The organism is Leisingera sp. ANG-S5, assembly GCF_000813925.1.
Taxonomy (GTDB): domain Bacteria; phylum Pseudomonadota; class Alphaproteobacteria; order Rhodobacterales; family Rhodobacteraceae; genus Leisingera.
Genome location: NZ_JWLH01000016.1, coordinates 134,564 through 182,981 on the forward strand (window position 1 = coordinate 134,564; position 48,418 = coordinate 182,981).

43 protein-coding genes and 1 pseudogene (1 of these 44 only partly in view) are annotated in these 48,418 nt (G+C 60.7%); 10 read left to right on the forward strand and 34 right to left on the reverse strand.

Annotated elements, in window-relative coordinates:
* The 5 genes in view from RA25_RS19180 to RA25_RS19200 are tightly spaced (at most 58 nt apart) and all read right to left on the reverse strand, a layout consistent with a single transcriptional unit that may run on beyond the window.
* On the reverse strand, window positions 1-678 hold the 5' portion of the coding sequence (locus RA25_RS19180) for a 5-oxoprolinase subunit C family protein (protein WP_039174472.1). Its footprint begins 339 nt before the window's first position; the window shows 678 of its 1,017 coding nt (coding positions 1-678); the start codon lies at window positions 676-678; the stop codon falls past the left edge of the window.
* Entirely contained in the window at window positions 675-1,421 is a 747-nt protein-coding gene (locus RA25_RS19185; RefSeq protein WP_039174473.1) for a 5-oxoprolinase subunit B family protein, read from the reverse strand. Before RA25_RS19185 ends, RA25_RS19180 begins: the two co-directional genes overlap by 4 nt.
* Entirely contained in the window at window positions 1,421-2,716 is a 1,296-nt protein-coding gene (locus tag RA25_RS19190) for a TRAP transporter large permease (protein WP_039174474.1), read from the reverse strand. Before RA25_RS19190 ends, RA25_RS19185 begins: the two co-directional genes overlap by 1 nt.
* 9 nt (window positions 2,717-2,725) lie before the next feature.
* Complete coding sequence (locus RA25_RS19195; RefSeq protein WP_039174475.1) at window positions 2,726-3,274, reverse strand: TRAP transporter small permease; 549 nt, start codon at window positions 3,272-3,274, stop codon at window positions 2,726-2,728.
* Between the two features lie 58 nt (window positions 3,275-3,332).
* Window positions 3,333-4,304 carry a TRAP transporter substrate-binding protein gene (locus tag RA25_RS19200; RefSeq protein ID WP_019297917.1) on the reverse strand — a complete coding sequence of 324 codons (972 nt, stop codon included), beginning with the start codon at window positions 4,302-4,304 and terminating at the stop codon, window positions 3,333-3,335.
* Window positions 4,305-4,509: 205 nt separating this feature from the next.
* Here RA25_RS19200 and RA25_RS19205 point away from each other — a divergent pair, with 205 nt between their 5' ends.
* Window positions 4,510-5,031 (forward strand): winged helix DNA-binding protein, encoded by a 522-nt coding sequence (locus RA25_RS19205; protein ID WP_019297918.1) that lies wholly within the window; start codon window positions 4,510-4,512, stop codon window positions 5,029-5,031.
* A 257-nt stretch (window positions 5,032-5,288) separates the two neighbouring features.
* Here RA25_RS19205 and RA25_RS19210 read toward each other — a convergent pair whose 3' ends face one another.
* From RA25_RS19210 to RA25_RS19265, 13 genes are all read right to left on the reverse strand, one after another.
* A complete protein-coding gene (locus RA25_RS19210; protein ID WP_193747994.1) occupies window positions 5,289-6,281 on the reverse strand; it encodes a C45 family autoproteolytic acyltransferase/hydolase in 993 nt (330 codons plus the stop codon).
* A gap of 5 nt (window positions 6,282-6,286) precedes the next feature.
* Window positions 6,287-7,738 (reverse strand): biotin carboxylase, encoded by a 1,452-nt coding sequence (locus tag RA25_RS19215; RefSeq protein ID WP_039174476.1) that lies wholly within the window; start codon window positions 7,736-7,738, stop codon window positions 6,287-6,289.
* Between the two features lie 56 nt (window positions 7,739-7,794).
* Window positions 7,795-10,512 carry an aminotransferase class I/II-fold pyridoxal phosphate-dependent enzyme gene (locus tag RA25_RS19220; protein ID WP_039174478.1) on the reverse strand — a complete coding sequence of 906 codons (2,718 nt, stop codon included), beginning with the start codon at window positions 10,510-10,512 and terminating at the stop codon, window positions 7,795-7,797.
* Window positions 10,513-10,589: 77 nt separating this feature from the next.
* Window positions 10,590-11,558 carry a carbon-nitrogen hydrolase family protein gene (locus tag RA25_RS19225; protein ID WP_039174481.1) on the reverse strand — a complete coding sequence of 323 codons (969 nt, stop codon included), beginning with the start codon at window positions 11,556-11,558 and terminating at the stop codon, window positions 10,590-10,592.
* A 370-nt stretch (window positions 11,559-11,928) separates the two neighbouring features.
* Window positions 11,929-12,069 carry a hypothetical protein gene (locus RA25_RS23145; protein WP_193747154.1) on the reverse strand — a complete coding sequence of 47 codons (141 nt, stop codon included), beginning with the start codon at window positions 12,067-12,069 and terminating at the stop codon, window positions 11,929-11,931.
* A gap of 514 nt (window positions 12,070-12,583) precedes the next feature.
* Window positions 12,584-13,642, reverse strand: coding sequence for an agmatine deiminase family protein (locus RA25_RS19230; RefSeq protein WP_052254303.1), 1,059 nt, complete (start codon window positions 13,640-13,642; stop codon window positions 12,584-12,586).
* 66 nt (window positions 13,643-13,708) lie between these two features.
* Entirely contained in the window at window positions 13,709-14,755 is a 1,047-nt protein-coding gene (locus RA25_RS19235; RefSeq protein ID WP_019294430.1) for an extracellular solute-binding protein, read from the reverse strand.
* Window positions 14,756-14,782: 27 nt separating this feature from the next.
* A complete protein-coding gene (locus RA25_RS19240; protein WP_019294431.1) occupies window positions 14,783-15,877 on the reverse strand; it encodes an ABC transporter ATP-binding protein in 1,095 nt (364 codons plus the stop codon).
* An 11-nt stretch (window positions 15,878-15,888) separates the two neighbouring features.
* Entirely contained in the window at window positions 15,889-16,707 is an 819-nt protein-coding gene (locus RA25_RS19245; protein ID WP_019294432.1) for an ABC transporter permease, read from the reverse strand.
* Window positions 16,704-17,558 (reverse strand): ABC transporter permease, encoded by an 855-nt coding sequence (locus RA25_RS19250; RefSeq protein ID WP_039174483.1) that lies wholly within the window; start codon window positions 17,556-17,558, stop codon window positions 16,704-16,706. Before RA25_RS19250 ends, RA25_RS19245 begins: the two co-directional genes overlap by 4 nt.
* 26 nt (window positions 17,559-17,584) lie before the next feature.
* A complete protein-coding gene (gene aguB / locus RA25_RS19255) occupies window positions 17,585-18,466 on the reverse strand; it encodes an N-carbamoylputrescine amidase (protein WP_039174485.1) in 882 nt (293 codons plus the stop codon).
* Window positions 18,459-19,478 carry an agmatine deiminase family protein gene (locus RA25_RS19260; RefSeq protein ID WP_039174487.1) on the reverse strand — a complete coding sequence of 340 codons (1,020 nt, stop codon included), beginning with the start codon at window positions 19,476-19,478 and terminating at the stop codon, window positions 18,459-18,461. Before RA25_RS19260 ends, aguB begins: the two co-directional genes overlap by 8 nt.
* The gene (locus RA25_RS19265; RefSeq protein WP_039174489.1) at window positions 19,475-20,869 is read right to left on the reverse strand and encodes an aminotransferase; all 1,395 of its coding nucleotides are present in this window, start codon (window positions 20,867-20,869) and stop codon (window positions 19,475-19,477) included. Before RA25_RS19265 ends, RA25_RS19260 begins: the two co-directional genes overlap by 4 nt.
* Window positions 20,870-21,014: 145 nt before the next feature.
* Here RA25_RS19265 and RA25_RS19270 point away from each other — a divergent pair, with 145 nt between their 5' ends.
* Window positions 21,015-21,650, forward strand: a complete 636-nt coding sequence (locus tag RA25_RS19270; RefSeq protein ID WP_019294437.1) for a TetR/AcrR family transcriptional regulator — start codon at window positions 21,015-21,017, stop codon at window positions 21,648-21,650.
* 185 nt (window positions 21,651-21,835) lie between these two features.
* On the opposite strand, the gene RA25_RS19275 is transcribed toward RA25_RS19270, so the two are convergent.
* The 5 genes from RA25_RS19275 to dctP form a co-directional block, all read right to left on the reverse strand.
* Window positions 21,836-22,630, reverse strand: a complete 795-nt coding sequence (locus RA25_RS19275; protein ID WP_039174491.1) for a carbon-nitrogen hydrolase family protein — start codon at window positions 22,628-22,630, stop codon at window positions 21,836-21,838.
* A gap of 3 nt (window positions 22,631-22,633) precedes the next feature.
* Window positions 22,634-23,791, reverse strand: a complete 1,158-nt coding sequence (locus RA25_RS19280; RefSeq protein ID WP_039174493.1) for a M24 family metallopeptidase — start codon at window positions 23,789-23,791, stop codon at window positions 22,634-22,636.
* Window positions 23,792-23,840: 49 nt separating this feature from the next.
* Window positions 23,841-25,136 (reverse strand): TRAP transporter large permease, encoded by a 1,296-nt coding sequence (locus RA25_RS19285; protein ID WP_039174495.1) that lies wholly within the window; start codon window positions 25,134-25,136, stop codon window positions 23,841-23,843.
* A 4-nt stretch (window positions 25,137-25,140) separates the two neighbouring features.
* Window positions 25,141-25,746, reverse strand: a complete 606-nt coding sequence (locus RA25_RS19290) for a TRAP transporter small permease (protein WP_039174497.1) — start codon at window positions 25,744-25,746, stop codon at window positions 25,141-25,143.
* Window positions 25,747-25,818: 72 nt separating this feature from the next.
* Window positions 25,819-26,823 carry a TRAP transporter substrate-binding protein DctP gene (dctP, locus tag RA25_RS19295; RefSeq protein ID WP_019294442.1) on the reverse strand — a complete coding sequence of 335 codons (1,005 nt, stop codon included), beginning with the start codon at window positions 26,821-26,823 and terminating at the stop codon, window positions 25,819-25,821.
* Between the two features lie 165 nt (window positions 26,824-26,988).
* Here dctP and RA25_RS19300 point away from each other — a divergent pair, with 165 nt between their 5' ends.
* The 3 genes and pseudogenes from RA25_RS19300 (at window position 26,989) to RA25_RS23340 (ending at window position 29,638) form a co-directional block, all read left to right on the forward strand.
* A complete protein-coding gene (locus RA25_RS19300) occupies window positions 26,989-27,714 on the forward strand; it encodes a maleate cis-trans isomerase family protein (protein WP_039174498.1) in 726 nt (241 codons plus the stop codon).
* Window positions 27,715-27,788: 74 nt separating this feature from the next.
* Window positions 27,789-28,487 carry a GntR family transcriptional regulator gene (locus tag RA25_RS19305; protein WP_039174500.1) on the forward strand — a complete coding sequence of 233 codons (699 nt, stop codon included), beginning with the start codon at window positions 27,789-27,791 and terminating at the stop codon, window positions 28,485-28,487.
* 345 nt (window positions 28,488-28,832) lie between these two features.
* A pseudogene (locus RA25_RS23340) lies at window positions 28,833-29,638 on the forward strand (transposase).
* A gap of 125 nt (window positions 29,639-29,763) precedes the next feature.
* Here the strand turns inward: RA25_RS23340 and RA25_RS19310 are convergent.
* From RA25_RS19310 to RA25_RS19350, 9 genes are all read right to left on the reverse strand, one after another.
* Window positions 29,764-30,702 carry a 3-hydroxyacyl-CoA dehydrogenase NAD-binding domain-containing protein gene (locus tag RA25_RS19310; protein ID WP_039174501.1) on the reverse strand — a complete coding sequence of 313 codons (939 nt, stop codon included), beginning with the start codon at window positions 30,700-30,702 and terminating at the stop codon, window positions 29,764-29,766.
* A gap of 19 nt (window positions 30,703-30,721) precedes the next feature.
* On the reverse strand, window positions 30,722-31,462 hold the full coding sequence (locus RA25_RS19315) for an SDR family NAD(P)-dependent oxidoreductase (protein ID WP_039174502.1): 741 nt from the start codon (window positions 31,460-31,462) through the stop codon (window positions 30,722-30,724).
* On the reverse strand, window positions 31,462-32,880 hold the full coding sequence (locus tag RA25_RS19320) for a gamma-aminobutyraldehyde dehydrogenase (protein ID WP_039174503.1): 1,419 nt from the start codon (window positions 32,878-32,880) through the stop codon (window positions 31,462-31,464). The genes RA25_RS19315 and RA25_RS19320 overlap by 1 nt, the downstream gene beginning before the upstream one ends.
* Window positions 32,881-32,892: 12 nt before the next feature.
* A complete protein-coding gene (locus RA25_RS19325) occupies window positions 32,893-33,828 on the reverse strand; it encodes a 3-keto-5-aminohexanoate cleavage protein (RefSeq protein WP_039174504.1) in 936 nt (311 codons plus the stop codon).
* A 10-nt stretch (window positions 33,829-33,838) separates the two neighbouring features.
* Window positions 33,839-34,639, reverse strand: coding sequence for an SDR family NAD(P)-dependent oxidoreductase (locus RA25_RS19330; protein WP_039174505.1), 801 nt, complete (start codon window positions 34,637-34,639; stop codon window positions 33,839-33,841).
* Complete coding sequence (gene betC, locus RA25_RS19335; protein ID WP_039174508.1) at window positions 34,623-36,164, reverse strand: choline-sulfatase; 1,542 nt, start codon at window positions 36,162-36,164, stop codon at window positions 34,623-34,625. Before betC ends, RA25_RS19330 begins: the two co-directional genes overlap by 17 nt.
* The gene (locus tag RA25_RS19340) at window positions 36,161-37,300 is read right to left on the reverse strand and encodes an aromatic ring-hydroxylating oxygenase subunit alpha (protein WP_039174544.1); all 1,140 of its coding nucleotides are present in this window, start codon (window positions 37,298-37,300) and stop codon (window positions 36,161-36,163) included. Before RA25_RS19340 ends, betC begins: the two co-directional genes overlap by 4 nt.
* Window positions 37,301-37,395: 95 nt before the next feature.
* Window positions 37,396-38,424: a GlxA family transcriptional regulator gene (locus tag RA25_RS19345; RefSeq protein ID WP_039174510.1), complete on the reverse strand. Its 1,029-nt coding sequence runs from the start codon at window positions 38,422-38,424 to the stop codon at window positions 37,396-37,398.
* A gap of 179 nt (window positions 38,425-38,603) precedes the next feature.
* Window positions 38,604-39,500 carry a LysR family transcriptional regulator gene (locus tag RA25_RS19350; protein ID WP_039174512.1) on the reverse strand — a complete coding sequence of 299 codons (897 nt, stop codon included), beginning with the start codon at window positions 39,498-39,500 and terminating at the stop codon, window positions 38,604-38,606.
* Window positions 39,501-39,610: 110 nt separating this feature from the next.
* Between RA25_RS19350 and RA25_RS19355 the strand changes: the two genes are divergently transcribed.
* A complete protein-coding gene (locus RA25_RS19355; protein ID WP_039174515.1) occupies window positions 39,611-40,804 on the forward strand; it encodes a TauD/TfdA family dioxygenase in 1,194 nt (397 codons plus the stop codon).
* On the forward strand, window positions 40,801-41,913 hold the full coding sequence (gene leuB / locus RA25_RS19360) for a 3-isopropylmalate dehydrogenase (protein ID WP_039174516.1): 1,113 nt from the start codon (window positions 40,801-40,803) through the stop codon (window positions 41,911-41,913). Before RA25_RS19355 ends, leuB begins: the two co-directional genes overlap by 4 nt.
* Before the next feature lie 206 nt (window positions 41,914-42,119).
* On the opposite strand, the gene RA25_RS19365 is transcribed toward leuB, so the two are convergent.
* A complete protein-coding gene (locus RA25_RS19365) occupies window positions 42,120-43,055 on the reverse strand; it encodes a GlxA family transcriptional regulator (RefSeq protein ID WP_039174518.1) in 936 nt (311 codons plus the stop codon).
* Window positions 43,056-43,176: 121 nt separating this feature from the next.
* On the opposite strand from RA25_RS19365, the gene RA25_RS19370 reads away from it, so the two are divergent.
* The 3 genes from RA25_RS19370 to RA25_RS19375 all read left to right on the forward strand — a co-directional run bounded on the left by RA25_RS19370 (window position 43,177) and on the right by RA25_RS19375 (window position 47,584).
* Complete coding sequence (locus tag RA25_RS19370) at window positions 43,177-45,645, forward strand: CoA transferase (RefSeq protein ID WP_039174519.1); 2,469 nt, start codon at window positions 43,177-43,179, stop codon at window positions 45,643-45,645.
* Window positions 45,642-45,782, forward strand: coding sequence for a hypothetical protein (locus RA25_RS23150; RefSeq protein WP_206539708.1), 141 nt, complete (start codon window positions 45,642-45,644; stop codon window positions 45,780-45,782). Before RA25_RS19370 ends, RA25_RS23150 begins: the two co-directional genes overlap by 4 nt.
* Before the next feature lie 164 nt (window positions 45,783-45,946).
* On the forward strand, window positions 45,947-47,584 hold the full coding sequence (locus RA25_RS19375) for a N,N-dimethylformamidase beta subunit family domain-containing protein (RefSeq protein ID WP_052254305.1): 1,638 nt from the start codon (window positions 45,947-45,949) through the stop codon (window positions 47,582-47,584).
* Window positions 47,585-48,082: 498 nt separating this feature from the next.
* On the opposite strand, the gene RA25_RS19380 is transcribed toward RA25_RS19375, so the two are convergent.
* The coding region (locus RA25_RS19380; protein WP_206539709.1) for a hypothetical protein at window positions 48,083-48,418 on the reverse strand (336 nt) is incomplete at its 5' end.

The following is a 48,418-nucleotide window of genomic DNA, read 5'->3' on the forward strand; positions in this document are numbered from 1 at the left end:
CACCGTTCGCGCGCCGTTTGGACGGAAGCCCTCGCCATCGCTCTCCATCGGAACGCCCATCCGATTGCCGCGGGCGCCGCGGCGGAAGGCCGTTTGCTCAAACCACATCAGCTCGGCCTGCGGGAACAGCGACGTCTGCAGGCTCGCCACAACCCGCACGGTGCCGCCCTCGAACCGGTTCTCCGGTGCCAGCCCCAGCCCGGTGATGCCGCCGCTGTCCGGGCCGGTGTCCAGCACGTCGCCTTCTTTCAGCGGCGCACCGATGCCCGCCGCCAGATGCGCTGAACGCGCGCCCAGATGCTCCGGCGTCTGAATGCCGCCACCTACGTGCAGATAACCATAGCTGCCGCTGCGGGCCGCACCGATCATCAGCCGCGCCCCCGCGGGCAGCAGGTGGCTGGCGTTCCAGGCTACGGCGGCACTGTCGATGCTGGCCCGCATCGGCGCGCCGGTCAGCGCGATGCGCAGATCGCTGTCCGCCTGGAACTCACCGCCCATGCCGGGCATCTCAACCGCCGCCAAATCCGCGCCCTGCCCCAACAGCGCCGCGCCCTCGGCCAGCGCCAGCCGGTCGGCAGCACCGCCGCGCGAAACCCCGTATTCCAACCAGCCCGGGCGGCCGCCGTCCTGAACGGTCACCCCCGGCCCGGTACGCAGTACGGTCAACGTGCCGGTCATGACAGATCCTCCGCCTTGGCACCGCCCAGCGGGTCGCGCCGCAAACCTTGCAGCTCTTCCGGCGTCACTGGGGTGAATTGCACCTCATCGCCGGGCCGCAGCAGGAACGGCTCCTCCGCATCGGGGCGGAACAGCCGCACTGCCGTCTGACCAGCATGCATCCAGCCGGTAGGTGCCGCCACCGAGAACAGCACCAGCTGCCGGATCGCCACCGCCAGCGCCCCTTCCGGGATGCGTGAGGTCAACTGGCTCTGGCGTGGAATGTCCCAGGCCTCCGGCAGTTCACCCAGATAAGGCTGGCCGGGGGCAAAGCCGATGGTCTGCACCCTGACCCGCGACGCCGACAGGGAGGCCACCGCCTCCGCCTCGGTCATGCCCGCAGCCTCCGCCGCCTGCGGCAGCTGCGGTGCCAGCTCTGTGCCGAACACCGCCGGGATCCGCCACAGGCGGCGCTGGCCGGGCAGCCCTGCCGCGTACCAGTCGCGCTGCGCCAGCAGCGTCCCCAGCCGCGCCCGCAGCGCCGCATGGTCCAGATGCCGCAAATCAAAGCGCACATAGGCCGACACCAGCGAGGTGGAGACTTCCTCGACCCCGTCCCAGCTTTCTTGCGCCAGGGCAGCACGGAACGCCAGGGCGGCGCGGTTGGCAGGCTCGCTCAGGCGGCTGCCAAAGCTCACCAGCATCCCGTCCACACCTACCGTGCGGATTTCGGGGACGGGTGTTGCTGCGCTCACCTCAGCCATCACATCTGCTCCGGCAGGAAGGTCACGATTGACGGGAACAGCACGATCAGCACCAGCGCCACGACCATCAGGAAGAAAAACGGCAGCGCCGCCTTGGCCACGGTCAGAATGTCCCGCCCGGTCAGCGACTGCAGCACAAACAGGTTGAACCCGACCGGCGGGGTGATCTGCGACATTTCCACCACGATCACCAGGAAGATACCGAACCACAAGGGATCAATGCCCGCCTCCAGCACCATCGGCATGATCACCGAGGCGGTCAGCACGACCACCGAAATCCCGTCGAGGAAGCAGCCCATGATCACAAAGAAGATGGTCAGCGCCGCTAGCAGGGTGAAGGTCGACAGGTTCAAGGAGCCGATCCACTCCGCCAGGATGCGCGGAATACCGGTGAAGCCCATCGCCACGGTCAGGAACGATGCCCCCGCCAGGATAAAGGCGATCATGCAAGAGGTGATCGTCGCCCCCATCAGCCCCTCGGTAAAGCTCTGCCGGTTCAGCGAGCCGGACTGCCACGACAGCAGCAGCGCCAGCACCACGCCCACGGCGGCGGCATCGGTGGGCGAGGCAATCCCCACATAGATTGAGCCGATCACCCCGCCGATCAGCAGCACCACCGGCAGCAGCCTGCGGGCGCGCTTCAGCTTCTCGCGGAAGGTGGCGGCAATGTCCTCGGTCGGCAGCTGGCTGCGGTTGAGCAGCGCCCAGACCACCACATAGCCCACGAACAAACCAACCAGCAGCACGCCGGGCAGCACGCCCGCGACAAACAGCCGGGCGATGGATTGCTCGGTCGCCACGCCATAGACGATCAGGATGATCGACGGCGGGATCAGCAGCCCCAGCGTGGCGGAACCGGCCAGGGTGCCGATCACCAATTTTTCAGGATAGCCGCGGCGCGCCAGCTCCGGGATCGACAGCTTGCCGATGGTGGCAGCGGTGGCCGCGGACGACCCCGACACCGCGGCAAAGATCCCGCAGGCAAAGACGTTCACATGCAGCAGCTGCCCGGGCAGCCGGTTCATCCAGGGCGACAGCCCGGTAAACATGTCCTCCGACAGGCGCGAGCGGAACAGGATCTCGCCCATCCAGATGAACAGCGGCAGCGCCGCCAACGCCCAGGAGTTGCTGTGGCCCCACATGGTGGTGGCCATCACCAGCCCCAGCGGCGCCTCGGTGAACAGCGCCATCGCGGCGATGCCCACGCCCAGCAGGGCAAAGGCCACCCACAGGCCGGCGCCCAGGAACAGGAACAGAAGGACCAGAAGAATGATGGAAAGCGCGGCAACCGACATGATGATCCCCTATTCGCTCAGAAGATTTTCGCCCTTGCCCTCCCAGGAGGGCAGCGCGCCGCGCAGCATGGAGACCAGCTCGTCCGCCAGCGCCAGGGTCAGGATCGCAAGGCCCAGGGTGACCGGCGCCTGCGGCAGCCACAGCGGCACCGACACCATGCCCGCGCTGCGGTCGCCGAACTCCAGCGACTCCAGCAGCAGCAGCCCCATGTACCAGGTGGCATAGCCGCTCATCGCCAGCGCCAGCAGGATCACACCCAGTTCAGTTGCGCGGTGGGCGGCAGCAGGCAGCCGGTTGGTCAGCAGCGTCACCCGGATATGGCCGCCCGCCCGCAGCGCATAGGCCAGTGCCAGAAAGGTCGAAGCCGCCAGGAAAAAGCCGGTGAAATCCGCATAAGACGGGATCGTCAGCCCCACTCCGGTTCCGGTCAGCGCCACCGCGATCTTGTCAGCGAGGTTCAGGCACACCTGCGCAAAAACCAGCGCCACGATTGCCACGATGAACATTGCTGCCAGCCCGCCGGCCGCTCGGTAGATGAAATCAAGCACAACCCGCATGGCTGCTCCTCCTCCCCAGGAGACCGGACGCCGCCCCCGGCGTCCGGCCATGGTCACGTTACTGCTGGTAGGCGTTCAACAGGGTGGCACCGGCCTCCCCGGCCTCGCCTTTCCAGCTTTCCAGCATCTGCGCCCCAATCGCGCGCAGGCCGTCCATCAGCTGTTCCGACGGCTCGGACACGGTGATGCCATTCTCCTTCAGCACCTCGATCTGGCTGCTGGTCTCGGCCCGGCTCATCTCCCAGCCGCGCGCCTCGGCCGCTGCCGCGGCTTTCAGAATGGCGGTCTGGGTCGCCTCGTCCAGACGGCGGAAGGCCCGCTTGTTCACCACCACGATGTTCTTCGGGATCCAGGCCTGGATGTCGGTGTAATGGGTCAGGAAGTCCCACGCCTTCGAATTCACGCCGGTGGAGGGCGAAGTAATCATCGCCTCGACCCGGCCGGTGCTGAAGGCCTGCGGAATGTCCGGAACCTCAACTTGGGTCGGCGCGGCACCCGCCAGGTTGGCGAACTCCTCCAGCGTCGCGTTGTAAGTGCGGAACTTCAGCCCCGCCAGATCCTCGACACTGTTGATTTCCTTGGTGGTGTACAGCCCCTGCGGCGGCCACGGCACAGCATAAAGCGCCATCAGCCCCTGCTCGTCCAGCAGCCCGTCGATCACATCCTTCTGCGCCGCCCACAGCCGCTCGGCCTCTTCATAGCTGGTCGCCAGGAACGGCAGCGAGTCTGCGCCGAACGCCGGGTTGTCATTGGCCAGCAGCGACAGGAAGAACTCGCCCGCGGGCACCTGGCCGCTGCGCACGGCTTTGCTGATTTCCGGATGCTTGAACAGGGATCCAGCCGAATGGACCTTGATCTCCAGCCCGCCCTCGGTCGCCTCGGCCACGTCGCTGGCGAACTCAGAAATGTTCTTGGTGTGGAACGTGGCGTCCGGATAGGGCGTCGGCATGTCCCAGGTTGCAGCAAGGGCCGGCACCGATAGCCCGGCGATCAGAACGGCCGCGCCGCCCAGCATACGCGAAAATTGCATGTTTTCCTCCCAATGCGAAACATTGCAATAATGTACCCATAACGCTGACATTTTGTCAACGTTTTGCCAAGGTGCAACCACCGCACTGCCCCGTCCGGCAGCGGCCACAGGCCGGACAGCCTGCTTGATCTCCTTGATACTTTACCCTTTTATGACCACATGCAGATAAAACGCCGGGGTTTTATCAACAAAGAAGGGGCAAAAGATGGCCGAAAAGAAACCGGATTCCCGCCGAATCGTCTCCTCCCGCCACCTGGCCGAGGGCGAAGGCTGGGAGCTGTCGGAACTGGAGTTTGGCCTGATCATCGCCTCCAACGCCTTTTCCCGCTGGATGACCCGCTGCATGGCGGCGGCAGGTCAGCCGGATCTGAACCCGCTGGAAATCCTAATCCTCCACAACGTCAACCACCGCGGCAAGGACAAGCGCCTGTCCGACATCTGCTTTCTGCTCAACATCGAGGACAGCCACACAGTGAACTACGGCCTGCGCAAACTGCTTAAGGCCGGGCTTCTGGCCTCCGAAAAACGCGGCAAGGAAGTGTTTTACCGCACCTCGTCCGAGGGCGCAGAGCTATGTGCGGCCTACCGCGACGTGCGCCGCCAGTGCCTGCTGGACGGACTGTCCGCCGCCGACTTACCGGGTAAGGATCTGCGAGAGCTGGCCCGCAGCCTGCGAGCACTCTCGGGCCACTACGACCAGGCCAGCCGCTCGGCGGCATCACTCTAAGCTCCTGCTGGATTGGCCAAGAACAGCCTTTTTTCGGCTAACCTTGCCCCAGAAAATTGCGCTTATGTCTTGGCTAATCCAATTGAGGTTTTGAAATGCAGTGCTGCAGTACTGGTCCTATTACTTGGCCGTGTTGTCCCGGCTTCCGACAACAGGCCAGAACCGAAATGCTAGCGGAATGGTAGAACTATCGCCGCCAGATCGGGTGCAGGACCAGTGGTGGAACGCTGCCGCCCCATAGGCTCTAGACGCCATTGTTACACGGCATGCTGACTCTTATGATCGGGATAACCGACCAGCCATTGGTCTGCTTCAAAACAATCCAGATTTTTCTGCCAGGTCCGGCCAGGCCAGAGTAACTCCACCGACAACTCGTCAGGGTGATAGGCAGCTGTGTAGAGCGTGCCGAACCCTTTGTTGAAGGCAAGGGAATACAGTGGCGGCTTGAGGAACGTTCCGACAAACTTTTCTTTTGTTTCCGGATGTAGCGTCAACCTCTGCAGCAAAAAACGCTCCCTCTCAACAGACGCCGTAAGACGCGCATGACTTGCCCACTCGACGCGTTCCTGGTGGTTGGTGGCGACGGCCGCATGAGTGATCAGGGTGGGACGGTCTGGTGCAAGGAAAGCGGTAAAGTAGTTCCGGTCACGGTCAAGCACTGTCACGTTATAGCTCATGTGGCTGGGTACACGCCGCAGAACATCCTTTGCTTCTTCGATGGTGGAACAGACCTGCAGCAGATACCGGAGGATTAGCGGCACGCCGAAGCCATCCCCCATCGCACGGCGTCCACCGAAAGTCAGAGAAACAGTCAACCCGGCATCATTCATTCCGTCGAGAAGGCCGAACAAACCATCTGAGGTGCCCATCACGTCCCTCCCGTCCCACCCGGTCTTCAGGAATACCGCATCAAAGGCGAGAGGGTTGTAGTCGTAATTACGGACCAGCAGCGGCTCCTTGCCTGGCCAGATTGCCTGGCTGCAGCCGGCCAGATAGCGCGGCGGGCAAAAAAAACTGAGAAACCGGGACTCCATATCACCACCTCCGACCGAGGCGCACAACTTGTCGTAGAGCCCCACCATCTCGGGCATATGTGTTAACAGCGCTCTGCGGCACTCTGAATAAGTAGGCCGACCAGAGAGGCCCTCGCCAGCCCACCAGTCCAGATAAGCAGTGCGGTATTCAGAAAAGAGTCCGGCCAGTTTTTGCCCCGGCTCCGTTTCCTGCACGGCGCGGAATTTCAGTCTCATTCGCCTTACATAATCTTGAAAGCCGGATCCTCAAAGGCCTGTGCTGACGGAAGCGGCCGCGCAGTATAGGCGCTTTTGATTCCGTCAATCCAACGTTTCGACTTCTCTGTCAGCTGGAAGCCCTTGGTCATCGACCGCCCGCGGGTAACGAGGATGCCCAGATCAGCCCCCTCGTAGCGGTAGTCGCCCGCATTCGAAATACGCAGGAAAAAGGCCTCATCCTCACTTTCAACAGCGCGGCGGTGGTAGTCGAAGCGATCGAATACCACCTGACCGTCCGGCAGCATCCTATAGATGCCGGATTCCGGGGCTTTGGCCACGATATCCACGGTGTCCTCTGTATGTTTGATCACCATCTGTGACCAGGAATCGATCATGTCCGGGTCCGCCCAGCGGGCGTTCAGTTCCTCAACATCCAGCTTGAACGGCTTTTTCGAGAACTCCAGAAGATGGAACAGAAACAGGGGCGCATCGGCATGAGCGAAGGCCGCATGGTTGGTCATCGAGGACGCCCCCGTGATACGCGGATTAAGCTCACCCAGCCAGATTTCGCCGGTTTTCTTGTCGATCAGGAAATCGAGTTCGAAATAGCCGCGATAGCCCTCTTTGCGCAGCTGCTCGCCGAACTTGAAGGTCAGCTCGCGTGCCTTTTCGCGTGTCTTGGGTGGGAAGGCAGTAGAGAAAATCTCATTGCCGCACCAGCCGCCCCGGTAGGGCGTTAGTTCCTTAAAGCCGACAAGCTCTGTCATCAGCGGGCCGACGATTGTGCCTTCGGAGGTGCAGCAGGCCTCGATGGCCGAGCCGCGGCAATCGATCCGCTTCATAATCTTGATTTCGCCCTGTCCGACGATCTCATGCTCGTGCTTGCGGAAGTCGGCCTCGGTCTTAATGAAAAACGTTGTATGGCCGGAATCCCCGAAGGCGCTTTGCAGCACCAGATCACTGCCAAGATCCGCCTTCTTGCAGATCTTCTTCAGGTGATCATAGCTGTCGACCTTTGACAGCGTATTCGGAACAGAGGGCACGCCGGCCTTGTTGCCAACACGTACGGTCTCGATCTTGTTATCCATCTTGGTCCGCAGCTTCGCCTTGGGGAACCAGACCTCACCGCCAAGTTCCTTGGCCAGCTTTTCAGTCTTCTCATCAAACATCAGGAACACAAACTTCGGCTTGCCGCCGCGTGTCTTGACGTAGTCGATGACTTCCTTGTGCTGCAGCAAGTAGTTGTTGATGTCCTCGATAGACTGAAATTCATCATGCGGCAGCTCAGAAGGCACCAGCACGTTGGGATGGCGGCCATCGAAACAGTCCATGTAACAGATATACTTGAAATTCTTTACCCACTCGTCGAGTCCAAGAAGATTGAAGTTGGTCGCTGAGACAAAATAGACCGGGTCCGTATTGGTGTGGAAATAGCGGCGGATCTCCGAAATGTTGTTCAGAACTTTCTTCGGCATGTATCGTCTCCCAGTAAATTCAATTTATCGTTGGGTTTCTATTTCTTGGCGGGCGTCTATTTCTTGACGGACTTCAGGGCCTCCTTGGTGAAAACGCGCAGCCCCAGATCAGCGCGGAACCCGTGGATTTCGCTGACATCAAGTGCCCGCATGAACGACAGGATTTCCGGACTGATGACTTGGCCGGGCACCAGAATCGGAAAGCCGGGCGGATAAGGAATTATAAAGCTGGATGACACCAGTTCCTCGCCCGCCTCCAGTCTCTGCATCAAGCTGTCATCTGTCGGAATATAATCACAGTTGTCCTCGTTGTAAGCGAGGAAGAAGGCGGTACGGATATCGCCCTCCGGCGTGTCCTTGCCCGCCCGGAACGCATCGTGGAACCGGCTGAAATCCGGCAGCGGCGGCACGTGCTCCACCAGCGCCGACACCCGGTTGTCAAACGACCGGCGCTCCATCTTGGAGGCATCGTCCAGAAGCTCGTCCAGATCGTTGGCGATCTCTACCAGTACTTCGATCAGATAGGCGACCGAAGACCGCGTGGTACCGATATTGGTCATGAACAGCACAGTGTTGCGCGAGGTCTTGTTGATCTGGATCCCGTATTTGTCCATCAGGATCTTGGTCTTGAATGTGTCGCCGTCCCAGCCAGTGCCGCCCACCGCAAGGGTCACGCGGGTCGGGTCCAGCACAAATTCATCCTGGCTCCACATGTTCCAGGTGTCGATCCAGCCGTGATCGGGGTCATAGTAGGCCTCAACACCGCTTTCGCGATAGGTTTCCGGGATCATGTCGCCGGCAGTCAGTACCCGGAAATATTTCCTCAGCAGCGGATTGTCGGATATGGCGCGCCGGATCGACATCGCGCTTTCGATCTGCTTTTGGACAAACTCGAACCCCTCCAGTTCCACCTGCCGCCGACCAACATCCAATGAGGCGATAATCTGATAATTCGGCGAGGTCGAGGTATGGGTCATGTAGGCTTCGTGGAACGCCTGCTCTACTTCACCTTTAAAGTCCTGGTCGTTGACATGGATCATCGATCCCTGGCGCAGCGAGGTCAGCGTTTTGTGCGTGGACTGGGTGGCATAGGCCCGCACCCTCGCGCCCGGCGGCGGCACCAGCCGGGTGTTCAGCCAAGTCTCCTCATCAGCGTTCTTCAGCATTTCCTGCTGTGCCTCCCAGGCCTCCGCCGTCTCCGGGCTGCGCAGCGTCTCCCGCAGCGTATTGGCGACGCCCATGGCAGTGCGCTGGCGGTAGGTCGGGTCAAAGCGCGCAAAAGCAAACCACGCCTCGTCCCAGAGGAAGATCAGGTCCCTCTTAATGGCAAGGCATTCCTCCATCACCCGGCGAACATTGTATACGATGCCGTCAAATGTGCAGTTGGTCAGAAGGACCATCCGGACCCGGTCCAGCTTGCCGGCTGCCTTCAGCCGCAAGAGCGTGTGCTTGATTTCGTGCAGCGGCACCGCGCCGTACATCGAATGCTCATGCAGCGGGTAGCTGTCCATGTAGGCCACGCTGGCTCCCGCCAGCACCATTCCGTAGTGGTGCGATTTATGGCAGTCCCGGTCCACCAGCACGATGTCGCCGGGGCGGACCACCGACTGCACCACGATCTTGTTGCAGGTCGACGTGCCGTTTGTTGCAAAGAAAGTATGCTTGGCGCCAAATGCCCGCGCCGCCATGTCCTGGGCTTCCTTGATCGGGCCACGCGGCTCCAGCAGGCTGTCGAGCCCGCCGGAAGTGGCGGATGTCTCAGCCAGAAAGATGTTGGAGCCATAGAACGCCCCCATGTCCTGAATCCAATGCGAGCGGCTGATCGATTTGCCGCGGCTGATCGGCATGGCGTGGAACACGCCTGTGGGCTGTTTTGAATATTCCTTGAGCGCAGTGAAGAACGGCGATTTGTAGCGGCGGTCCACTCCGCGCAGGATATTTAAATGCAGCTCCTGGAAATCTTCCTGATTATAGAACACCCGCCTGCAGCGGCCGAGATCCAGCCCGGCGATGTCTTCGGCGGAGCGGTCGGTGACCAGATAAGCGTCCAGTTCCGGCCGTATCTTCTCTATCAAGCGGCAGGCCTCGGGGCCGTATTGGTGCGGATCAATCGAGTCGACCGACTCCTCCTCGCTTACGCGGGTCAAATACTGGTTCAGGATAGGCAGCTCAATCTTGGACTTCAGCGACAGCCCCGGGCGCACCACCACGGCCTGCACATTGTGATTGAACAGAATGCCAATCAGCGCATCTTCCAGCGACGGCACAATCACCGGCTCGTAGATGAATGGGTCTTCGATCCGCCGCATCCGCAGAAGGTTCTGCCGCAGGAACCGCTCCTGCGATTCTGACACGTCATCGACGATCATCACCTCGAAATAAGGCCGTCCCAGCGCCCGTGCTTCGGGCGCGAGCGACGCTTCATCTTCGTAGTCTTCGTTGTCGATCTCATCCGAGGACAGCGGAATAGACCGCCGCCGGTACGCCCCAGAGGTCAGCGCCCGCGCAATACGGCGCACCGACACCGCCAGATCTTCCACATTGCCGTGCTGCAGCAACTTTCGCAAATGCTCGAAAGCGTGGATACCCGGAAACGCCCAATAGCGTTCAATCGGAGCCAGAACATCAAACAGATGCTCTGCCGCGGCCATCAGTTTCTCGCTCTGACGGCCCTCCTGACGCTGCCGGGCCAGCCCTTCGGCCGACTCCCGCAGCGAACTCCATCTGTCCGCCCGCAGCTGGGTTGCACTATAATAATCCCGGATCGACGGCAAAGCCTTCCTTTGCGGCTGCAAGTTCAAAACCTGCCTCCCTTCTGTCGCGTCAGGACCTGCGCCGCCTTCCGGTCCGGTTAATCAGAACCCGTCTTTCCAGGAAAAACGGAAAATTGATGCGGCGAATGTAACGTCTGCTCAAAATTCTCAATCGAGCTGCGCGGGTCGGAGGACTGCAGCCCGCGCTGCGATCCCTGACCCGGCGTCTCAAGCGGCCCCAGCGTTTTCAGATAGGCATCAGCCCCGCTGGTGCGGTCGTATACAGTGAACTCCGCTTCCCGGTCGCGGAAGCTCTTCAGAACCTGCCCCAGTCCCTTGAGGCCTGTCTCACGCTGGCGCCGGACCTGATCCAGGTCGATCTCGATCGGGAACATATCCTCCTGCCCCGCCGACTGGTGCAGCACGGTGGCCGAAGGGTCCACCACCAGCGAACGGCCGACGCCGCCGGCGCTCAGCCCGTTGACGTCGAATACATAGCATTGGAACTGGGCGGCGGTCGCCCGTGCGATTGCGATCTCCGCCTCCCGGTCGGTTGTGCCGGTCAGCACCGGGTGCAGCAGCACTTCCACCCCCTGGCTGGTCAGCTGCCGCGTGGTTTCCGGGAACCAGATGTCATAGCAAATCGACAGGCCGAACCGGCCAACTCCGGGCACGTCAAACACACAGAATTCGGTGCCGGCCGAAATCCCCGCCTCATACGGTCTGAACGGGAACATCTTGGAGTATTTTGCGACGATCTCACCTTCCGGGTTGATCACCACGGAGGTGTTGAGAATCCGGCCATCTTCGGTTTTTTCGAACATGGAGCCGGGGATCAGCCAAATACCAAATCGGCGGGCGTCTTCCTGGAACTGCTGCAATGCATCATTCGGAAACGATTGAGCAAACTGGTCCAGCGGCCCATAAGGTGCCAGTTCAGAAAATAGCACCATCTGCGTCCAAGGAAACCGTGCCATCAGTATTTCAATCCTATGGCGCATTGCCTCGACATTCGAGTGAAGGGCAGCGACATGCATCTGAACACCAGCAATTGCGAAAGGTGTCATATTGGGCAGATCTCCAACTATCTTTGTTGTTATCACTCTATTTGCGCTCAACAGCCTTGGCTACCCCAAGACGATCAGAGTCGATACCGGCAGCGAGTTGATCTCTCAGGATCTCGATCTCTGGGCCTAGGCCAAAGACGTTGCCCTCGACTTTTCACAGCCAGGAATGCTGCGATCCGCCGATAGCCGTAGCGGCCATACTGGCAGGCAAGCACGATCATGTCCGCAACCAGGCGTGATTGGTCCGCCCGGCCCTTGCCTTCCGACCTTCGCGCAGCTCTGGCTTTTAAAGCAGTTGCCTGATTTCCGGGTGCGATATCCGGAGGTCAATATGCAATTGCATATGGGTACTTGGGCTAGCGCGATCCAATCAAGCCAACTTGATATCGAAATTCGATTCGGGAACGGCTGCAATCCAGTCCCGGACAGCCTGGGCGACGAACTCAGGCCCGTTGTCAGACCGGATATAGGCCGGGATACCGCGCAGGATGAACAGGTCGCTCGCCCCCAAGGTAATGACGGCTGAGGGCTCGGATCAGCCGTCGCAAATGTGAAGCTAGCTCACGATCAGAATAATTCCCGGCAGCGAAGGCGTTGCCCCTGCGCACCAGCGCGTTTTACGTTCTTCTGCTTTCACAGCGCTTCCAGCGCGGCATGTGCCAATGCAGAAAGCCCCGCTTTTGCGGGGCGTTAGGCGTTGATATTGTTTTGAATATTTGGTTGCGGGAGCAGGCAACCGCCGTATCCCACCTGCCCTCTCCGCAATCATATAAACCCATGATAGCTCGCAGCTAACGGCAAGTCTGCGCAGGAAGCTGAATTTGCAAAGCCTTGATCGCACCGCTCCAGCCATAAGCGCGACCGGCCCTAACCTGCCATTTGCCGGAGTTCCTTGCGCCGCTGTGCAGCGTCTCCAAAACGGACTTTTCTGCTGCTTGCCGAGAGACCCGGGTCAGTGCCCAAACTTACCGATACGCGTGAGGCAAACACCAAGTCAAGTTGGCCCCGTACGAGGCCAACTTTCACTAATTTTGCCCTGCAGCGCCTAATGGAGCAGCCAAAGCACCGGCAGGCTGCTGCTGTGTGATGCAGCCGATACCGCCGCCATCGAGCGCAATGAAGGTGCTGTCAACGCCCACGATTCTGCGGCCGAGGAACAATCCTTCCAATTCGGCGCGGGCCTGATCATCATCTGCCCCTGCCAGCATCGGGGTGATCAGCGCATTATTGACGGCGTAGGCATTCACATAGGGCACCGGCATGGGCTCCCCATGGGCCGGATCGGTGTAGGGCAAGCGCGGCATCTCGATCACTTCGAGCTTGCGCCCTTTTGCGTCCGTGGCGTCTTTGAGGCGGCGCAGGTTTTCCTGGCACAGCTGATAGTTCGGGTTCGACGGATCTGTCACCGTTTGAGCCAGCACAACACCCGGCGCGAGGTATTCCACCACGTTGTCGGCATGGCCGTCGGTGCCGGCGTCCTCGACCAGCCCCAGCCCCAGCCAGATGACCTCCTCAATGCCAAGGTAATCCCGCAGCAACCCTTCGAGATCGTCCCGCGACACACCGTTATACCGGTTGGCATTGCGCATCACCTGTTCGGTGGTGATCAGCGTGCCTTCGCCGTCGACAGTGATGCCGCCGCCCTCGCAAATGAACGGCGCATGATAGAGCCTGATGCCGAGATGGTCGGCAAGATGTTCAGCAACGCGCATGTCCTTGTCGCAGGCGTATTTTCCGCCCCAGCCGTTAAACTGGAATTGGACCAGTGCGACTTCGCCGTCATCGTTCTTGACGAAGATCCAGCCGCTGTCGCGCAGCCAGGCGTCGTTGATCGGGATTTCCAGAATCTCGGAATTGCCGCAATCGGCAAGCGCGGCCCGCGCGTCGGCCGCGTCGCCGGGGTCGGCGATCACGGTCACCGGCTCAAATTCCGCCACCGCACGGACAACACCGGCATATTCCGCCCGGGACCGCGCCAAGTCACTTCGGTAGTTCAGCTCGGTCGGCCAGCCGATGTAGGTGCGGGCGTGGGGTGCAAACCGGGCAGGCATACGGAAACCGTCAGCGTAGGGTGTTTTTACCATGGATCTCTCATGTGGTGGCAGGGTTGCGGCGGCGCTGGCGCCGCCATTGGGTGATCTGCGGCCGGATCAGAAACCGGCCTTGATCCGCTCGAATTCCTTCAGCATTTTCGCAGCCATCTCGTTGGGCACGCGGAAACCGAACAGGCTTTCAGCCATGAAGCCTTCGGGATCGGAATAGCCGTAAGCTCTCACAGCCTCCTGATCGGCGATCCTATAGGAACCAGCGTTGGCGTGTGCATAGCCCCAAGCCTCGATCAGGTATTTACCGCTCTCGGCATCCGACAGCGCGTTTAGGAAGTCATACACGTCCTCATCGCTGCCTTCGCCGTCCTTGAGATGCACATAGCCGCAAGCCCAGCTGGCAACGCCCACTTCAAGGTCACGCACCAGTTTCACCGGAACATTATCGAAGATCAGCGCCAGTTCGGTCGCATTCCAGGCCCAGGCGGCGTGGATCTCTCCTGACTTGATGGCCGCATCCAACTGCCCTTGATCGCTCCAGTAGAAACGCACGTTTTTATGGACAGCCCGCAGGAAGTCCGACGCCTCCTGGAATTTCTCATCCGTCATTTCGCTCCAGTCGTTGACGCCAACAGCCAGCGCTGCAAACCCGTAGGCATCTTCGACCACGTCCGGCAGTGAAACCTTGCCGGCCAGCGCCGGGTCCGCCAGCATCTTCAGGTCGATATCGCCTTCGACGAGATCTGTCCGGTAGACGAGACCGGTATTTCCCCAATCAAAAGGCACCATCCAGACCTGGCCGTCCGACGACACTTCCGGCAGTTGAGCCAATGTGGGAAGCAGTTCGCCCCAGGCATCCAAGCGCGCGGTGTCAATCGGCTTGATCAGGTCGGCAGCGCGCATCTTACCGATCAACCCACTGCAGGGATGGGCCAGATCGGCCTTGAAACCGGAACGCAGCTTGTTGAAGCCCTCGTGGTCATCCGCAAAAAACGAGAAGTCGGGGGCGCTTCCATGTTTTTCGACATAGGCGTTAAAGAAGCCTGGATCGTCGTAGCCTGACCAGTCAAACACGGTGATCTGGCCCGCACTGGCGCCAAAGGCGGCCAGCGTTCCCAGGGCCAGCCCGGCCGAAAGAGATTTGATCTTCATGGGTAGTCCTCCTCTCAGGTTATTCGATTATTTCGGGGGCAGGGCCACGGCGGCGCCACCGCGGAAGCCCGACCACACGGAATCGCCGATTTCAAAATGATCGGCCCGTTCGAAATTGGTGACCGAAGCGACCAGGGGGTCAGCCCGGCCCTCCAACTCCAGGTAATAGTGGATCGTTTCGCCATAGAAGGCCCGGTCGATTACCCGTGCCGGAACCGCCACATCGGCCCCTTCAGGACGGTTGCTGCCGACATGAACGCGCTCCGGCCGCAAGCCGATCGTGACTGCGGCTCCAACGCCATCCGAAACGCCATGCGCGTCCATCGAAAGCTGTCCGAACCGGGGCAGTTCGACCTCGAGCTTTTCACCGCCATTGGCCTTGATGCTGGCATCGAAGAAGTTCATCCCGCCGATGAAATCGGCAACCTGCTTGGTATTGGGCTTCTGATAGAGTTCGTGCGGTGTAGCCACCTGGGCGAGCCTGCCCTCGAACATCACGCCGCAGCGGTCCGAGATCGTCATCGCCTCATTCTGGTCATGGGTTACCATCAGGAAGGTGATCCCAACCGAGCGCTGTAATGCCCGCAGCTCCATCTGCATCTGTTCGCGCAGCTTCTTGTCGAGCGCCGACATCGGCTCGTCCAGCAGCAGGACCTTGGGTTCCAGTACCAGGGCCCGGGCCAGGGCCACCCGCTGGCGCTGGCCGCCGGACAGCTCATGCGCGCCGCGCCGGCCCAGCCCCTCCAGGCCGACCTTGGCCAGCATGTCTTCCGCCCTGGCCCGCTTTTCTGATCGACTCAGACCGGAGCGCGCCAGGCCGAAGATGATGTTCTCCTCGACGTTCAAATGCGGAAAGATGGCGTAGCTCTGAAACACCATATTCGTTGGCCGGTGGTTGGCATCAATCCCGGCCATAGGCAGACCGCCGATGGAGATGGTGCCTTCCGACGGTTCCTCAAAGCCTGCGATCATTCTGAGCAGCGTGGACTTGCCGCAGCCCGACGGGCCGAGCAGCGAGAAGAACTCCCCTTCCTTAAGCTGCAGCTTCACGTTCCTGACAGCCTGGAAGCTGCCGAAGGACTTGCTGACATTGGCGATATTGACGGCGATTTGTTGATCCATGCCGGGCGGTCCTACTCGGGTTGCTGGGTGAAACGTTCGCTGCGGTGGCGGAAGCGTTCGGCCACCAGCAGGAACAGGATGGAAACAAGGATGAGGAGCGAGCCGAGCGCGATCACGTTCGGCAGCTTCGCGGGGAAACGCACCTGGCTCCAGATATAGACCGGCAGCGTCGGGCTGTTGCCGGACAGGAAGAAGGCCAGGATGAACTCATCGAAGGAGACCGTGAAGCTGATCAGCAGGCAGGAAATGATCCCCGGCGAGACAACCGGCAGCGTCACCCGCCGCAGTGCGCCCCAGGAGGTTTCCCCGAGGTCAACGGCGGCCTCTTCCAGCGCATCATCGAACTGACCGAAGGCTGATGTCATGATCGACACGCAGAACGGAATGGTCAGCAGCGAATGGGCCAGGATCACGGTGAAAAGCGTGGTGCCGATGCCGATGCCGAGGAACACGATCAGCAGCGAAATGGCGATGATGATTTCGGGCATCACCAGCGGTGCCATGACGATGGTCTGGCTGGTCCGGCGCAGCGGGTAGCGGTGCTTGGTGATCGCGCGTGAGATCAGCGTGCCCAGGCTGGTGGCCACCACCGCCGAAACAACGGCCACGATCAGACTGTTTTTCAAAGCCTCAAACAGGGCCGTCTGTTCAGCCAGGCTCGCGTACCATTTTGTCGTGAAGCCTGTCAGCGGGAAACCGAGTACTTTGGAGTCATTGAAGGAAAACAGCGGCAGCAGCAGGATCGGCAGGTACAAGAACCCGATATAGAGCACCGCATAGGCGGGCAGCAGCCTGCCAATCCGCGACAGCACGGCAACAACGCGGTTCATTTCAGGCTCCTTTCAATCAGTTTCAGGCAAAGCACCAGCAGGCAGGCAGCACCAGTCACGCAGACCACGGCCGACAGCGCCAGCGCCGCCCCCAAAGGCCAGTTGTTGGCCTTGCCGAACTGGACCTGGATCATGTTGGCGACCATTGCGCCGTCCGACCCGCCAACCAGCGCCGGGGTGACGTAATCGCCAACAGTGGGAATGAAGATGATCATGCTGGCACCGATGATGCCGGGGATCGACAGCGGAAGGGTCACCCGCAGGAAGCTGCGCACCGGCCCCTCCCCCAGATCTTTTGCCGCCTCCAAATAGCTGCGGTCGATCTTTTCCAGTGACACAAAGATCGGCAGGATCGCAAAGGGAGCCCAGGCGTGTGCCAGAGTCACCACCACGGCTTCGGAGTTGTAAAGCAGAGTGTCGATGGGGCTGTCGATGACACCGAGCCACAGCAGCGCGGAATTGACCACCCCGTTCTGTGCAAGGATGAGCTTCCAAGAGAACACCCGCAGCAAGTAGCTTGTCCAGAAGGGGATGGTCACCAGAAACAGCCACATCGCCTTGTTTTTATTGACATTTAACGCGATGTGATAGGCCACAGGGTAAGCCAGCAGAACGGTCAGCAGCGTCACCATCGCAGCGATCCCGACCGAGCGGAAGATCAGCGTGCGGTACAATGGGTCTGTAAAGACTTCCCGGTAGTTGGCCCAGGTGAAGTCGCGCGTCACATCCACGAATTCCTGGGTCCAGAAGGAGTAAGCAATCGTCATCCCCACAGGCGCTGCAATCAGCAACAGAACATAGAGCGTCGTCGGCGTGGCCAGCAACAGACCCAGTCTGGCATTCTTGTCCAAAGTCACCTTGCTTCTCCCTCCGGCCGTCAGCCCGTGCGTCCATCAAAGGTGCTGATCGCGCCATAGAGGTCCGGCCGGCGGTCCCGGAAGACCCCCCAGTAGCGGCGCGTTTCGGCCACCGCATCCAGGTCGAACTCCGCGGTCAGAACCGCACCGTCCTCGCGCTCGGCCTCGGCTACTTTCTGGCCAAATTGGTCGGCGATGAAGGAGCCGCCGAAGAAGGCCATGCGCAGTTTATCGTCCTCCGTGGCGACTTCCTCGCCCACCCTGTTGCTGGCAACGACCGGCACCAGGTTGGCACCGGCATGGCCGCACATCACGGTCTGCCAATGGGGAATGCAATCGGCATCCGGGCGGGTCGGTTCGGAGCCGATGGCGGTGGGAAAAAGCAGCATTTCCGCACCCTGCAACACCATGCAGCGGGCGGCTTCAGGGAACCACTGGTCCCAGCAGATCGCCGCGCCCACGCGCCCGAAGGCTGTATCCCAGACCTTGAAGCCGGTATCGCCGGGGCTGAAGAACTGTTTCTCCTGGTAAGCGACGTCATTGGGGATATGCGACTTACGATAAATCCCCATTACCGTTCCGTCTGCGTCAATCATTGCCAACGAATTGAAGTAGCTCTGCCCGGCACGTTCAAAGAAGGATACCGGCAGGACCACCCCCAACTCCCTGGCTACGGAGGAAAAATGCCGGATTGCCGTGTTTTCTTCCACAGTGCTGGCCAGCGCGAAATGTTTGTGCGCCTGTTCGATGCAGAAATAGGGCGTCTCAAACAGTTCCTGGATCAGGATCACATTGGCACCGCGACCGGCTGCGTCGCGCACCAGCTCCTCAGCCTTGGCAATATTGTTTTCCTTGTCCCAGGAACAGCTCATCTGGGTGGCAGCGAGGGTTACATTACGCATGGACGGGGGCTCCGGCTTTGGGTTGCTGCTGGGTGATGCAATGGATGTTGCCGCCGCCATCGGCGATCGCGTTGGTCAGAACGCCGACTACGATGCGGTCCGGGAACAGGCTGGACAGGACGTCCAGCGCCTCCTGGTCGTGCTCGGGGAAACCGTATTGCGGGACGATCACGCCGCCGTTCACCAGATAGAAGTTGATGTACGACAGAAAGCGGCGGCTGCCGTCCGGTTTGCGGTCTACAGGCGGCGAGGTCACCTGGAAAATCGTCAGCGGCTGGCCTGCCGCATCAGTCTCCGCTTCCAGAATGGCGCGGTTGTCCAGCAGGTTCTGATAGTCGGAATCCTCCGGATCGGCGCTGACCTGGCAGAGGACGCCGCCGGGCACAAAAGCCGCAACGACATCGACGTGGCCATTGGTCGAGTCATTCTCCAGCGTGCGGTTCAGCCAAATGACCTTGGACAGGCCCAGTTGCCTGCACAGCTCTGCTTCGAATTCTTCCGGGCTTGGCCCGCCATTGCGGGTGCGGTGTTCATAGCATTGCCGCGTGACCACACACGTCCCGTTGCCGTCAATATTGAGCGCACCGCCCTCATAGATCATGGCAGATGGGTTCCGCTTTGCCCCCGCCAGCTCAATGACGCGGGAGGCAACCTTGGCATCCTTCTCGTGGGGCCAATCACCGCCCCAGCCGTCAAAGGTCCAGTCCACACCAGCAAGCGAGCCATCGTCGCCCAGCACGAAGGTCGGCCCGTTGTCGCGCAGCCAACTGTCATCCAGCGGGCAAGAGACCAGCTCAATATTGGCTTGGCCTTCAAGCGCTTCGAGCCCATCGCCGTTTTCCGGGTCATAGAGCATTGCCACAGGTTCGAACTGCGCTATGGTCTTGGCGACATCAGCATATTCGCGCCTCACTTGCGGCAGGCTGTCGCCAAAGGTTCCTTCGGCACAAGGCCAGGCCATCCAGGTGCGCTCATGCGGGACCCACTCGGGAGGCATGCGGTACTGTGTCATGCGAGGTTCACCCCCTGTTTGATGAGATCGTCGGTTGTTTTGCGGATGCCGTCCTCCAGGATGTCGAACATCTGGTCGATCTGGCCATCCGTGATCACCAGCGGCGGCGAGAATACGCACATGTTGATGATCGGGCGCAGGATGAGGCCGTTTTCCTGGCAATGCGCATCGATCATCGCGCCCACGGTCTTGTCGAGTGCGAGCACATCGTCGGCCGACGCATCAGCCACGCACTCGACACAGCCGACCAGCCCCTTGCCGCGCGCATCGCCGACAAGGGGGAGGTCCGCGAGGGCTCCGAGCCGTGCTTCGAAATGGGGAGTGACATTTTGCACGTGCTCAAGGATGCCCTCGCGTTCGATGATCTCGATATTCTTGAGCGCAGCGGCTGCGCTGACCGGATGGCCCGAGTAAGTGAAGCCGTTCGAAAAGGTCGCGTCCTGGGACTTGTCACCGGAAACGTCGGCAATCAGCCGGTCCGAGATGATGCAGGCCCCCATCGGCACATAGCCTGAGGTCATGCCCTTGGCGCAGGTGATGATGTCAGGAACGATGTCGAACACCGCTTCCGAGGCGAACCAGTGGCCCATGCGGCCAAAACCGGTGACAACTTCGTCGGAGATGTAAAGCACGTCATGCCGACGGCACACCTCGAGGCAGCGTTTGTGGTAGCCCGCCGGCGGGACAATCACCCCACCCGAACACAGGATCGGCTCAGCAATGAATGCCGCCACCTTTTCGGCGCCGATCTGCAGAATGGCGTTCTCCAGATCCGCCACCTTTTCATCCAGAAAGGCCTCGATGCTCTGGCCTTCGGCGCGGACATAAGGGTTCACGTTGGGCAAGAAATGAGCCAGATGCTCCGCCTGATCCAGCCAGCCCTTGTCGCGCTCCTTGCCGCTCACCGAGGCCGCCAGATAGGTCGAGCCGTGATAAGCCTTCTGGCGCGAGATGACGATTTTCTTTTCCGGCCGTCCCAGAATGTTGTTACGGAACTGGATGAACCGCAGCGCGCTGTCCACGGCGGTCGAACCACCGGTCGTGAAGAACACATGGTTCAGGTCCCCCGGCGTACGTTTGGCTATTTCGTGGGCCAGGCGTGCGGAGGTGGAGTTCGCGTTGTTGAATGGCGAGAAATAAGCCAGCTCGCGCGCCTGTTCCGCCATTGCATCGACGATCTCAGTGTTTCCGTAACCGATCTGCACGCACCACATGCCTGCCGGTCCATCGATCAGGCGCTCGCCCGTTTCCGTCGTGACATAGATGCCTTCACCGCCTTCGGTGAAGGTCCTGTCATTCTGGCCGATATAGGCCATCGCCTCCCACGGATGAACAAAATGCCCGTTGTCCCAATCGCGGACGGTTTCGAAATCGGTATTCAGCAGCGTCATGATCTTACCCGTGTTGTAACATTTATCACAATCTGAACATACATACATTCAAAGTCAACAAAAGCTTTTGCCTTTAGGCTTTGGCTGTGGGAAGTCATTGGAAACTCAAGGTCATTCACTCAATGCAGAGAGGTCCAGAGGAGACGTGAGCGATACCGGCCAGCATGAGGAAGGGCTGAATGCCAGGGAATTCAGCAAGTCGAAGAATCGGCGCCACCTGTTGGATTCCGCCGCGGAAGCCATTTTCAAACACGGCTTCCGGGGCGCAACCATTGCCGCAATCCAGGAGATTTCAGGCCTGTCGCGGGGCATGATCAACCTGCACTTCAAGACCAAGGAAAACCTTCTGCTGGCTGTCGCCGAAGACTTGTCGAACAGTTACTCCGAACGCTGGAACAAGGTGGCCCTGGACCCGGACTTGCCCGCTGCAGAAAAACTGAGGAGGATTATCCAGCTGGATCTTTCCCCGGACTTTCTGAACCGGCGTGACGTCGCTGTTTGGTTCGCCTTCCGCTCCGAGGTTTACTCGAATCCGGAATACCGCAAGTCTATCGATTCCAGGGATGCGAGCCTGCGGGATGTAATGATTGAGCTCTGCCAAACTCTTATTGACGAGGGGAATTACCTTGATGCCGACGCAGAACTCGCAACTGACGGCCTGATAGCGCTCCTTGAGGGAACGTGGACTGACTTCCACCTGCATGCAGAAGAATTCGACCGCAGCAAGGCAGAGCGCACCTGCCTTTACATTGCAAAGAGCTTATTCCCAGATCATTTTTGATCTCATTCAAGTATGACTGCCACGATCAGTTTCCGGTTGCCGAAGTGCTGAAGGAAAACTCAAACGAATTGGCTGACACGGTCCGATTGGAGACTCTCCCATTCAGTACGCCAGTTCAGCCATTTCGAAGTCAGTGAACCTCTTTTGTTGCACAAATGGCCAATCGCCAGGTTCCATTCATCTTGTCAGTTGATCAGATCGGGGAGTTTTAGCCGGTCGGTCAGGTATGGCAACCGGGATTGGGCCATTGGAACCGCGCCTTTTCCCATGCGTGCCTTCAACAATTCTTCGCCCGCCCCTGCTCTGGCCAAGTCCTGCCCATTGGGCGCGACGACACAGCTGCCCCCGAAATAGTCCATGCCATTTTCATGCCCGCAGGAATTTGCGTAGCAAACGAACACCCCGTTTTCGAACGCGCGCGCAGGGATGACGGTGTTTGCCACCACACCCCATTGCGCGCCCAAAGCGGTGGGAACCAGAACCAGCTCTGCCCCGGCTTGGGCAACCGCCCGGAAGGTTTCAGGGAACTCGGCGTCATAGCAGATCAGTGTGGCAGCTTTGAACCCTTCCAGCTCGAACAGCGTGTAGGTTTCGCCAGGGCTGAAATGGTCCCCTTCAAAGCCAGGAGGCAGCAGCAGTTTGCGGTGGGTTGCCAGCAGGTTTCCATCCTTGCCGATGCACGAGGCTGAGTTAAACAGGTCACCGCCAGATTGCTCCGCAAATCCGTAGTGGATCGCCACCTGGTGCTCACGGGCGAGTTCCGCGACCACCTGCGCCGATGGACCGTCTGCTGGTTCCGCCCAGTCCGAAACCCGGCTGCCGATGTTATATCCGGTCAGAAACAGCTCAGGCAGCACCAGCAGATCGGTGTGCTGCCCTTGCAGCCGGGTCAGACAGCTGCCAAGCCACGCCAGCCGCGCCTGCGGACCGTCAAGGTCCGCAGGGCTTTGGGCAACTGCGATATTCAGGTTGCCTGTCATGGCTCAGCCCTTGCTCAGCAGGATTTCGCGGGGATAGCTGGTGATGTATTCAATGCCGGTTTCAGTCACCACAACCGAGTCGCCGATCCGGCCCGCGGTCACACCGTCCACCGAAATGCCGCCATCGACCGCAAAGGTCATGCCCGGCTGCAGAACAGTCTTGTCGCCTTCCTTCAGCTCCGGTGCCTCCAGATAGGCGACACCGATGGAACGGCCGGTGCGGTAGCCGGTCTCATATCCGCGCGCGCGGTAGACCTCATTGGCCGCGGCGGCGACATCCTCGGCCAAAACGCCCGGGCGCATGGCAGCAATCGCGGCTTGCTGCGCTTCAATGGCAGCCTCCTGCACATCACGTGCCTGGTCGGTCACATCGCCGATGTGGAACATGCGGTCGAAGCCCAGCTTGTACTGCTTGAACTGCGCCATGTTGCAGAAACAGAAATAGACCGGATCGAATTTTTCATAGGCTTTGACGCTGGCGCGGCGGTGCACCATGGAGGCATCGGTGCCGCTCTGCAGGATCTGCAGGTTGTGGATCATCGGCGAGACGAAGCGGTCCCAGCCCTTGTCCGTCAAGAAGGAGGCCGCCTTGTGCGAGCCTGCTTCGATCACCGCCAGCGCGGATTCGTACTCGCGCGCTCCTTCGCGCAGGCTGTCATGAGCGGCGGCCATCATGGCACCGGCAATCTGCCCTGCTTCCTTCATGACGCTGATTTCAAACGGTGTCTTGATAGTGCGCATGGCGCCAAGCACCGGCGAGATATCCCGCAGCGGCACGCCGGGATAGGTGTCATCAAGGTGGTTGCGCACGATTGCAGGAATGGTGCTTCGTTCGATCCAGATCTCCTTGGGACTTTCGCCCAAGGCATTGGCCAGGGCGCGGCCCCAGCTGCGCGGGCCAATGTCTTCCCAGGTCTGCACATCCTCGACCCAGGTCATTTCCGCCACCATCTCGGATTCCATCAGCGGGGTGATGACAACCGGCGCGTCCTGCGCATCGACCACCAGCATCGAGGGACGGCCGAATTCGATCCCGAGATAGCCCCAGAAGCCCGCCAGGTAGGCGATCGAGCTTTCATCGGTGAACACGGCTTTGCCGATACCTGCCTGGCGCATGCGGTCCTGCAGGATGAGGGTGCGTTTCTTGGCTTCTTCCAGCATGTGCTGACTTCCTTCTGTTAGGTGGATTGAGGGGTGGACTGTGGACGGATCAGTCCAGCAGCCCCGGCAGGAAAAGGGCTACCGGCGGCACGAAGGTCACGATCAGGACCATCGGAAAATGCCCCAGAAGCAGGAACTTCATCGTCGGGCCGACATAAACCGACAGCGGTTGGCGGGTGACGCCGCCGGCCATGTAGAGCAGCGGGGCGCAGGGCGGGGAGATATTGCCCAGCCCCAGGTTGGTGCCGACGATGGCAGCAAAGTGGATCGGGTCCAGGCCGATTTTCTGGGTGACGGGCAGAAGGATGATGGCTGCCAGCACGCCGCCGGAGACATCGTCGATGATCATCCCCATGATCAGCAGCAGCAGGTTGATCAGCAGCAGGATCACGATCTTGTTGTCTGAAATCGTCAGCAGCAGGTCGGCAAACTGGGTCGGCACCTTGGCTAGCACCATGCCGCGGCTCATCACGAACAGAAAGAACAGCACCATCAGGATCGCACCGGTCAGCCGCGCCGCCTCGACGGTGGAGTTGAACAGCATCTGCATCGGCAGCGAGCGGTAGATCGCAATGCCCACGATCAGCGTGTAGACCAGTGCCACCGCGCCTGCCTCGGTCGGGGTGGCGATGCCGCTGTAGATGCCGCCCAGAACGATCACCGGCATGATGATGGCCAGGCTGGCTTTCTTGCCTGTATGTGCAGCCTCGGCCAGGGTTTCACGCATCGGCAGTTTGGGTGCCGTTGTGATGGTTGTGTTATTGCGCAGGAAAAAGAAGTTCAGCCCGCAGTAGATCAGCGCCAGCAGCACGCCCGGCCCCATCGTGGCGAGGAAGCACTTGGCGACAGACTCCCTGATTGCAATGGCGAAAACGATCATCGGGATCGAAGGCGGGATCATCAGCGCCAGCACCGAGGACACAGCAACAAGCGCGGTGGCATGGCCGGGCGGGTAGCCCTCCTTGATCATCCGCGGCACCATGATCTTGCCAATGGCGGCGATGGCGGCCGAAGCACTGCCCGAAATTGCTCCGAACAGGGCGCAGGTCAGCACGGTCACCGCGCCCAAGCCCCCCTTGGTGCGGCCGACAAAGGAATTGACGAAGTTCAACAGCCGCTCGGAGATGCCGGAGGCGCCCATCAGCGTGCCGGACAGGATGAACAGCGGGATTGCCAGCAGCGAGAAAGCGCTGACCTGAGAATAGCCGTAGCCGGCATGGAAGGAGATATTGGTGCCGGACATCAGCCCGTAGCCAAGCGCCCCGGCGCCGAAGGCGAACCCGACCGGAACCTCGATCAGCAACAGGAAGATGATGGCCAGGAAGGCAATGAGGAAGAAGGTCATGAGGTCAGTCTCCGCCCTGTCCGGTCACAAGCGCGCGCGCTTCGAGAAAAAATTGCAGAACCAGGTAGAGGATCATCAGCGCAAAGCCGGAGACCATGCTGAAATCCCAGATGTATTTGGGCAGCCGCATGTAGGTGCTCTTGCGGTTCAGGGAGAGGTTGTAGGCTGCGAAATCCCAGGCAAACCAGGCGAAGACCAGAACCGTCACCAGACAGCATAGGGTGCCGAACAGGCGGACAGACAGCAGGGTCTTGCGGTTCTGCGTCAGCAGGGTCAGCACGCCGCCCTCGATATGGTCACGCTCGCGGGTGCAATAGGCCATGCCGATGAAGTAGATCCACAGGGCCAGCATCGGCGCCAGCTCCTCGATCCCTAGGAAGGGCGAGGCGATCACGTAGCGCATGAACACCTGAGCCGCCATCAAAAGCCCCAGCGCGATCATGGCGGCGAACAGGATTACCCGCATCAAGAGTGCTACCTTGTCCTCGATGGCATAAAGCCCGCCAAGGCCGCGGTAGACCGGCGCTGCAGCGTCGCCGCCTGCCGGCATGATCGGTTCCGGGGTCAGGACATTGTCCAGACTGTCCGTATGCAGAAGCTCTTTGGTCATGCGCTCTCCTCCCTGGTCAGTGCATGAAAGGGGGCTGCGCCCGCGGGAGAGGCGGGCGCAGAGGGGGATGGATCAGTTGCTGCCAGCGGCAGCCTTGATCTGGCCCATCACTTCGGCGCCGATGATCTGCTCCATGTAGGGGTATTCCACCGCGGTCACCTGCTGGCGGTAAGCGTCCAGCTGCTCGGGCGTCAGCTCGACAACCTCGATGCCGGCCTCTGTCATCTGGGCAAACCACTTGGGGCTTTCGGCTTCGGCGTTTTCCCAGGCCCAGGTCACGGCCTCATCCGCGGCGGTGCGGATCCAGCCCTGCTGTTCTTCGCTCAGGCCATCGAACCAGCGCTTGTTGGCGGTCCAGAAAGTGTGCTCGAAGTTTTCGCGGGTGAAGACGTAAGCGCTGACCACATCCTTGAACAGCAGCACTTCAGACGGCGGCGAATAGGCGCGGCCGTCGATGGCGCCGGTCTGCAGCGCTGTATGCACCTCGCTGAAGGCCATCGGGACGGGTGCAAAGCCGGTGGCCTTGTAGCGCTCGATCGCCATCGGCATGCCCGGCACCCGCATCTTGAAGCCCTGGGCCTCGTCTGGGAAATTGGTCGGCACGTCGACGCCCTTGCGCACTACGAATCCAGTGAAATCGGTTGGAATGGTTCCCAAGAGCACCATACCCAGATCGTTCATGATGCCGTCATAGACACCGTTCATCACCGAACCCGGGCCATAGATCTCGCGCCCGGTTTCCCAGTCGCTGGCGACATAGCCCAGGACAGAGACGTCCCAGCGCGGGTCCAGTTCCGAATGGTTCCAGGACATGGTCATCTGCACCGCGCCCTGCGACACCTGCTCGACAATCGAGGTCCAGTCACCCAGATCGCCGCCCGGGTGGTAGTCGACGTTCAGCTCACCGCCGGACAGCTCATCCAGCCGCGCCGAGAAACGCTCGGAGACTTGGTGAAAAATGTGCTGGGTGTCCATCACATGGCCCAGAATGATGTCTTCGGCATGCGCGGCCGGCAGCGTCGCGGCCAGCATTCCTGCGGCAGCGGCACCCGCTTTGAAAAATGTTGCGATCCCCACGAAGGTTTCCTCCCTGTTCGTGTTTCAGTCGCGGCTCGAATCGAAATATCGGCCTGATCAATTTGCTAAGCTGCATACAGCTATTGCGTCAATACTTGATTTTTTCCAATTTTTAACCTTTCAATCGACATGCTGCATGCACCATTCTCAATTCACGGAGAGAAAATGTTTGATAAAGGCCGCCACCACCGGGCCAAGATCGGCTTTGTCCTGCTGGCCACGGAACAGACGATTGAGGACGATATGTTCCTCCTGCGCCCCGACGGGGTTGGAGTGCATTTCGCCCGCGCCTGGATCGGGGACAGCATCACGGTCGAAAGCCTCAGCCGTCATGCCGGGGATCTGGCCCGCGCTGCCTCAACGCTGCTGCCGGATGGCAGCCTCGATGTGATCTGCTACGGCTGCACTTCCGGCAGTCTGGTTATCGGAGAAGACCAGGTTGCCGCGGAATTAAACAAGGGCGCGCCAAACGCCAAGGCGACCAGCCTGATCACCGCCGTCCTTGAGGCGCTGCGCGCTGTCGGCGCCAAACGGGTTGCGGTTGCCACGCCCTACCTGGACGAGATCAACGATCAGGAAGTCCAATACCTGGAAAAGGAAGGATTTCAGGTGACGCAGATCCACGGGCTCAAGCTGGAGAGGGACAGCGACATGGTCCGCGTCAACCCTAAGTATCTGGCCGAGTTTGCCAAGGAGGCTGACACGCCAGACAGCGATGCGTTGTTCATCAGCTGCGGTGCATTGCGGTCATTGGAGATCACCGGCCAACTGGAGCAGCGTCTAGGCAAGCCGGTGATCTGCTCCAACCAGGCGATGATGTGGCACGTTCTGCGCCTGGCCGGCCTTCCGGACCGTATCGAGGGATACGGGCGGCTGCTCCGGGATCACTGAAATCGCCTCTTCTTTGCTGCAAACAGCCTTGCTAGTACTGCAGGACCCGAAGCCGCTCAGGAAAGGGAGCCGCCTTGTCTGCAGATGCCACATTACTGACACCGCCCGGTTGGGGCGACCGCAAGCCTGGTGTCGAGGACATTCAGCGCCTGATCCTCAAGCGGATCTGCTTCCTTGAATACACCCCCGGCGACCGGTTGAAGGAGGCGGAACTGGCCAAGGAGTTCGGCGTCAGTCGAACGCCGGTGCGCGATGCCATCAGCCGGATCAACCACCTCGGGCTGGTGGAAACGATCAACGGCGTCGGCAATGTGGTGATGGAGCTGCCGCCGCAGAAGATTGCGCAAGTCTACGAAATGCGGCTGCATCTGGCCGCCTTGATCGGCGCAACAACACCCGCGCAGATCGAAGAGAGCCACCTGGACCGCGCCCGGGACTTGCTGCAGCAGGCCCATCTACTCGGCGACCAAGTCGACTCCCGGCAATATGTCATCGTCAATGATCAGCTGAACACGCTGATCAGCGATCTGATCGGAAACTCGGTCCTGCGTTCCTTCTGGACCCAGGCCTATTATCAGGCCGCCAGCACCTGGCACAGGGTTGTCGACCGCGCTGGTGCTGAAGTGGCCGATGCTTTGGTTGCCGAGCTTGTGGATCTCGAAAACGCGCTGGCAGAGAATGACATCCTGGCCGTCGGATACATCCAGCGCATTCACATCGGTTATGGCTATGCCCGCATCAAGAAGTTCATGTTCAGAGAAACAGACCTTTGACTATCAAAGGCAGTTGTCCGACAAGCACATCAACCTGCCGCAGCTTTTGAACTATTTCCTCTGGCTTGTGTCGCTAGTTCGCCATTCTCAGTCCTCCGTTTTCTAAACCTTGCGGTGGACCAGTTCAGATGGGGCAATCCAGCGAAAAGACGGTTTGAGAATTCGGCATCGACGAAGCTTTGAATAACCACTCTGACTTCATTGGCTGCAACGCAGCGATGAGCGGGCCGCATCTGCGAGCAGATGCGGCGTCGGCAAACATCCGAAAAGGCAACGGCAGCAAAGTCCCGCCCAATGCTAGTCCAAGCCCGACCAGGCGAACGGCCTCTGTCCCGGAGGACAGCCATTCGCGCCCGGCGCGGTGAATTTGCGGCATCAGCCCAATTTGCTCCCTGGAAGCAACGCGGATCTCTGACCATCTGGTTTGATCCGAGGATGATCTGGACGCCGCCGCCGCCCGGCAAGCGCGGCCGCCGGTGCCAGTTCAGCGGCGCCGCGATCCAAACCTGTCTAACCCTGAAAGTACTGTTCGGGATGCCACTGAGGCAGACGGCGGGCTTCGTACAAAACCTGCTGCGGCTGGCCGGTCTGGGCTGGGCCGTGCCGGACTTCAGTACACTGTGTCGCCGCCACGAAAGTTGAACGTGGCTGTCCCGTTCCGTGGCGGCGCGGGTCCGCTGAATCTGCTGATCCCCTCTCGGGACATCACTGCGTGATACACTGCCGGGCAGCGGGTGGCCCCAAGCCGCGCATTTGGCGCAAGAAACACAGCCCCTGCCCGGCAGGCGAAGAGATTGGTTCCGTGACCGCCGACGGGGCCTATGATGCCACGAGACGATTGCCGCCCGTGGTTCCGACGCTGTTATCCCGCCCCGCAAAAATGCCACTCCCAGGAAGCCAACGAGCCCGGGCGCGGAGGCACGAAACGAAGTCCTGCGCGCATCAAAGTATCCCGGCCGCGCCATCTGGCGGCGTGGAGCGGATTTCACCGCCCGAGCCGGGTCGAGTCAAAGATGAACTGCATCAAGCTGCTCGGCCAATCCCTGATGGCAAAAGGCTTCGAACGCCAGGTCGCCGAGCTTTAAGTTCGCATCGCCGTTCTGAACGGCTGCACCGCTCTCGGTATACCTGTCACAGGGCCCGTAGAGTAAATCCGTCCGGGGAAAGTGGGGCTGCCCTCAGACCCGGATTTGCGCAACAGCGCCGGGGCTGCAGTTCCGCAATCGGGCATGGTGAGTTAGCGGCAATTCCACATCCCGAATTTTTCCTTCCGGGTTTACTCGACCTCTTTCACGCTTGCCAAAGCCACTTGCATTTTTACAATCTTCAGGTCTCGGAGTGCTGCCAGTCTTTCCATTGACGTATCGCCATTTGCGCTGGCTAACCCCTCTGCGAGCATTTCTGATATTTCAGAGGTCAGCTTAGGCTTGCCGAGGTCATCCCACCAGCCGTTGAACGTATCAGCGAAATGATCGCAGAATGCCGGCAGCCCGCCGGATCCTGCGCCAAGGCTGAACAGGGTTGTCGGCCCCATCGCCGCCCACCGCAGACCAGGCCCTGCCGACATCGCCTTGTCGACATCGCCCACACTGGCCACGCCAGTCTGCACCAGATGGATCGCCTCGCGCCAGACTGCTGCCTGCAACCGGTTGGCGACGTGGCCGGGTACTTCCTTTTTCACCCGGATGGTGACCTTGCCGATATCCTTGTAAAACCGCTCAGCTGCCGGCACTGCGTCCGGATCAGTCAGGCCGTTTCCCATCACTTCAACCAGGGGGATCAGATGCGGAGGATTGAAGGGGTGGCCCAGAATGAACCGGCCGGGGTTTTGCCAGCCGGCCTGCATCTGGCCAAGCGTCAAACCGGAGGCAGAACTTGCCACAATAGCATCCGGAGCAATTACCGGCTCGATTTCGGCAAAGAGCGCATGTTTGACCGGCAGCCGTTCGGGCACGTTTTCCTGAATGAAACCAGCGCCTTCAACCGCCTCTCGCGCAGAACACGCAAAGGTGATCCGGTCCCGGTTTCCCCGCGCGGTCAGCCCCAGTTCGCTCATGGTTTCCCAAGCCTGATCGACATAGGCTTGCACGGCGCCCTGAGCGCCTTCGGCAGGGTCGTAGACCGCAACCGACCGGCCAGAGGCCAGGAACAGCGCCGCCCAGCTGGCGCCGATGGTGCCGGCGCCCAGCACCGCTGTGTGTGTAATATCCGCCATCTGAACAGCTCCGCTTCGACTAAAACAACCCCGTGTTGATTGGTGATGCAGCGGTCATGCCGCCGTCTATTGTGAACAGCTGCCCGGTGGCAAACCCCGCTTCGTCCGAGGCCAGCCAGACCGCCATTGCGGCAATATCAGCAGGCTGGCCGAAACGGCGGGCAGCGTGCCGGGCCAGAGCGTCCTGACGCGCCGCCTGCGGATCACCCGACAGGGCGAAGCCGGCCTCCAACATGCCGGTTTCGATCCAGCCCGGGCAGATCGCATTGCAGCGCACATCGGGCCCATGGTCCACGGCGATGGAGCGTGTCAGCCCGTGCACAAAGGCCTTGGATGCGTTGTAAAGCGCCATCGAGGGATCCGCGGTGTTGCCTGAGATGGAACCGATATTGATGATCGACGCCCCCTTGGACAGGACCGGAATAAACGCCCGGCACATGTTGAACACGCCCCGGCAGTTCACGCCCACGACCAGCTCCCAATCGGCGTCGCTGCTGTCCACGACGGTTTTCTCCACCTGGACACCGGCGTTGTTGACTAGGATGTCGATGGCGCCAGCAGCCTTTGCCAGCTCCGCCACCTGCTGAACATCCGCGACGTCGGCGCTGTGCCAGGCAACGGCATCCGGCAGACCCTCGGGCCGGCCCCCGCGGCCGCAGGTGATGACAGCTGCGCCTTCGGCCAGAAACGCGTCGGCAATGCCGCGGCCAATCCCCTGCCGGCCGCCGGTAACCAATGCTGTTTTCCCCTTGAGCCGCATCAATGCGCCACCATCACATGCCGGACCGAAGTATACGCATCGAGCGCGTAGACGCTCATGTCGCAGCCGGTGCCGGACCCTTTCATCGCCGCCCAGGGCATCTCCGGTGTACCGACGCCGTGGGTGTTGACCCAAGTGAAACCATAGCGCAGGCGGCTGGTCATCTCCATCGCGCGTCCGACATTGGCAGTCCAGACCGACGACGCCAGTCCGTAGCGCCCGCTGTTGGCGATGCGCAGGGCATCTTCGGCCTCGCTGAAGCGGGAGATGGAAACGACGGGTCCGAAGACCTCGCTGGTTGCGACCTCGGCATCGTTGCTGACATTGGCCAGTACCGTCGGGCTGTAGAAGAACCCATCTCCTTCCCCTGATGAGCCGCCTGCCACAACCTCACAAGCCGCGCGAGCGCGATCGACAAATCCAGCTACCCGGTCGCGCTGAGCCGCTGAGATTACCGGACCCATTTCCGTGCCTTCGGCCTTTTGCGCGCCGGTTCGGATCTGGCTGACCTGAGCGCCGATTGCCGCGACCAGCTTGTCATAGATGCCATCCTGCGCCAGCACCCGGCAGGGCTGGGCGCAGTCCTGGCCTGCATTGAAGAAACTGCCGTAGCGGATGGTTTCGGCTACCGCCCCGATATCCGCATCGTCAAAGACGATCACCGGGGCCTTGCCGCCCAGTTCCAGATGCACATGGCGGATTTGATTGCCCGCCGCGCGCATCGCCGCCATGCCGGTGGCCGGGCTGCCAGTGACGGTGATGGCCTCCATCTGCGGGCTGTTGATCAGCTGATCGCCGATACCCGGCCCGGTGCCGTGGATCACATTCAGCACGCCCTTCGGCAGGACCCCGTTCAACAGCTCCGCCAGGCGCAGAGTCGACAAAGGCGTCAGCTCAGAGGGTTTCAGCACCACGGTGCAGCCCGCCGCTATCGGCGCCGCCAGTTTCCAGGCCGCCATCATCAGCGGATAATTCCAGGGCGCGATGGCGGCCACCGGACCCACCGGATCGCGGCGGATCATGCTGGTGTGGCCTGCCACATATTCCCCGGCGGCAGAACCGGTCATGGTGCGTGCCGCGCCTGCAAAGAAGCGGAACGTGTCAATGGTCAGCGGCATCTCGTCGTCGCGGGCAGAGGGCCAGGGCTTGCCGGTATTCAGGCTTTCAAGCCCGGCCAGCTCATCCTGATGTGCCTCCAGACAGTCTGCAATCGCCAGCAGCAGGGCTGACCGCTCTGCCGGGGTGCTGCGCGAAAAGCTGTCAAAGGCCTCCTCGGAGGACCGCACCGCAGCCTCCACCTGTTCCGGGCTGGCTTCACGCACTTGGGTGATCTCAGTCCCCGTGGCCGGGTCGGTGACCGGCAGCGCCGCCCCGTCACCGGCAACCAGTTCGCCGTTGATCAGCATCTTGGTCTGCATGGTCTCTCCCCCTTAGAATGCGACCTGATCGCCGCCCTTCAGGCCAAGACGCGCGCGCGCCTCTGCCGGGGTGGCAACCTTGTGGCCCAGATTTTCGATGATACTGCGGATTTTCTTGACCTGCTGCGCGCTGGACACGGCTTTTTCGCCCGGCCCGATGTACAGGCTGTCCTCCATCCCGACGCGGACATTGCCGCCCAGCAGGGCGCTTTGGGTGGTGAAGGGCATCTGGTGGCGCCCGGCCGCCAGAACCGACCATTCGTAGTCGTCGCCGAACAGCTTGTTGGCGATGGTGTGCATGTGCATCAGGTTGTCCAGATCGGCCCCGGCACCACCCAGGATGCCAAACACCATCTGCACGAAGATCGGACCGTCGATCCAGCCCTGGTCGCGGATCCACGCAAGGTTATAAAGGTGGCCCAGGTCATAGCATTCGAACTCGAACCTGGTGCCGTGGCCCTGGCCCAGTTCCTTCAGGCAATACTCGATATCCGCAAATGTGTTGCGGAAGATGAAGTCGCGGGTCATCTCCAGGAATTCCGGCTCCCACGCGTGTTTCCAGTTTGAATACTTGTCCTTCATCGGGAAGATGCCGAAGTTCATAGATCCGATGTTCATGCTGGCCATCTCGGGCGAGGCGCGGGTGGCGGCGCGCAGGCGCTCCTCGCGGGTCATGCCCAGCCCGCCGCCGGTGGAGACATTCATCACCGCATCTGTCGCCTGTTTGATCCGCGGCAGGAAGTCCATGAACAGATCCGGGTCCGGATCGGGCTTGCCGGTTTCCGGGTCGCGCGCATGCAGGTGGATGATCGAGGCCCCAGCCTCTGCTGCCTCGATCGAGGCGGCGGCGATCTCGCTGGGCGTGATGGGCAGATGCTCGGACATGGTCGGGGTATGTATCCCGCCGGTCGGGGCGCAGGTGATGATGACAGATTTCTGCTTGGCCATGGTTGCGTCCTCAGAGCTTCATCTGCTGCACCTGGGCAGACAATCCGCCGTCCAGCACCCACAGCTGGCCCGAGGCATAACGCGCCTCGTCCGAGGCCAGCCAGTTGACCAGATTGGCGATATCCTCCGGGGTGCCATAGGTGCGCATCGGATGGACATCGCGCACTGCCTGCTGCAGCTGATCAATGGTCTTGCCGCCCCCGCCGGACCCGTCGCCGGTGAAGAAGCTTTGCAGCATCGGCGTGTCGATATAGCCGGGGCAGATGGCGTTTACACGGATGCCCTCGGGGCCGTGATCGCAGGCCATCGCCCGGGTCAACGCATGCACCGCGCCCTTGGTGGCGCAATATGCAGCCAGGCCGGGATCGGCGATGAACCCGTCATAGGAGCCGAAGTTGATGATGCTGGCGCTGCTGCCCGATTTGGCCGCGGCGCGCAGCAATGGCAGCGCGTATTTCGACGCCAGGAAAGTGCCGGTGCAGTTCACCGCAAAGCTGCGGTTCCAGTCCTCCAGCGTGGTGTCCTCGATGGTCTTTTCAATCTCGATCCCGGCGGCGTTGACCAGAATGTCCAGCCTCCCGGCATCGGACGTCACCTGTTCCATCGCGACGATGGCATCAGCCTCTTGGGTGACATCCAATTTGACAAAGATGCTGCCGTCCTCGTCATGCGCTGCCAATGTTCCCTGCGGGGTCAGGTCTGCCGCATAGACCCGCGCGCCTTCGCGCAGGAACCGCGCAACAATGGCGCGCCCGATCCCGCCGCGGCCGCCAGTGACCAACGCGGTTTTGCCTTCAAGTTTTCCTGTCATCTGTGTTCCCTGGGTTCAAACGGTAATGCTCAGCAGCCACGGTCCAGTCCATGTGGTTGCGCACATACTGCTGGCTGGCGTCGGAGGGCGGATTGTAATCCCAATGCTCTCCGGCGCCTGCTTCCATTGCGGCATGAAGCGCACGGCGGGACTTCTGGGTGGCGATGATGTTGCAGCGCAGCTTCTCGCTGTTCCAGCGTTCAGCGACTTCGGCGGCAAAGGTGCGCGCGGCTTGCGCATAAGCCGGATCCTGGGCCAGATTGCGGGTCTCCAGCGGGTCCTTCGCCAGGTGATAGAGTTGCGGCGGGTCCGGATCGCAGTGAATGTATTTGAGCGGTCCGCGACGGATCATGAAGACCGGGTAGGGCGTCATCTCGGCGCAATACTCTCCGATGGCCTCGTCCACGGGGTCCGTTTCTCCCTGCGCCAGCGGCAGCAGCGACCGGCCATCCACCGGCTCGCCAAGGATCGTCTCATCACCACCCGCAATTTCCACGAAAGTCGGCAGCAGGTCGAGCAAGGAGCAGGCATTGGCTGCCGTGCCGTGCGCAATGCCCGGCCCCGCCATCACCAGCGGCACCCGGGCGGAATGCTCAAAGAAGTTCATCTTGTACCACAGCCCGCGTTCGCCCAGCATGTCGCCATGGTCGGCGGTGACGATGATGATTGTGTCTTCGGCTGCACCAATGTCTTCAATGGCTTTGACGATTTCACCGACCTTGCTGTCGAAATAACTGACATTGGCCAGATAGGCGCGCCGCGCGCGGCGCACCTCCACTTCACTTAAAGGGATGATGCTGGCCTCGATCCCATCCATCACCCGGCGCGAGAATGGATCCTGATCTTCGAGCGCTGGGGTAAACTCAGGCATCGGGATCTCCACGCCGGCGTAGAGGTCCCACCATTCGGGTTTCGCGACATAAGGATCATGCGGATGAATGAAACTCGCCACCAGGCAGAAAGGAGCGGCCTCTCCCACTGCCCGTTCCCGCCCCCGGTCGATCAGCCAGCGGCGCGCGGCAAACCCGACCTCGTCATCGTAGTCGGTCTGATAGGTGGCGACAGCTACACCGCTTTCCTTGACCGTCTGCATATTGTGATACCACTTGCCGATACGCTCATCCGGGGCCTCCCAATCCGGGGTCCAGGCAAAATCGGCCGGGTAGATGTCAGTGGTCACCCGGTCCTGAAACCCGTGTTTTTGATCCGGGCCTACAAAATGCATTTTGCCGGACAGGCAGGTCCGGTACCCCAGCGCCTTCAGGTAGTGGGCAAATGTCGGGACCGAGGCGCGGAACTCGCTGGCGTTGTCATAGGCGGCAATCCGGCTGATCAGCTGTCCAGACATGAAGGCAAACCGTGACGGTGCGCACAGCGGCGAGTTGCAGTAGGCCGCATCAAACCGCATGCCGCGAGACGCCAGCGCATCGATATGCGGGGTCTTCGCCGCAGGGTGGCCATAGGCCCCGGTCCACTGCGGCGCCAGCTGGTCGGCCATGATGACAACGATGTTGGGCTGGGTCATCCCGCAGCCCCGGCATAGGCCTCCAGCACCAGCCCGTGAAAATGATGGACCGCGTGCTCCGACTTCCCTGACCCCGTGGGGTCGTTGACGATGCGCCCCTGGGTGAACGCGGGCGTATTCATGCCGCGCTGGACGCTTTCCACCAGATTGATGTCCTCGACCTGCAGCACCTCGTCCAGATAGCGGATAGCATCCAGCTCGCCCGCGTCGGGTTCCGGCGTTTCCAGGAAGAAGTCATAGGTCTCCAGCGTCCGGTCCGGCCCCACCGGAATGATGTTCAGAACAATCATGCTGGAGCGCCCTGGATAGCGCATCAGGCAAGTGGTCGGCCACAGCCACCAGACCGCATGGGTGCGCACGGTGGCATTGGAAACATCATAGGCCGTGTTCGCGGATTTCCCCGCATCCGCCATGTGGCTGGAGTAAATCCCGTGCGTGGTCACCTTGTAGGTGTCCATGTCCACCAGATCGCAGAAATCCTTGTGCGCGGTCGGGCAGTGGTAGCATTCCAGAAAATTGTCGACCACGTTCTTCCAGTTTGACTTGATATCGTAGGTCAAGCGGTGGCCGAAAGTCAGCTGGTCGATATCCGGTGCCCAATGGCGGATTTCGGTTTCCAGATTGCCGGACTGTTCTTTCAGCGACGCAGCCGTTGGATCCAGGTTGACGTAGACAAAGCCCGCGAACTCCTCGGCCTGCACCTGGTCCAGGCAGATGTCACCGGTGCTGAAATTCTCCAGATGTTCGGTTTCCGGCGCCCGCACCAGCTGGCCGTCCAGTTTGTAGACCCAGGCGTGGTAAGGGCACATGATGCGGGTAGTGCTGCCCTCACCCTTCAGCAGCTCATGCGCACGGTGCTTGCAGACGTTGTAGAAGGCGCGCAGCACACCCGCGCGGTCCCGGACCACGGCCACCGGCTGGCCCGCGATTTCCACGGTGACGTAGGAACCCGGCTCGCGCAGCTTTTCCACATGGCAGACCCATTGCCATGACTTGGCGATGATTTCCCGCTGATCAGCGGCAAACCATTCCCGCTGAACGTAGGCATCCGCCTTGAGTGACTGCGAATTGCCTGCATCCGCGGAATAGCCTTCAGCGATAGATGCGAACTGTGCCTTGGTCGGTAGGTCTGTCACGGTGAACACTCCTTTGCCTGCCTCGTGAAGGCGTCAAAGATATGATCCGCGAAAAAGACACCTATTACCGCACCCTAATCGCCTATGATTGAACCTCATTCGCCATTTTGTGATACCAAAGACGGGCGGTACATGGGCCAGGCCCGGAACTCAAAGGGCACCCTGCCTTCGATCCGGTCCTGCCGCGGCGGCAACCCGAAACGTTGCTTGTAGGCGCGCGCGAAATGCACATGACTGGGAAAGCCGCAGGCTTGGGCAATCTCTGAAATCGGCAGCTCGGTCTGGGTGACCAGCCCGCGCGACCGGTCCAGCCGGATATCCCGGTAGTACAGCTGCGGACTGGTTCGCACATATTCCTGGAACAGCCGGTTCAACTGGCGCTGCGACACCCCGGCCAGCCTGCACAGCTCGGGAATACTGATCAGCGTTTCCAGGTGGCGCTCCATGATCGCGATGGCTTTGCGGACCTTAGGCGGCGCCGCCAGCCCCATCGGCTCCAGCTGACCATCGGTCTGATGTGCGCCCAGCCCCCGCAAGTTCCGGTAAAACAGGTACTTCGCGCAGTCGTTTGTCAGCGCATCGCCAACGATCCCGTGCAGCAGGAACAGCGCAAACTCTCCGGTTGCCGCGCCGCCGCAGCAGGTTCCGGTGCTGCCCTCGTGAACGAACAGGTCCTCGCATACATCAACTTCGGGGTATTTCTCCCTAAGGGCGTCGATATGCTCGTAGTGAACCGTCGCGCGCTTCCCCCGCAGCAGGCCCGCCTCGGCCAGGATAAAGGCCGCGGTGTCGAGCCCGGCGGTATAGCTGCCCGCCCGCGCGTGTTTCCGGATCAGGGACAGCAGCGGCTCGCCAGCGAAAGCTTCAGGCGTCCAGCTACTGGAAACAACAACGATATCAGGCTGCATCTGTTTCGGCCGATCCAGCGGGCTGACGGCAATTTCCAGGCCATTGCTGGCCCGGCACAGCGTCCCGGCCTCGCTGGCGATTTGCCATTGAAAAAGCTGCTTTCCGGCCAGATAGTTTGCTGCCCGGAACGGGTCCAGAAACGCCATTGTCGCCGCAAGATTGAAATGCGGCGTGACCAGGATCAGAATCTCGGTGGTATCATTTCTCTTTAACATGGCCTGACCGCAGCGGTTTACGGGATGCTCGAGCACGACCTAAGGAAACCATTCCCTTTACAGAAAAACCAGTCTTCGAAGGACAGGGAAGCGGTTGCAAACCTTCCGTGTCTTTCGAAGAACAGCCCTGCCGTTTCTGAGGAAATTCTCAACAACGTCTCTTTGCCCGAACGAACAGGTCAATCGAATGTGAGCCTTGGATTTCCCGCCGAAACAACTTCCCTGCCAGCCTCTTCGCAAACCCACTTTGAAAACTTGCCTACCATTGGCCTGTCGCCGGCATTGCTGATCATTGAATAACCACGGCTAGAGCGGACTGTTTGCGGGCTTGCCGGGACGAGCCGGCCCTGTTCAAAGAACTTTCTGATGAAGGGGAGAAAGCCTATCGCAATCCCCCGGCCATAGGCCGCTGCCTCGAGGACAATATGCGGCTCCTCCAGAACCTCTCCGCGGTCTGCAAACTCGGCCGGTGCCCCAGCAGCCGCGAGCCAGTGCCGCCATGTGCTGCGATCCCTATAGTGAATGGGCGGCAGGTGCCCGTTCCAAAACGCATCGGGCAACTGCACCCCGGGGGCAGCAACCGGGACAGCTTTGGTATCAAACAGCAGTTCTGCGCCGGATGCAGGGCTATCCAGTTCGGCCCAAATGATTGAGACGTCCGCCAGACCCGCATCCGGCGGTCCGATCGTGTGGATCAGATCCACTCTCAGACCAGGATGCTGCGCTTCGAATGCGCCGATACGGGGCAGCAGCCATTGCGATGAGAGATAGGGCCCGACCGAGACCCGCAGCACTTCCTGGGCCGTCAGCTTCCCGGTGATCTCTTTGAGCTCGTTCCAGATCACTTCTGTTGCGCGTGCCAGTTCAGCACCATCCTGCGTGAGCCGGACTTCGCGCACGCGGCGTTCGAACAACCGTATTCCAAGAGCGTTTTCAAGCGCCGTAATGCGGTGGCTGACTGCCGAAGGTGTCACGTTCAGGACCTGGGCCGCGCGGGAAAAGCTCAGGCTTTCAGCGGCATGATGAAAATAGACCAGGGCACCCAGATAGGATGGATCTTTGGCGTCGGGCAGCATGAGCGTTCCATGTGTGAGCTTGGCTCAACCATCATGTGTTGAATTGGAATTTGTCAATTGTATTTGCTGAGGACCTTATGGCGGTCAGGAAACCCGCGAGGAACAGTCCAATGCCATCTGCACGCCACAGCATCCGGTCCGCTGCTATTGAAAACGGCCTCTTGGTTTTAACCTGGGAGGATAGCCACGAAAGCCGGTTTCATCCCATCTGGCTGCGGCACCAATGCTGGTGTCCGGACTGCGGCACCCCGGAGACCGGTGTTCGCGGAATCCGACTGCACCATATCGACGAAGGGATCTCCATCGAGAGTGCGGTTGTGGAGGGAAACGGCGTTCAGGTGACTTGGCCGGATGGGCATCGGTCCGAATTTGCCGCTCGCTGGCTGCGCAATCACTGCTATTCGGATGCAGAGCGTGCCCGCAGGCAAGTGCAGCCTGTTCTGTGGGACAGAACTCTCAGCTCGGATATTCCGGTCGGATCGCTGATTGAGGCCGAGGCGGACCCGGCAGCCCGTTTGAAAATTCTTGAAATGGTGCGTGACTACGGGTTCTGCAAAATCGTGGATGCGCCGGTCGAACGTGAGGAAAGCCAGCGCATGATCCGGCTGGCAGGAGCCCAGCGGCAGACACATTTCGGTACTTATACGCTGAAAAAGAAGACGACCGTGACCAATGTGGGAGACACCACCGGTCCGCTGGATCCGCATGTGGACGAACCCTACCGTTATGCGGCCATCGGGATCACCGTGTTTCAGGTTCTGCGGCCCAGCTCAAACGGAGGCGCCTCGACCCTCGTGGACGGGTTCGAAGCCGCGCGGCACCTGAAAGAGCAATGGCCGGAGGATTTCGAACTTCTGTGCAAAACGCCGATCACCTGTCAGCGCTTCGACCCTGGCGACAACAGCCATGGCAACATGCGCTGGTACAAGTCCCGCCTGCCGGTCATCCGGCTGGATGACCGGGGCAAGGTCTGCGGGGTGCGGATGAACGAGCGGCAAATCTCACCACTGGATGTGCCTGCCGATCAAGTGGTGCCGGTCTACCGCGCGCTGAAACGGCTGTTTGAGATTCTCTATAGTGAGGATCTGCGCCTGACCTTGAATCTGAAGGCGGGTGAGGGCCTGCTGTTCGACAATCAGCGGCTGCTGCACGGCCGGACCGGGTTCACGCCCGAAACTCCGCCACGCGCTGTGCTGACGTCTTCGGTTGATCTGGATGACTTCCATTCCAGCATGCGCTTGCTGCAACGTGATCTGGACCCGGATGCCATGCATCTGGAGCTGCAGCAGGGGATGGCGGGATGAGCGGCCCGTTCAAAGTGCTGGCCCTCGGCGGCGACCACGTCGGCCCTGAGGTCGTGGCCAGCGGGCTGGCGGTGCTTCGTCAAGCCGCGGATCAATTCGGAGTGGCGGTCGAGATTGAGGAAGATCTGCTTGGCGGCGCATCCTGGGACGTGCATGGCACATTCTGCACGGATGCAGTTGCGGCCAAAGCACGATCCGCAGACGCCATTCTGGTCGGTGCGGTCGGCGGGCCGGAATGGGACGGTATCAGGATCGACGGGCCGGTCACGGAAACGGACGGCCTGACCCGCCTTCGGATTGAGCTGGATGTCTACAACGCGTTGCGCCCCGCGCGTGCATGGTCCGCGCTTCTTCCGCACACACCCTACCGGCAGGAGGTCGCGGAAGGTGCTGACCTGATGGTCGTGCGGGAAAATTCGGGTGGCATCTACTATGGTGAGCCCCGCGGGCGCGAGGTCCTGAGTGACGGCCAGATCCGGGCCTTCGAAATCAGCGAATACCGTACCCATGAAATCGAGCGCATCGCCCGCTGCGCGTTTGAGGCGGCACGCGGACGACGCCGGCATGTCACCTCGCTGGACAAGTCCAATGTGATGGAGAGCGGCAAGCTTTGGCGTGAAACGGTGGAGCGGATCGGGCGCGACGAATATCCCGATATCAAACTCAGCCACCTGCTGATGGACTATGCGCTCTTTGCCGTGGCCCGCGCGCCGCGGGAGTTTGACGTGCTGCTGGCGGACAACCTGTTCGGCGATCTCATCTCAGATCTGATCGCGGTGGTCTCCGGTTCGCTAGGCATGCTGCCTTCCGCAACCCTGCCCACCGCTGCGAGCGCAGGGCACCCGGTGAAAGGCGGCCTTTACGAGCCGACTCATGGCAGCGCTCCGGATATCTCCGGCCAAGGCATAGCCAACCCGATCGGTGCGATCCTGTCGGTTGCGATGATGTTCGAACATGGTTTTGGTTTGCCTCAGGCCGCGCGTGCCATCGAACGGGCTGTGGAGAAAGCTCTGAATTCCGGTCATCTCACACCCGATTTGGGCGGGCATGCCGGCACAGCCCAGGTCACGCAGGCCGTTTTGATCAACTTGCTCTCGAAAAGCGCCTAGGTGCCGCGCCAACCTGAGTTCAGGACATTTTTTGAGTTCTCGGCAAACACGGTGCGAGCTAAAGCTCCCTGTGAACCCACAAAACTGCAAAAGACCGGTTTATGCTTCAAATGTGTTTCTGCATTTACAGCTGTTAAATCAGGCGGCGATGCCAGCTTGCCCCGCGAAACCGCACCCTTACAGGTGTTCGGAGCTGTGCAATTTTGTCACCAGATTTGCTTGTGTTTGCGGGTTGATCCAATACTGACCCCGAACTGGCGTGAGAATGCTTTGGACAGCGACTGTGCGGAAGAATAACCGCTCCGCAGCGCGACTTCGTTCAGCGTTAGATCCGTGTGTGCCGCAAGATCGCGGGCGCGCGTCAGACGCATCAGCTGATAGTAGCGCTGTGGAGGCATGCCCAGCTCCCTGACGAAAATCCGCGACATGGACCGGACCGAAAGGTTGGCCTGTTTGGAAATGGTTTCAGTGGACAAGGGGACCTCGATGTTCTTGGCCATTATGGCTGTGCAGCGCCGCAGGTTATGCGAGCCCTTGGGTTGCATGGATCCCGCACCTTGGCCTTCAAAGCGAGAGCCGTCGTGCAGGAACATGCTGGCTGCATCATGGGCCAGCGCGTCGCCATAGAGTTCTGAAATGAGGGCGATCATTAGATCCATCGCCGTTGAAGCACCGCCGCAGGTCCAGATTTGATCATCCCGCACGAAACGGTCAGGCAGAACTTCAACATTCGGAAAAACCTCGGAAAATTCTGCGAGTGTCTGCCAGTGCAAAGTGGCCTTGCGGCCTTCAAGCAGCCCCCAGGAGGCAAGGATCCAGGCACCGGTGTCAGCCCCAATGACCGTCTTGGCTCGTTTGGTGAGTGTGACGCACTTCCTGCTGACGGGATCAGCAGCGTCCTGCCGGAAGTCATCGCCGCCAACGACCATAAGCAGATCGCACCTCTCCGCGTCAGCGCGCGGTATGTCTGGAGAAAGACGCAGACCGCTTGAACTGCGGACCGAAGTATCTTTGGGAGTGAGGATGGACCAGGAAATATTGGCCCCAGTCTGGTCACGCACTACCCGCAGAGGCTCCAGCAAACAAGCCAAGAGCATGTTTGAGAACTTCTCGAAGAGAAGGATGTTGACCTTAAGAGACATCAATTCGTCCGAAATGGATTAAATTTTGGCATTTTTGGACAAATTTGATGCGAGTATCAAGGCTAACCTTCCCGGAAGTTCGACCGATTCACCGTCCAAACAAGCGGGAGACTTTGACCATATGTACGACCGTCCCTTGTCGAATGTCCGGGTTCTCGATTTTGGCCAGTACCTGGCTGGGCCGCTTGTTGGCATGATGCTTGCCGACATGGGAGCTGAAGTGATCCGCATTGATCCGCCCGGCGGGCCGCGGCTCAAATCCCCCGCGGCAGACATGCTGTCGCGGGGCAAATCCTTTCTTGAGCTGAACCTGAAGACGGCAGAGGGGCTGGAGACCGCTCTTCGCCTCGTTGAACGCTCTGATGTTGTAATCGACAATTTCCGCCCAGGTGTAATGAGCCGCCTGGGGCTTGGACCGGAGGCGATGCGCTCCATCAATCCGGCGGTCATCTCCCTGTCGATGCCGGGCTTTGCGTCTGCGGACCCGGAACTTGCGGATGTCGCCGCCTGGGAGGCGGTAATTGCCGCGCGGACCGGCCAATTCACGGATATGGGGCTGAACCGGCGGCTGATGGGGATCAATCCCTCCTTCACGCCGCTGGCGCTCGCCTCGGCCTACGGGTCGACCTTTGGCGCGATGTCGGTCCTGTTTGCGCTTCATTCCCGCGGCCGCAACGGCGGGGAGCACATCGAGGTGCCGCTGGCGTCAGCCCTGCTGGAAGGCCTTGTCTACAATTGCGAGCAGATTGAAGACTACCCGGAGCGTTATAAATCCCCGCGCGAAGTAGAGCTGGAGCGGCGCGCGGCGGCAGGGTTGCAGATGAATCTGGAGTTCGAGGAACTGTCTGAGTTCCTTGACCCGTTCTACCGCACCTATCCCTGCGCCGACGGTCGCGGATTTTATGTTGTGGCCTGCAGTATCAAGGGCCACCCCGAACGGGCGCTGGAGACGCTCGGGCTGGGCGAACTGGTGAGTGAGCTGCCGGACTTCGATGCTTACTTGGATCAATCCGATTGGCCGACGGACTGGTCGATGCGCAGCTACCCGGTCGGCGTGTCCGATCGAGCGCGCGTGTCCAGCGCCATGAAAGAAGCTTTTCTGACCCGTCCGGCACATGAATGGGAAGCGCGGTTTGGGGCGGCCAAAGCACCCGCCACGGCACAGCGGACCACCAAGGAGTGGCTGGACGATCCGCATGCGCTGGCTTCCGGCCTGGTGCTGAAGGTTGACGACCCCAAGCATGGCGAAATGCGCCAGATGGGCAACATCGCCTGGCTGGCGGATGACCGTGGTGCGGCCGTCAAGCAGCCAGCCCGCCCCGCGGATCTGGATATGCTGCTGGCGGAAGAGCCGCGCACCACCGCGGTTGGTGAAACTGGCAATCAAGGGTGGCTTGAAGGGCTCAAGGTGCTTGACCTCACCAATGTCATCGCCGGTCCAACCATCGGCTCGACCCTGGCCCGGTTCGGGGCCGAGGTTACGCTGGTTCAGCCTGTTTCCCCGTCGGTGGATCCGTGGAACGCTGTGGTCTTTGGCCTGCATGCGCACCGCGGCAAGGAGAGCATCCTGCTCAACCTGCGCAGCGGCGAGGGACAGGACGTTCTGGCCCGGCTGATTGCCGAAGCTGATGTGGTCACCATGAACGGCACAGATGCGCAGCGCAATGCGCTCGGCCTGTCGCCGGAGCGGATGAAGGAGATCAATCCGCAGCTGATCCTGGTCCAGCTTGACGCCTTCGGCGGGCCGCTGCAGGGGCCGAAGTCGAACCACCTTGGCTATGACGATCTGGCGCAGGCCGCCACTGGTGTGATGCTGCGGTTCGGGGGCGGTATGAACACGCCGGAGGAGCACGCGCATTTCGGCACCATCGACGTGCTGACCGGGTTTTGCGCCTGCGTTGCGCTTGGCGGCGCCTTGATCAAGCTGCGGCGCACCGGCGAAGGCAGCACCGCACGGGCTGCCCTGGCGGGGGCTGGCAATCTGATCCAGGCCGAGTTCATGTATGATTTCAACGAGCGTGCGCCCTTCGACGAGCCCGCGGGGCGCGAAGCGCTTGGCTGGGATGCGTTTTATCATTGCTATAAGGCTGCCGACGGCTGGATGTTCTTTGCCGCCCCGAAGGAGCGCCAAACCGCCCTTGCTGCTGTTGCTGAACTGAGTGATCTGGCTGATCTGCGAGAGACAGAACTGCAACCGGCATTGGCCGAGCGTTTTGCAACCCGACCCGCAGCCTTCTGGAGTGCAGCCTTGTCCGGCACTTCCAGCGCAGCGGTTCCGCTAGGATCCCTGCATGCGACCCGCGATGCCTCATTGCAGCTGGAGAGCGGGGATGCGATTGATCTGTCGAAGGACACCTTTCGGGTGATCCGCCATGACCAGCACCCGATGGGGCGCTGGTGCGATCTGGTGGCTCCGAATGCCGTCCGGCCCGAGCGGAGCCGCATCGCCATCCCGTCGTATATGCCAAAATACGGGCAGCACACGCGGGACATTCTGGCCCGCCTTGGATTGGATGAAGAGGCCATCGGCAAGTTAATCGCCTCGGGGGCCGCCGCCACGCAATGGGCGGACAAATATCTTCCCGAGTGAGTGAAGAAGGCGGCCGGATCTGCCCGGTGTTCAACGAATTCGTGGAAGGCGTCTGCGACGAAGTGCAGGGCTGGCAGGCCAACGGGCACTGGGAGGCCCTAAAAGGCCTCCCGCTCTATAAACACTGCCTTGACTGAACGAGCACCTTAGGTTCCGGCTGATCTTGCCGCAGCCATTTCCCAAACCGCATAGTGTGCCTGAACGCAGTGTGCAAAATACGGTGCGTCAGGCACATATGGCCTCCGGGTTTTGTCAGCGCCGGTGCGCCGGGCAACGGCACAGAACAACAAGGATTGGAATTGTGATTCAGCCGGAACAGGAAAGCGCAGGCCCTGCTATCACCCCGCGCACCCGAGCGCGGGCACGCCATATTCTGGATCACTATTACATCGGTCCTGCCCGCGATGAACGGGTGCTTGAAATCTGGGGCTACACCGATCGCTACAGCTTCCGGCCTGGCGAAACTGTGGGTTTGCGGGTGTCGACAACTGCCGAAACCTGGTCTCTGGAGGTGGGACGGGACGGGGCGGATTATGTCCCCGTTCTGCGGGTGGAAAACCTGTTGGGCCAACATCAGGACACGCCCCTGGACTGCTCGGTCAATGGCTGCGACTGGGATATCAGCCATTCCTTTGTTATTCCGGATGACTGGGCGGCAGGCGCCTATCTGATCACCCTGCGGGCAGACCACGCAGACGACTCTGTCGAAGAACACCATGTGATCTTTGTCCGGCGGGCTGCAAATGCCGAACCAGCCCCTATGGTACTGATCTGCGCAACGGGAACCTGGCTTGCCTATAACTGCTGGGGTGGATCCAGCGCCTATGAAGGCATTACGGGGCCAGGACGCGATGCCTTTTCCCCTGTGCTGTCGAATCAGCGGCCCTGGACCCGCGGGTTCTGCAAGCTGCCCCAAGGTGCTCCCCGCGCCTTGACCGAGAGGCCGGCCGATCCCGGCGGCATGGTGCGTTACCCTTATATGGAGTGGGCTTACGCCTACGGGTATTCAAAGAAATACGCCTCGGCTGGCTGGGCCAGCTATGAACGCCACTTTGCCCGCTGGGCGGAGGCCGAAGGCTACAATTTCGAAATCGTCACGCAGCACGACCTGGAACTGGAGCCGGACCTTCTGGCGGGCCACCGGTGTGCGGTCTTCGTCGGCCATGACGAATACTGGACCGCGGTTATGCGCGAACGGGTCGAGCGTTTTATCGAAAATGGGGGCCGGGTCGCGCGCTTCGCCGGTAACTTCTTGTGGCAGACGCGGCTCGAAAACAACGCGCAAACACAGGTCTGCTACAAATACACGGCCAAGGAAGCCGACCCCCTTATGGGAAGCGATCAGGAGCACCTTCTGACCGGTGCCTGGGATGCCCCGCCGGTCAACCGGCCCGGCGCGCAGACCTTCGGCGTGAATGGCCTGAAAGGTGTTTATGCAGGTCTCGGGAATTGCGTCGGCCAAGGCAGCGGCGGGTTCACGGTCTACCGCCCGGACCATTGGTCGCTGGACGGCGCGCGGCTTGGCTACGGCGACCAGTTAGGCGCGGCATCGCGGATTTTCGGTTACGAGGTGGATGGGGTGGATTTCACCTTTGACGACGGGCTGCCTTATCCGACTGGCCGGGACGGCACCCCCGGGTCAGTCGAGATCATTGCTTTAGGCATGGCGACGAATGTCGAGGCGGATTTCGCCCGCTGGGGCGAGACCCTCTACATTGGAACCGCCGATGCCGAATTCAAAGCGATGACGGTGTATGGCGCACTGACGGCGGAAACGCTGGATAAATCCAGCCGCGGCAACGGGGCAGTCATCTACTGGGAAAAGGGCAAAGGCGAAGTGTTTTGCGCCGGAACCTGCGAATGGGTCGCCGGGCTGACGCGCCGTGACAGTCAGGTAGAGATCATCACCCGCAATGTCCTGGACCGGTTCTGCCGATAAAGGGGCGAAGCGAGGAAGTCTCTCGAAGCCTTGAACCGCGGTCTGCTCCGTTGCCGCTCTTCACCGGTGCTCCTCCGGCTGCAACACTGCACACGTGTGGCCCCATTTCGTGTTTCAGAGGGTTAGGTTTCGTGGACGCGGCGAATTCACAATTGCCGCCTTTCCCGGGGGGCAGAAGGTGGAAAGGAAGCAAAGGTCGTGTCCGCTCCGGGCGCCATGCTGCCATGCGGTGCCGCAGTTTCAGGTCGCTCAACGAAATTGAAAGCCGGCATTGTCCTTCTCTGTCTTGGTTCCGTCACCGCGCGGCGAAAGTACGGTTTCAACTTACGATCTCACCCCCGGCTGAACGGCTGCTTCGCTGACACCTGCTGATTCACAGCGAAACCACGCCGCAGTTGCAAGCGAATGCTGTGTCAGCAAACACCCGGAAGGGCAACGGCAGCAAAGTCCGGCACAGCAAACCTTGGCTTTTCACGCAGCAAAAGTCAGCAATCGGCCCTATTTCGGTCCGCTGTCCATCCCACCAAGCGTGATCCTCGACAGCCTCGCATCATCTTCCGGCTCCCATTTCTGACGCAGGCCGCGGACATAATCCGCGTCAATTTTCAGCTTTTGCCGTTCCTTGGCGAGGACGCGTTTCACGGTCCGGGCCACCAGTTGCGCAATGCGCGTGACCATCCGCATCGCCGGGCGGATTTCTTTCAGCGTTTCATCCCGCGCACCCTTGGTATCCGGAGCGGCCGCCCCCCAAGTCAAGCCTGCCTGCTGATCCGCAGACGCCTCCCGCCAGCAAATCGCCCCATCAGCACCCAGATGGTCTTCCCCCACTGAAGT

Bases quoted from the DNA above. Each gene is read 5' to 3' on its own strand.
- RA25_RS19215 (WP_039174476.1), bottom strand. From the start codon at position 7,738: ATGCCGAAGAAAGTTCTGAACAACATTTCGGAGATCCGCCGCTATTTC.
- RA25_RS19235 (WP_019294430.1), bottom strand. From the start codon at position 14,755: ATGAAGATCAAATCTCTTTCGGCCGGGCTGGCCCTGGGAACGCTGGCC.
- RA25_RS19240 (WP_019294431.1), bottom strand. From the start codon at position 15,877: ATGGATCAACAAATCGCCGTCAATATCGCCAATGTCAGCAAGTCCTTC.
- RA25_RS19330 (WP_039174505.1), bottom strand. From the start codon at position 34,639: ATGACAGGAAAACTTGAAGGCAAAACCGCGTTGGTCACTGGCGGCCGC.
- RA25_RS19200 (WP_019297917.1), bottom strand. From the start codon at position 4,304: ATGCAATTTTCGCGTATGCTGGGCGGCGCGGCCGTTCTGATCGCCGGG.
- RA25_RS19265 (WP_039174489.1), bottom strand. From the start codon at position 20,869: ATGACGCTGCTGAATACCGATTTCGAAACCGTCCGCGATTGGGACAAC.
- RA25_RS19245 (WP_019294432.1), bottom strand. From the start codon at position 16,707: ATGAACCGCGTTGTTGCCGTGCTGTCGCGGATTGGCAGGCTGCTGCCC.
- RA25_RS19280 (WP_039174493.1), bottom strand. From the start codon at position 23,791: ATGCTGGAAGAAGCCAAGAAACGCACCCTCATCCTGCAGGACCGCATG.
- betC (WP_039174508.1), bottom strand. From the start codon at position 36,164: ATGACCCAGCCCAACATCGTTGTCATCATGGCCGACCAGCTGGCGCCG.
- RA25_RS19350 (WP_039174512.1), bottom strand. From the start codon at position 39,500: ATGCTGCCCGACGCCAAAGATCCATCCTATCTGGGTGCCCTGGTCTAT.
- RA25_RS19320 (WP_039174503.1), bottom strand. From the start codon at position 32,880: ATGCAGACCAAGATGCTGATCAACGGCGAACTGGTTGCCGGTGACGGG.
- RA25_RS19210 (WP_193747994.1), bottom strand. From the start codon at position 6,281: ATGAGACTGAAATTCCGCGCCGTGCAGGAAACGGAGCCGGGGCAAAAA.
- leuB (WP_039174516.1), top strand. From the start codon at position 40,801: ATGAGCGGCCCGTTCAAAGTGCTGGCCCTCGGCGGCGACCACGTCGGC.
- RA25_RS19300 (WP_039174498.1), top strand. From the start codon at position 26,989: ATGTTTGATAAAGGCCGCCACCACCGGGCCAAGATCGGCTTTGTCCTG.
- RA25_RS19365 (WP_039174518.1), bottom strand. From the start codon at position 43,055: ATGTCTCTTAAGGTCAACATCCTTCTCTTCGAGAAGTTCTCAAACATG.
- RA25_RS19325 (WP_039174504.1), bottom strand. From the start codon at position 33,828: ATGGCCAAGCAGAAATCTGTCATCATCACCTGCGCCCCGACCGGCGGG.
- RA25_RS19260 (WP_039174487.1), bottom strand. From the start codon at position 19,478: ATGACACAGTACCGCATGCCTCCCGAGTGGGTCCCGCATGAGCGCACC.
- RA25_RS19225 (WP_039174481.1), bottom strand. From the start codon at position 11,558: ATGACACCTTTCGCAATTGCTGGTGTTCAGATGCATGTCGCTGCCCTT.
- RA25_RS19310 (WP_039174501.1), bottom strand. From the start codon at position 30,702: ATGGCGGATATTACACACACAGCGGTGCTGGGCGCCGGCACCATCGGC.
- RA25_RS19185 (WP_039174473.1), bottom strand. From the start codon at position 1,421: ATGGCTGAGGTGAGCGCAGCAACACCCGTCCCCGAAATCCGCACGGTA.
- RA25_RS19290 (WP_039174497.1), bottom strand. From the start codon at position 25,746: ATGACCAAAGAGCTTCTGCATACGGACAGTCTGGACAATGTCCTGACC.
- aguB (WP_039174485.1), bottom strand. From the start codon at position 18,466: ATGCGTAATGTAACCCTCGCTGCCACCCAGATGAGCTGTTCCTGGGAC.
- RA25_RS19190 (WP_039174474.1), bottom strand. From the start codon at position 2,716: ATGTCGGTTGCCGCGCTTTCCATCATTCTTCTGGTCCTTCTGTTCCTG.
- RA25_RS19275 (WP_039174491.1), bottom strand. From the start codon at position 22,630: ATGACAGGCAACCTGAATATCGCAGTTGCCCAAAGCCCTGCGGACCTT.
- RA25_RS19315 (WP_039174502.1), bottom strand. From the start codon at position 31,462: ATGCGGCTCAAGGGGAAAACAGCATTGGTTACCGGCGGCCGGCAGGGG.
- RA25_RS19285 (WP_039174495.1), bottom strand. From the start codon at position 25,136: ATGACCTTCTTCCTCATTGCCTTCCTGGCCATCATCTTCCTGTTGCTG.
- RA25_RS19205 (WP_019297918.1), top strand. From the start codon at position 4,510: ATGGCCGAAAAGAAACCGGATTCCCGCCGAATCGTCTCCTCCCGCCAC.
- RA25_RS19345 (WP_039174510.1), bottom strand. From the start codon at position 38,424: ATGTTAAAGAGAAATGATACCACCGAGATTCTGATCCTGGTCACGCCG.
- RA25_RS19195 (WP_039174475.1), bottom strand. From the start codon at position 3,274: ATGCGGGTTGTGCTTGATTTCATCTACCGAGCGGCCGGCGGGCTGGCA.
- RA25_RS19230 (WP_052254303.1), bottom strand. From the start codon at position 13,642: ATGGTAAAAACACCCTACGCTGACGGTTTCCGTATGCCTGCCCGGTTT.
- RA25_RS19355 (WP_039174515.1), top strand. From the start codon at position 39,611: ATGCCATCTGCACGCCACAGCATCCGGTCCGCTGCTATTGAAAACGGC.
- RA25_RS19370 (WP_039174519.1), top strand. From the start codon at position 43,177: ATGTACGACCGTCCCTTGTCGAATGTCCGGGTTCTCGATTTTGGCCAG.